Source organism: Streptacidiphilus fuscans (assembly GCF_015690355.1).
GTDB lineage: Bacteria > Actinomycetota > Actinomycetes > Streptomycetales > Streptomycetaceae > Streptacidiphilus > Streptacidiphilus fuscans.
The window spans coordinates 1-57671 of the sequence record NZ_JADPRT010000004.1; the positions used below are offsets into that span (position 1 = coordinate 1).

Below are 57671 nucleotides of genomic sequence, written 5' to 3' on the forward strand. Positions count from 1 at the left end.
GATGTGCACGGGTCGGATGTGATGGCGACCTCGCTGGTGCTGGCGAAGGCCGTGGAGAAGACCGGGTTCGACCTGGTCGTGTGTGGCATGGCGTCCACGGACGGGACGATGGCGGTGTTGCCGGCGCTGCTGGCGGAGCGGCTGGGTGTGCCGCAGGTGACGCTGCTGTCCGAGGTCGCGGTGGCGGGTGGCACGGTGTCGGGTCGTCGCGACGGCGACACGGCGACGGAGCTGGTCGAGGCGTCCCTCCCGGCCGTGGTCAGCGTGACGGACCAGTCGGGTGAGGCCCGGTACCCGTCGTTCAAGGGCATCATGGCCGCGAAGAAGAAGCCGGTCGAGGAGCTGGACCTGGACGACCTCGGCGTCGACGCCGAGCACGTCGGCCTCGCCGGCGCCTGGACCGCCGTGGACTCCGCGACGGCGCGTCCGGCGCGCACGAAGGGGACGATCGTCAAGGACGAGGGCGAGGGCGGCAAGCAGCTCGCCGAGTACCTGGCGTCGCAGAAGTTCATCTAGTCCGACTGCCTGGCAGTCCGGCTGTCACCCCTCTTCTTCTTCGTTCTGGAGCAATGAATCATGGCTGAGATTCTGGTCCTGGTGGACCATGTGGACGGTGCGGTGCGTAAGCCCGCGTTGGAGCTGCTGACCCTGGCCCGTCGGATCGGCACGCCGGTCGCGGTGGTGCTGGGCGCGGGCGACGCCGCCGCCGCGGTGGCCGCGAAGGCGGGCGAGTACGGCGCGGAGCGCGTGATCACCGCCGACGCGAGCGAGTTCGCCGACTACCTGGTCGTGCCGAAGGTCGACGCGCTCGCGCAGATCGCCGGATCCGTCAACCCGGCGGCGGTGCTGGTCACCTCCTCGGGCGAGGGCAAGGAGATCGCCGCGCGCCTGGCGCTGCGCCTGGGCTCCGGCGTCATCACCGACGCCGTCGACCTCACCGCCGGCGAGCAGGGCCCCGTCGCGACCCAGTCCGCGTTCGCCGCCTCGTTCACCGTCCAGTCCCGTGTCTCGCACGGCACCCCGGTGATCACCGTCAAGCCGAACGCGACCGCCCCCGAGGCCGCCGCGGCCGCCGGCACGGTCGAGACCGTCACCGTCGCCTTCAGCGACGCGGCGACCGGCACCAAGGTCACCTCCCGCACCCCGCGCGTCTCCTCGGGCCGCCCGGAGCTGACCGAGGCCGCGATCGTGGTCTCCGGCGGACGCGGCGTGGGCGCGGCCGAGGGCTTCGGCGTCGTCGAGGCGCTGGCCGACTCCCTCGGCGCGGCCGTGGGCGCCTCCCGCGCCGCGGTCGACGCGGGCTGGTACCCGCACTCCAACCAGGTCGGCCAGACCGGCAAGCAGGTCTCCCCGCAGCTGTACATCGCCAACGGCATCTCCGGCGCCATCCAGCACCGCGCGGGCATGCAGACCTCCAAGACCATCGTCGCGGTCAACAAGGACCCCGAGGCCCCGATCTTCGAACTCGCCGACTACGGCGTCGTCGGCGACCTCTTCCAGGTCCTGCCCCAGCTCACCGACGAGATCAAGACCCGCAAGGGCTGATCTTCAACCGGTCTCCACGGTTGCTGAAACAAACGAACGGCCCCCGCGTCACCACCCGGTGAGGCGGGGGCCGTCGTACGATGCGGGCTGGTCAGCTGCCTCTCCGCTGGGGGACCTGTGATCGTCTGGCTCAACGGCGCGTTCGGCGCCGGCAAGTCCACGACCGTGCGCGAACTGCACCGTCTGCTGCCCGGATCGCACATCGTCGACCCCGAGGACGTCGGCGCGCTGCTGCGCCGCCTGCTGCCGCCGGACGCGCGGAGCGCCCACACCGACTTCCAGGACCTGGTCGCCTGGCGACGCCTGGTGCCGGACACCCTGACCGCGCTCCGGGCGCAGCTCGGCGAGGACGTCCCGCTGCTGGTGCCCATGGCGCTGCACCGACAGGACTACCGCGACGAGATCTTCGGCGCGCTGGCCTCCTGCCGGATCGAGGTGCACCACGTCGTGCTCCACGCCGAAGAAACGGTTCTGCGGAGCCGGATCGAGGCCGACCAGGACGACGCGCGTGCCCGGGGCTGGCGACTGGCCCACCTCGACGCCTACGCGGAGGCGCTGACCTGGCTGAGGCGCGACGCGTCGGTCGTGGACACCGCCGGACTGACGCCCGCTCAGGCCGCCGAGCAGGTCCTCGCCGTGCTCCGCGCGGGCGACGCGCGGGTGCCGATCGTGCAGGACCCGGTCGCGGTCGGGGACACGGTCGCCGCGGCGGTGCTGCTCTTCGACGAGGAGGACCGGGTGCTGCTGGTCGACCCGGTCTACAAGGCCGGATGGGAGTTCCCCGGCGGCGTCGTCGAGGTCGGCGAGGCGCCGACGGCCGCCGCCGTCCGGGAGGCGTTCGAGGAGCTTGGCCTGGAGCTGGCCGAGGAGAGCCTGCGCCTGCTCGCCGTCGACTGGGAACCGCACCGGGGCCCGAGATCCGGCGGCCTGCGACTGATGTTCGACGCGGGGCGGCTTGCCGCCGTCGACCGCGCCCGACTCACCCTTCCGGCCGCGGAGCTGCGTCAGTGGCGCTTCGTCAGCCCGGCGGACGCCTCCGACCACCTCGCGCCCAACAAGCTCGCCCGGCTGCGCGGCGCGCTCGCCGCCCGGGAGTCGGGCGAGGTGCTCTACCTGGAGGCCGGGCGCGCGGCCGGGGACGGCAAGGCCGGAACCACTGCGGCCGGGGGCAATACGGCCGGGGACCGGTGGGCAGCAGCCGACCGGGAGCGAGACCGGCCGGACGGGGTGGACGAGCCGCAAGGCGGGTTGAACCAGGCAGGATGATCCTGTGCCGTTCACCTTCAGCCATCCCGCCGCCGTCCTCCCGCTGCTGCGCGCCGCCCGGCCGCAGGGGCCGTTGATCGCCTCCGGGTTGGTCGCGGGCTCGCTCGCCCCCGACGTCCCGTACTTCGTCGACAGCCTGCTGCCCGGCGCGTACGCGGTGGGGAGACTGACGCACCGTGCGTGGGCGGTGCCCACGCTGAACGTGGCGATCGCCGCCGGGGTCGCGGCGGTCTGGTACGGGCTCGGACCGCGCCTCGGACCCGGGGTGGAACGCGGACTGGAACAGGGACTGGGACACGGCCTCGGGCGCGAGCCCGCAGGGCGGATCGCGGAGCCGTGTGCCGCCGACTGGGCGCAGGACGCGGCCTGGTTCGCCGCCTCGGCGGCGGTGGGCGCGTTCACCCATGTGGCCTGGGACGAGTTCACCCATCACGGGCGCTTCGGGGAGCGGCACATCCCGGCGCTCGGCCACCGGATCGGCGGCCGGATGCCCGTCTACCAAGCGCTGCAGTGGGCCTCGTCGATGGCGGGCCTGGCCGTGCTCGGCCGTGCCGCGAGCCGCACGCCGCGGGCGCGGGACGTGGTCCGCGAGGTGGCGTCCGCGGTGTCCCCGGCGGCGACGGCGCTGGTCGGCGCGGCCACGGTGGTCGGCGCGGTGCACCGTGCGCGCCGGGACCGCGCCCGTCGGCCGGAGCCGTTCAGCGGGAACGACCTGGTCGCGTCGGTCAGCTTCGGCGGTGGCGCGGGTGCGGCCGTGGGGGCCGTGGCCGCCGCGGCGGTCGGCTCCGGACTGCGTGCGCTCGCTCCGCGCTCTCTCGCCTCCGCCCACCCGCGTCTGCTCACCGGCGGCTCACCGGGCACGCGCCGGGTGGGGACGCGCAAGTAATATGACCGATCGTGAGCGAGAACCAGGGCCTCGGCGCCGATGAGAACGTCGAGAACGACGAGAATCTGACCACCGGAGCGACCGAGCTGCTCGACGGCGGTGATCCAGCCCTCTCAGTCCTCCCAGCCATGGAGGTCGAGGCGGTCACCGACGCCGTGGGCGTCGCGGACGCTCTGGAGGCGCTCGCCGACGACCTGGGCGGTGTCTGGGACGTCGTCGTGGTCGGCGCGGGCCCGGCCGGCTCGTCCGCCGCGTACGGCGCGGCCGAGGCCGGGGCGACCCGGGTGCTGCTGCTCGACAAGGCCGCTCCGCCCCGCTACAAGACCTGCGGCGGCGGCATCATCGGCCCCTCGCGCGACGCGCTTCCGCCCGGCTTCACCCTCCCGCTCAAGGACCGCGTCCACGCGATCACGTTCACGCTCGGTGGCCGCTACGAGCGCACCCGACGCTCCAAGCGGATGCTCTTCGGGCTGATCAACCGCGACGAGTTCGACCACGGCCTGGTCCAGGCCGCCGAGAAGGCGGGCGCGACGCTGGTCACCGGGGTCACCGTCACCGGCGTCACCCAGCCCGAGGAGGGCGAGGCAGGCCTCGCCCTGGTCGCGCTCCAGGACGGACGGACCGTCAAGGCCCGTGCCGTGGTGGGCGCGGACGGCAGCGCGGGCCGGGTCGGCGCTCACGTCGGCGTCGTCTTCGACCAGGTCGACCTGGGCCTGGAGGCCGAGATCCCGGTCCCGGCGGACGTCGCGGCGCAGTGGCGCGGCCGGGTGCTGCTGGACTGGGGGCCCCTGCCCGGCTCGTACGGCTGGGTCTTCCCCAAGGGCGACAGCCTGACGGTCGGCGTCATCGCGGCCCGGGGCAAGGGCGCGGAGACCCGCGCCTACCTCAAGTCCTTCATCGACCAGTTGGACCTCGCCCGGTTCACCCCGAGCGTCGAGTCGGGCCACCTGACCCGCTGCCGCTCCGACGAGTCGCCGCTCGTGCGCGGGCGCGTCCTGGTCGCCGGTGACGCGGCGGGCCTGCTGGAGCCGTGGACCCGCGAGGGAATCTCCTACGCGCTCCGCTCCGGCCGTCTGGCCGGCAAGTGGGCGGCGAAGCTCGCGGGCGCGACGAACGGGGTCGAGGTCCGCCGCGAGGGTCTGGGCTACACCTTCGACATCCGCGCGGACCTGGGCCAGGAGATGCGCGTCGGCCGTCGCATGCTGTCGGCTTTCGAGCGCCGCCCGCAGGCCTTCCACGCCGCCGTCCTCACCTTCCGCCCGGCCTGGCGCGCCTTCGCCCGGGTCACCCAGGGCCACACCACCTTCGCCCGCCTCACCCGCGAGCTCGGTGTCTCCCGGCGCACCATCGACTTCCTGACGCGGAGGTAGTCAGCCAGACGTAGCCGGAGGCAGGCAGGTCGCGGGCGCTTGGACGTACTGCACGGGGAGTACGTCCCGGCACCTCAGCGAGGTGACGCACCGGCCCGGTGTTCTGGCCTACGGTGCACGTATGAGATCCGGTTGGCGCGAGAGGGCTGATCCCGGCACGCCCGACGACGGGTCGCAGTGGGCCGGTGGACCCGGGTGGGCCGGGTGGCCCGCGTGGCGTGGCAGGCGCGACCGCGGCGCGCGGCCGGTCGTCGCCCTCGCGCTGGTCGTCGCGTTCATCCAGGAGTTCGGCACCCGCGCCGTGGCCGGGCACCAGCACGGCGGGAACTGGCATGCGGGCCTGCCGCCGCTGGCCACCGTGCTGCTGCTGGCCGGGCCTGCGCTGCTCCTGCTGCGGCGGCGTTGGCCGTTGCAGGTCTGCGCCGGGACGGCGGCGGTGGCCGGGCTGTACCTGCTGCTCGGCTACCCGTACGGGCCGATCGTGCTCAGCGTCGCCGTCGGCTACGTCAGCGCCGTGCTGGCCGGGCGGCGCCGGGCTGCGTGGATCAGTCTGGGCGCGCTCTACCTCGCCCACGTCGTCGTCAGCGCCGCGACCGGATCGCTGCGCTGGCCGGTCGAGCTCGGCGTGCTCGCCTGGCTCCTGGTGCTGGTCGCCGGGGCGGAGCTGATGCGCACCCGGATCGAGCAACGCCAGCACTGGCGCGCGGCCCGCGCCGAACGGGAGGCGCGGATCGCCGACGAGCAGCGCCTCGGCATCGCCCGCGAGCTGCACGACGTGCTCGCGCACAGCATCTCGCTGATCAACGTCCAGGCCGGGGTGGCGCTGGAGCTGATCGACGACGACCCGGAGCAGGCCCGCACCGCGCTGACCACGATCCGGGACACCAGTAAGCAGGCGCTCGGCGAGGTACGCCAGGTCCTCGGCACGCTCCGCGCAGGCGGGCCCGCCGACCGCAGCCCCGCGCCGGACCTGGCCCGCCTGGACGAGCTGGTCCGGCAAGCGGGCGTGGCCGGCCTGACGGTCACCGTCACCCGCACCGGGCTGCGCCGCCCGCTGCCCGCCGGGATCGAGCTGGCGGCGTTCCGGATCGTCCAGGAGGCGCTGACGAACGTCATCCGCCACTCCTCCGCGCGGACGGCGGCCGTGGCGCTGGACGACACCTCGGAGCGCCTCACGGTCACTGTCCACGACCCCGGCCCCACCTCCGCCGCCGGGGGCGCCCGCGCGGGCGGCAGCGGCAGCGGGCTGGCGGGCATGCGCGAACGCGTCGGCGCGCTGGGCGGCAGCGTCGAGGCAGGCCCGGCACCCGACGGCGGCTTCACCGTCCGCGCCGAGCTGCCGCTCGCGAACGGCGGGAGCGGCGCGAACGGCGCGAACGGATGGACGGCGCACCGATGACGCACCCTCACCCTGGAGACGACATGATCCGCGTGCTGCTCGCCGACGACCAGCAGTTGGTCCGGGCCGGTTTCAAGGCGCTGCTCGACGCCCAGTCCGACATCACCGTCGTCGCGGAGGCCGACGACGGCGTCGAGGCCGTCGAACACGCCCAGGCGCTGGTGCCGGACGTGGTGCTGATGGACATCCGCATGCCGCGGCTGGACGGCCTCGCGGCGACCCGTCAGATCTGCTCGGACCCGAAGCTGAGCGACGTCAAGGTGGTGGTGCTGACCACCTTCGAGATGGACGAGTACGTCTTCGAGGCGCTGCGCTCGGGCGCGGCGGGCTTCCTGGTCAAGGACACCGAACCGGCCGAACTCGTCCGCGCCGTCCGCGCCGCCCACGCGGGCGACGGCCTGCTCTCACCGGGCGTCACCCGCCGCCTGATCGCCGAGTTCGCCGCTCGCTCCAAGGAACCCGACCAGCCCGCCACCCTCTCCCGCCTCACCGACCGCGAACGCGAGGTCCTGGCGTTGGTCGGCCTCGGCCTCACCAACGAGGAGATCGCGGGCCGACTGGTCGTCAGCCCACTGACGGCGAAGACCCACGTCAGCCGCACCATGGTCAAGCTCGGCGCCCGCGACCGCGCCCAACTCGTCGTCCTGGCCTACGAATCCGGCCTGGTCCGACCCGGTTGGCTGGGCTAGGCGACGGCTACCGCTGTCCCGTCGCCTTCCTCGGGCCTCTGACAGGCAGCTCGGCAGTCAGCGCTGATGCGCCGCCAACGCCTCCCGCTCGCGGTAGTAGCGCTCCAGCAGCAGTGGCAACTCCCGTCGTACGAAGCTGAAGAAGTGCAGCGACTCGCCGAGGCGGGCGGCGGCCGGGGAGTCCGGGCCGAGCATGTGGATGCCCTCGGTGAGGGAGGTCTCCCAGCGGGAGAGCATCGCGTCGCGCTTGAGGAGGGCGTCACGCCAGACGTCGTCGAAGACGCGGTAGCGGTCGCGGCGGGAGCCGGGCTCCCGTTCGCGGCCGACGAGTTGGACGGTCGAGAGGTAGCGGACCGCGCCGGAGACGGCGGCCGGGCTGATCCGGAGCAGGGACGCCAGCTCCGCGGAGGTCAGGCGGCCGGCGGGGGAGGTGATCAGGGCGACGAAGACGCGGGCCGGCATTCGCGGGAAGCCAGTGTCGGTGAGGACGTCGGCGAAGCGCTCGATGTAGGCGCGCAGCTCTTCCTGATCGGCTACGTCGGCCGCTTGGTCGGCTACCTGATCAGCCGCCTGGCCGGCTGCTTGGCTGGCCGCCGGTTCGGGTGTCTGGGGATCGGCCGATGCCTGATCCGTCCGCTTCGTCGCCATGGGGTTCACCCTATCCCGCACATCACCGAGTTCAGAAGATTCACGAATTCGTGAAATCAGTGTAGCGTCGAACCGTGACGGAAAGCGCTGCAAGCATGGCCGGGAACGACCCGGCGATCGACGTGTCCGGCCTGGTCAAGACCTTCGGGCGGACCCGGGCCCTGGACGGTCTCGACCTGCGCGTCGAGCGGGGTGAGGTGCACGGGTTCCTCGGCCCCAACGGTGCCGGAAAGTCGACGACCATCCGGGTGCTGCTGGGCCTGATCCGGGCGGACGCGGGCACCGCCCGCCTGCTCGGCGGGGATCCGTGGCGCGAGTCGGTCGCGCTGCACCGCCGGATCGCCTACGTGCCCGGGGACGTGACCCTGTGGCGTGGGCTGAGCGGCGGCGAGGTGATCGACCTGCTCGGGCGGCTGCGCGGCAACGGCGGCAGCACCGCCGAGCAGCGGGCCAAGCGGCGCGCCGAGCTGCTGGAGCGGTTCGAGCTGGACCCGACCAAGAAGGGCCAGACCTACTCCAAGGGCAACCGTCAGAAGGTCGCCCTGGTCGCGGCGTTCTGCTCGGACGCGGAGCTGCTGATCCTGGACGAGCCGACCTCCGGGCTGGACCCGCTGATGGAGGAGGTCTTCCGCTCCTGCGTCGCCGAGGAGCGCGAACGCGGTCGGACGGTGCTGCTGAGCAGCCACATCCTCTCCGAGGTCGAGGCGCTCTGCGACCGCGTCAGCATCATCCGCGCGGGCCGCACCGTCGAGACCGGAACGCTTTCCGAGCTGCGCCACCTGACGCGCACCTCCGTCACCGCCGAACTCGCCGCGCGGCCGACCGGGCTGGACGCGCTGCCGGGCCTGCACGACGTGGAGTTGGACGACGGACCGTCCGGCGCCCGGCTGCACTGCCAGGTCGACACGGACCGGCTCGACGGCCTGCTCCGGGCGCTGACCGACGCCGGAGTGCGCTCCCTGACGAGCCGTCCGCCCACGCTGGAGGAGCTGTTCCTGCGTCACTACGAGTCCGCACCCGTGGCCGTCCCCGCCGGGGAGCAGGCATGACCGCGCGCTGGGCAGTGGCTGGCGGCGGCAGCACCGCCGGGACCGGCGAACTGCTCCGCTTCGCGCTGCGCCGCGACCGGATCATGCTGCCCGTCTGGCTCTACGCCCTGGTCGGGTCGACCGGGGCCACCGCTGCCTCGATCGGCAAGCTCTACCCGACCACGGCGTCCCGCGTCTCCCTCGCGCAGAGCATCAACAGCAACGGCTCCCTGCGCGCGCTCTACGGGCCGGTCTACGACGCCACCAGCAACGGCGCGTTGACGGCCTGGCGGATGCTGCCCTACGGCGGATTGATGCTCGGGCTGCTCTGCGTCCTGCTGGTGGTCCGGCACACCCGGGCCGAGGAGGAGTCGGGTCGGCTGGAGCTGATCGGCGCGGGCGCGGTCGGACGCGGCGCGCCGCTGGCCGCCGGGCTCGGCACGGCCGTGATCGCCTCCGCGCTGGTCGGCGTGCTGACGGCCGCCGTCCTGGGCGCGACCGGGCAGCCGCTGGGCGGTTCGCTCGCCTTCGGCGGCGCGCTGTTCGGGTGCGGGGTCTGCTTCGCCGGGGTCGGGGCCGTGACCGCGCAGCTCAGCGGGACCAGCCGGGCCGCCAACGGGATCGGCGGCGCGGTGCTCGGGCTCGCCTTCCTGCTGCGCGCCTGCGGTGACGCCGCCGGACCGACCGGGCCGGGCTGGCTGCTCTGGCTCTCCCCGCTCGGCTGGGCCGAACGCGTCCGGCCCTACACGGACGACGCCTGGTGGCTGGTGGCGCTGTTGGTCGTCGCCGGAGCGGTGCAGATTTCCATCGGCTACCTGCTCGCCGGTCGCCGCGACCTGGGCGCGGGACTGTTGCCGCAGCGTCCTGGACCGGCGGTCGCCGAGCCGTCGCTGCGCGGGGCGGGCGGCCTGGCCTGGCGGCTCCAGCGAGGCGGACTGCTCGGCTGGGCGGTCGGGTTCGCGGTCGGCGGGTCGATGCTGGGCGGCATCACCGAGGGCGTCAAGCAGTTGATCTCCACCAGCTCCAACGTCGAGCAGATCATGGAGCGGATGGGCGGCACGTCCGGCATGGTCGACGCCTACCTGGCGACGGCGATGAACCTGCTGGCCATGGTCGCCGCCGTCTACGCGGTCCAGACCGCGCTGCGGCTGCGCGGCGAGGAGACCTCGGGCCGCGCCGAACCGGTGCTGGCCACCGGCGTCAGCCGGCTCGGCTGGGCGGCGAGCCATCTGCTCTACCCGCTGCTCGGATCTGCCGTACTGCTGCTGGTCGGTGGCATCACCGCGGGCCTCGGCACGGGTGTGGTGCTCGGCGACGCGGCGGGCTGGACGGGCAAGTTGCTGGTCGCCGCGCTGGTCCAGCTCCCGGCGGTGTGGATCTTCGCGGCGGTGACGGTCGCGCTGTTCGGGCTGCTGCCGCAGTGGTCCACCGCGGCCTGGGGCGTGCTGGGCGTGCTGCTCTTCATCGCCTACCTCGGCCCGGCCGTGAACGCGGGTCAGTGGCTGCTCGACCTGAGCCCGTTCACCCACGTGCCCAAGCTGCCCGGCAGCGCGTTCCAGGCGCAGCCGCTGCTCTGGATGGTGCTGCTCTCCGTCGTGCTGGCGGGCTCCGGGCTCGCCGGATGGCGGCGACGCGACGTGGGATGAGCCGGGCGAGGTCGGAGGAACCGGGCGAAAGGTGACATAGCCTCAGCCGGGTGATGCACATCCGGCTCATCGTCCCGTCGTCGCTGGAGTCCGAGGTCCGCGCGGTGCTCGACGAGGCCCTCGGGGTCACCCATCTGGTGGTGGTCCCGGGGGCCGCGCTGCGTCCGGCGGGGGCGCTGGTCGAGTGCGACGTGGCGCGCGAGTCGGCGGACGAGCTGGTGGCCGCGCTGCGCCGGATCGGCCTGCCGCACCACGGCGCGATCACCATGACCACCGACGAGTTCACCGCGTCCGACGCCGCCGACCGCGCGCTGGCCGAGGCCCCGGGCGAGGGCGCGGACGCGGTGGTCTGGGAGGCCGTCAGCGGCATCACGCAGGAGGAGTCGGTCTTCAGCGCCGTCTACGTCGCCTTCCTCAGCGTCGCCACCATGCTGGCGGCCTGCGGGGTGATGCTGGACAACGCGATCCTGATCGTCGGCGCGATGGTCGTCGGCCCCGAGTTCGGCCCGCTGGCCGGGCTCTGCGTCGCCCTGGTGCGGCGTCAACCACGGCAGGCCTGGCGGTCGTTGGTGACGCTGGTGATGGGCTTCGTGGTGGCGATGCTGCTGACCGTCCTGTTCAGCGCGGTGATGGACCAGCTGGGACTCTTCAGCGACACGCGCTTCGACGCGCCACGCCCGGCCACCTCGTTCATCTACCAGCCGGACTCGATGTCGGTGGTGGTCGCGATGCTGGCGGGCATCGCCGGGGTGCTGTCGCTGACGTCGGCCAAGTCGGCCACGTTGATCGGTGTCGCCATCTCCGTCACCACCGTCCCGGCGGCGGGCTACGCCGCGCTGGCCGTGACCTACCAGGACTACGCGCAGGCCTGGGGCTCGTTCGTCCAACTCGGCGTCAACCTGGCCGGGATCGCCGTCGCGGGCACGCTGACGTTGCTGGTGCAGCGGCTGCTCTGGTCCCGGGTCCGCCGCCGGGAGCTCAAAGCCATGGGCGTCTGATCCGAGCGGGAGGCCCCGGCCGCCGCACGGGGGTTGACCTGGTGCATAGGCTGGGCATGCGCGCCACAGGGTGGTGGCGTCGACCTGCCGGAAGGGATCGCCCGATGTCCGCCGAACAGCCGCTTGAGCCGCTGGTCCGCTACGCCGTCGACCGAGGCGTCGCCACGCTGACCCTCGACTCGCCCGCCAACCGCAACGCCCTCTCCTCCCGTCTGGTGGCGGAGTTGGAGCAGGGTCTGCTGGACGCGGGCAAGGACCCGGCGGTCCGCGCGATCGTGCTCACCCACACCGGCGGCACCTTCTGTGCCGGTGCGGACCTGTCCGAGGCCACCGGCGGCGACCCGACCGCCAACCCGCGCCGCCTGGTGACCGCGATGCGGTCGCTGGTGGAGTCGCCCAAGCCGGTCGTCGCGCTGGTCGACGGACACGTCCGGGCGGGCGGCCTGGGGCTGCTGGGCGCCTGTGACATCGTGCTGGCCGGACCGAAGTCCACCTTCGCCTTCACCGAGGTCAGGCTCGGGCTCGCCCCGGCCGTCATCTCGCTGCCGCTGCTGCCGCGCCTGGACCCGCGCGGCGCGTCCCGCTGGTACCTGACCGGTTCGGTCTTCGACTCCGCCGAGGCCCAGCGGATCGGCCTGATCACCGAGGCCGCCGCGGACCCGGCCGAGGCGCTGACCGAGATCCTGGACGCCTTCCGCAAGGCCAGCCCGCAGGGCCTGGCCGAGACCAAGCGCCTGGTCACCGCCGAGGTGCTGCGCACGTTCGAGCGCGACGGCGAGTCGATGGTCGCGCAGTCGGCGCTGCTCTTCGGCTCCGAGGAGGCCCGCGAGGGCATGCTCTCCTTCCTGGAGCGCCGTCCGCCCGCGTGGGCGGCCGAGTGAGGCGCCACGACGGGACACGACTGGCCTCGACAGGACACGACTGGTCATGACAGGACGCGAGAGGTCCTGGGGACGAGTGACGCAGGCCATGTGACTCCGGCGGTTACCCACCGGTTAACGTAGGCCCATGCCGTTCGCCGAGAAGATACGCCGCGCCGCCCGGGAGCGGGCGCGCCGCGCCGCGTCGCAGCTGGTCCACCGGGGGTGGGGCTTCGTACGCGAGGCGGGCGCGATCAGCGCCGAGCGGCCCGGCCCGCTGCGGTTCGCCGAGCTCGGGGCGTTCACCAAGCTCGCCTTCCCGCAGGGGACGATCTTCAACGAGCAGGCGATCGCGGTCGGTTGCTACTGCATCATCGGCGAACGGGTCTCCGTCTCGGCGGGTTTCGCGCCCGGCCTGCAGTTGGGTCCGGAACCGATCGTGCGGATCGGCGACGGCTGCGTGATCGGCCGGGACAGCAACATCGTCGGCCACCAGTCCATCGTGATCGAGGACAACGTGTGGACCGGGCCGAGCGTCTACATCAGCGACCAGAACCACTCCTACGACGACCCGGCGCTGCCCATCGGCAAGCAGTGGCCGCGCAACGAGCCGGTCCGGATCGGCGCGGGCAGCTGGATCGGCACGGGTGCGGTGATCCTCCCCGGCGCCGACATCGGCCGCAACGTCGTGGTCGCGGCCAACTCCGTGGTGCGCGGCACGGTGCCTGACCACAGCGTGGTGGCGGGCGCGCCCGCCAAGCCCGTCCGGCGGTGGACCGAGGCGGAGGGCTGGCAGCCGCCGATCCGTACCGCGCCGCCGCGCGCGATCCCCGAGGGCATCACGCACGAGCAGCTGGTCGCCCTGATCGGCTGGGATCTGCGGCTCCCGACCGAGTCCGGCGAGTCTGCCGGGTCCGTCGGGCCCGTCGACGGGCGGGACGCGGTCGAGGCCGACGGCCCCAGGGACGCCGACCCGGACCCGGTTTCCTAGCCTCGGCAGCCCTCCATGCCGGGGGCGCGGTCACGCTCCGAAAGCGCTGGTCACGCACCGTCGCGCGACCTGCGCCGTGCGCGTGGCGATGGCACAGTGGAACGGATTCGTATGAGTCCCGCCTTTCGAGGATTCGAGGAGGCACCCCATGCGTATCCAGCCCACGCGCACCCAGCCCGGACGAATCCCCTCCAGCCGCAGCCGGCCCACGCGGGTCCGGATCTGCGGCCTCGCGCTCGCCGTCTCGACGGTCGTCGCCGCGCTCGCCGGGTGCTCGGCCTCCTCACAGGGCGCGCTCGGCCTCGGCGACGCCGCCGCCGCGGCCACCCCCAGCCCCTCCCAGTCCCTGCCCGGCGCGGACTCGTTGCAGGCGGCGCTGCTGAGCCCCGACGACCTCGGGGCGAACTTCTCCGTCGAGCCCAGCGGCTCCTCGTCGCCGAGCCTCCCCACGGGCAAGGGCTCCGGCTCGGGCAAGAGCGCCACGGGCTGCGAACAGCTCAGCGACCTGATCAACGGCTCACCGCAGAACGGGACTCCCGCGCCGAGCTCCAGCCCGCCGGGCGCGAACCGGGGCGCGAACCAAGGCGGCGAGGCCCAGGTGCTGCTGAACGGCGGCCAGGTCGGCCCGTTCGTCGGCGAGTTCCTCACGGCGCGGCCCCAGAGCGTGCTCGACACGACGTATCCGCAGGTCAAGAACGCGCTCGCGTCCTGCAAGAACCTCAACCTGTCCACCGGCGGCACCACGGTCGACTTCAGGCTCTCGCCGGTCGACTTCGGCAGCCCGGGCTCGGTCGCGCGGCGGATGGACGGGACGGTCCAAGGCGTCACCGTCAACGGCTACTTCGTGGTGGACCGGCTCGACTCGAACGTCGCAATGATCTACCTCTACATCCAGGTCAGCAACACCTCGTCCGAGTCCGCCTACGCGTACTACCAGATCGCCGTCTCCAAGGCACAGGACGTGCTCGGCATCTCGACCTCGGCGGCCGCGTCAGTCTGAGAGGTCAGGCACGAACCGGCTCAGCCGGTAGGTGGTCTGCGCCTCCGTCAGTCGCGTGCACGGCGAGTCGATCCGCATCCGGGAGGGCTCGACTCCCTCCTCCGCCCAGAGCCGGCGCACCTCCGCTCGCAGCTCCGCCTTGTCCAGGGTCGTCAGCACCAGTTCCCAGTGCCCCGTGCCGGGTGCCGTGAGAGCAACGGACCGACGTATCTCCGCCTCACGTTGCCGCTTCCGCTTCTGTTGCCCGGGCACCGCCCCAGCATCGCCGCACGACGGTTGCCCGGCAAGGCATTTGGTCGGGCGGGGTGCCCGGGTGGGCCGCAGGTCAGGACGCGGTCTTCCGCCGCACCGCCAGGGACGCCACGCCAGAGAGGGCGACCAGCAGGGCGACCGAGAGCAGTGCCACCGGAAGCCCCAACCCCTGCGCCAGGAACCCGATGACGGGCGGTCCGGCGACCATGCCGCCGTAGCCGAGCATCGACGCGGTGGCCACGCCGCGCGGTCCGCGCAGGGCGCCCGCGCGGTCGATGGCCAGCGGGAAGATGTTGGACAACCCCAGCCCCACCAGCAGGAATCCGGCCAGCGCCAGCGGCAGCGTCGGGCTCAGCGCGGCCGCGGTCATCCCGACGGTGGCGAGCGCCGCGCCGCCGACCAGCAGCCGGATCGGTCCGAACCGCTCGACCAGGCGGGTGCCGCTGAGGCGGCCGATGGTCATCGTGGCCGAGTAGAGCGCGAATCCGGCGGCGGCGACGCCGGAAGTCGCGTGCAGGTCCTGGCGCAGGTGCAGCGCGCCCCAGTCGGCCATGGCGCCCTCGCCGTAGGCGTCGCAGAGCGCGACCACGCCGAGCAGCACGACCAGCAGCGCCACGCCCGGCGCGACAGCGGCGCTCGCCGTGCCCGACCGCTCGGTGTGACCGTCGCCGGATCGGTCGGCGTGCGGGACCGGGTGGCGCAGCAACGGGACCGCGGCCCACGCCGTGGCCGCCAAGCCGCCGACCGCGAGCAGGCCCAGGTACTGAGTGGCCGTCATGACCGAGGTCAACAGCCCGCCGACGGTCGCGCCGACCAACCCGCCCAGGCTGTAGGCGGCGTGGAACGCGGGCATCACGGGTCGCCGTGCGGCGGCCACGAAGTCCACGGCCGCGCTGTTGATCCCGACGTTCATCGCGCCGTACCCGGCGCCAAAGACCAGCAGCACGAGCCCCAGCGCCAGCACGGAGTGCGTCAACGGCGGCAGTACGACGGCCACGCAGAGCAGCACGGACGCAGCCACCGTCATCGCGTGGTTGCCGAAGCGGACGCAGAGGCGTCCGATCGGCCCCATGACGGCGACGGCGCCGGCCGACACGCAGAGCAGTGCCAGGCCCAGCAGCCCGGGGGAGGCGTGGACCTGGGCCTTGATCTCGGGGATGCGCACGACCCAGCCGGCGAAGAGGAAGCCGTCCAGGGCGAAGAAGCCGGTCAGCGCCGTACGGGCGGCGGGCCAGCGGGAGGCCGGGGGTATAGGAGGGAGAGAAGCCGACTCTATTTTGTTCATCAGCGGCACAAATTCATAATAGGAGGGTGACGCAGACGCAGACAAGCCTGGAGCGCGGCCGGGCCGTGCTCGGTCCCGCGCTGACCCTGATCCACACCGGCGGCGCACCCACCAGATCCGTGCTGACCGGAGCGCTCGGCGTCACCCGGACCACGGTGGGAGCGATCACCGCCGAGTTGGAGGCGCTGCGCCTGATCACGGTCGACGCCCGCCCGGCGGGCGGTGCGCGCGGCCGTCCCTCGCACCGGCTGGACGTCGACCCGCAGGGCCCCGTCGTCCTCGCCGCCCAACTGCACACCGACGGCTTCACCCTCGCCCTCGCTGGTCTGGGCGGCCGGATCGGGCAGCCGCTGGACCTGCCGCTCCGCGCGAACGACGACCCGCGCGGAACGCTGCGCACCATGGCGGAAGAGGCCGCCCGGCTGATCGCCGCCAGCCCCCGCCGCTGCGTCGGCGCGGGCCTGGCCGCGCCGACCCCCGTCACCGAGCCCGACCGGCTCGCCGTCATCTCCGCCTGCCTGGGCTGGCCCACCGGCACGCCGATCGGCGCGCTCTGGGAGGAGGAGCTCCGCGCCGCCGGGATCGAGCTGCCGCCCGGCGTCGTCCCGGCCGTCGCCAACGACGCCAACCTGGCCGCCCTGGCCGAGCACCGCCACGGCGCGGGCCGCGACGCGCGCCACCTGCTCTACGTCACCTCCGGCCACCAGGGCGTCGGCGGCGCGCTGGTCGTCGACGGCCGCCTGCACACCGGCAGCGCCGGACTCGCCCTGGAGATCGGACAGTTGACGGTCGACCCGGACGGACTGCTGTGCCGCTGCGGCCGACGCGGCTGTCTGGACGTCGAGGCGGGCCCGCCCGCGCTGCTCGCCGCCTACGGGCTGCCGGCGGCCGCGCCGCTCACCGAGGTCGACGCGATCCTGACCGGCTCCCGCGCGGGCGACCGGGCCGCGCGCGAGGCCGTCGAGCACGTCGCGGTGCGGCTCGGACGCGGTATCGCGGCGGTCGTGGACGTGCTCAACCCCGACCGGGTCGTCCTCGGCGCCTTCCACAGCGCGCTGTTGGCCGGTGCGCCGGAGCTGCTCCCGGCGACCGTCGCGGCCCGCGCGCACTGGGGCGCCTACGGGCCGGTCCCGCTCAGCCCCGCCGAACTGCCCCGCCCGGAGCTGGCCGGAGCCGCCGAACTGGCGTGGGAGCCGGTGCTCGCCGACCCGCAGCTGGTCGCGGGGTGAAGCCGCGAGGATGACCCCGGTCCCCTCCCGCGTACTCCCTGGGTAGCAGCACAACTGCCCGCCGCCGTACGACGCCTCGCGGCGCTCCGCGGAGGAGTCTCGTCAGTAGATCGGCAGTGCCAGTCCGCCTGTCGACGACGAGTCCGAGGAGCGCGTGATGAACACCTTGCTGGCCGACGGTTGGCACGGCGGACCCGGCCCGTGGATCCTGCTGATGCCGCTCATCTGGATCGGCGCCATCGTGCTGGTGCGCCGGATCTTCTTCCGTGGGCGCGGCGGAGCGCCCTGGTTCGCGGCCGGTGGGCCGCGCGCGGGATGGCAGGGCGGCCCCGGCCGGCCCGGCCGCCCGCAGGGCTGGGCGGACACCCGCCAGGGCCCGGCCCCCTCGCCGCTGGAGACCCTGAACCGCCGCTACGCGGACGGTGAGATCGACGAGTTCGAGTACCGCCAGCGACTGGACGTCCTCAACGGCGAGGACAGCACGCCGCAGCCGTAGTCAGGCTGCCCGGCACATGGAGCTGCGGCCTTGGAGCCCTGCTCGCGCACGCGGGGTCAGTCCGCGAGCACGGCCTCCAGCTCCAGCGGGTCGACGTCGAGCGCCAGCTCGACGGGCTGGAGCAGGGCGGGGGTCGGGACGGGAGCGGTGGCGACGGTGAACCACACGGTCTTGCCGCTCTCGTCCGCCTGTGCGCCCCACTCCTTGCAGAGCGCCGCCACGATCGCCAGCCCACGCCCGCCCGCGTCCAGCGGGTCGGGCGTTCTGGCCTGCGGCAGGTCGGGGGAGTCGTCGCGCACCTCGACGGTCAGCGCGTCGGCGTTGACGTCCGCGTGCATCCGCAGGATGCACGGCGCGGTGGAGCCGACGTGCTGGTGGACGTTGGCGAGCAGCTCGGTCAGGCCGAGCAGGGTCTGGTCGGTGACCGACGCGAGGTTCCAGTGACGCAGATGCGCTGTAACGATCCTGCGCACCACCCCGAACCGGCAGGGTTCGGCGGTGAGGCGCAGTTCGTAGTGGCGGTCGAGGTCCTCCATCGCGCTTTCGACTCCTTCCGCACAGGCGGCCGACGAACGCGGCCGACGTGCCGACTTCGAAGAGTGAGCAATGCGAAGCAGTCAGTGATGAACCAAGAGTTTCCCGAATCGCCGGGTGGCGCAACTCGGGAGACGCGTCCATCCTGCCCCGGAAGTTGTCCGTGGGTAAGTGATCGGACGCGGAACGTGACGGATCATGCGGGTGGGTAGGGGGAGATCCAAGGAAAAGTTGTGATGTGCGACACGTTACGATGCAGACGAGGCGGCGGTGTCATTGCGCCGTTCAGCCTCAGAGCAGTCGTTCCGAGCAGCAACGCGCAAGCGCAAGGCAGAGGTGGGCCGTCGTGAAGACCCTGGATGTGGACCGTAGCGACGCCGAGTACCGCTCCTGGCTCAAGGAGGCCGTCCGCAAGGTCAAGGCCGACGCCAACCGCTCCGCCGACACCCATCTGCTGCGCTTCCCGCTCCCGGAGGAGTGGGGCATCGACCTCTACCTCAAGGACGAGTCGACGCATCCGACCGGCAGCCTCAAGCACCGCCTGGCGCGCTCGCTCTTCCTGCACGCGCTCTGCAACGGCTGGATCCGGCCCGGCCGTCCGGTGGTCGAGGCGTCCAGCGGCTCGACCGCCGTCTCGGAGGCGTACTTCTCGAAGCTGATCGGGGTGCCGTTCATCGCGGTCATGCCGCGCACCACCAGCCAGGAGAAGATCAGTCTGATCGAGGCCCAGGGCGGCTCCTGTCATCTGGTCGACGACACCCGGACCTTGTACGAGGTCTCCGCCAAGCTGGCCGCCGAGTCCGGCGGCCACTACATGGACCAGTTCACCTACGCGGAGCGCGCCACCGACTGGCGCGGCAACAACAACATCGCCGAGTCGATCTATCACCAGATGGCCGAGGAGCGCTTCCCCGAGCCGAGTTGGATCGTCGCCACCGCCGGGACCGGCGGCACCTCGGCCACTCTCGCCCGCTACGTCCACTACATCCTGGCCGATACCCGGGTCTGCGTGGCCGACCCGGAGAACTCGTCCTTCTTCGACGGCTGGGTCAGCGGCGACATGACCGTCACCTGCGACTGCGGCTCCCGGATCGAGGGCATCGGCCGCCCGCGCGTCGAACCGAGCTTCGTGCCGGGCGCGATCGACCGGATGATGAAGGTCCCCGACGCGGCCACGGTCGCGGCCGTCCGCATGCTCGAACGGGTCATGGGCCGCAAGCCCGGCGGCTCCACGGGCACCGGGCTGTGGAGCGCGCTGCGCATCGTGGCCGAGATGCGCGCCGCGGGGGAGCAGGGCAGCGTCGTCACGCTGATCTGCGACCCGGGCGACCGCTACCTCGACAAGTACTACTCCGACGCCTGGTTGGCCGAGCAGGGCCTCGACATCGCACCGTACGTCGAGGTCCTGGACACCCTGCTGAAGACGGGGACCTGGACCGGGGAGTGACGTCGCGTCACATTCCCGATATCCCGACGTCCCTGCATCCCGGCGTCCCGTGCATCTCCGACATTGCCGTCCCGGCGGGCCGGGCCGTCAGGAGACCTGGGCTCTCCTGCCCGCGCGGGCGTCGAGCTTGTGCATCGCGGTGCGGCAGGAACGCTCGACCAGGGAGCGGGCGGCGTGCGTCGGGAGCTCGATCATGGCGTGGCCCTCGATCGCCATGGTGAAGCGCACCGAGGTGCCGTCGCCGTCGGGGGTGAGCAGCCACTCCTCCAGCCAGGCGTGCGCGCCCAGCAGGTTGGTCTCCTCGATCCGGTAGACGAAGCGCCGCGGCTCCTCCCAGACCAGGACGCTCTCCACGAAACGGATCCCGCCGACGAGCTTGACCGCGCGGCCCGCTCCCACCCCGTACGGCGGCGGGCCGGTGTAGGAGGCGCGCCTGATCGCACCGAACCAGCTCGGCCAGGTGGACGCGTCGTCCGTCAGCTCGCGGAAGAGGGCGTCGGGGCCGGACGTCAGCCGTTCCTCGGCCACGACCCGTACCGGCGCGGACTCCAGGAACTCCGTCGTCACCGGACGAAGCCTGATTCCCATCACGGTTCCCCTCTCGGATCGGCGGTGCGTCCGGTTGATCGTTGTTCAGAAGTACAGCAGCGCAGTCTAGTTGACGCTGCGTCAAGCGTTCCAGGGTGCGGGTGGCGTGGTGCTGGTCACCACGGCGCTCACCCGGCGACGACCACTTCGCGCACCTGCTCGGCGACCGCGCTACGGATCTCCGGCGGCAGGCCCGAGTCGGTGACCAGGGTGTCCACCTCGGCCAGCGAGGCGAAGGTGGAGAGCCCCACCGTGCCCCACTTGGTGTGGTCGGCCACCGCGACCACCCGCCGCGCCGCCGCGACGAAGTTCCGGTTGGTCTCCGCCTCCGCCAGGTTGGGCGTGGAGAGGCCCGCCTCCAGCGAGATGCCGTGGCAGCCGAGGAAGAGCAGGTCGAAGTGGAGCGAGCGGATCGCCCGGTCCGCGATCGGCCCGACCAGCGCGTCGGACGGCGTCCGCACCCCGCCCGTCAGCACCACCGTGGCGGGCTGCGTCGCCGCGCCACCGGTTCGGGCGGCGTGTTCGAAGACGTCGGCCACGCGCACCGAGTTGGTCACCACCGTCAGGCCGTCGATCCGGACCAGCTGGTGGGCGAGCGCGAAGGTCGTGGTGCCGCCGGAGAGCGCGACCGCGCTGCCGGGGGCGACCAGCCCGGCCGCAGCCTCGGCGATCTCCTCCTTGGCGCTGAGTTCGAGCGTCGACTTGGCCTCGAAACCCGGCTCGTGGGTGCTCGCGTCAAGCACCGGCACCGCACCGCCGTGGACCTTCTCCAGCATGCCCTGCCGGGCCAGTGCGTCGAGGTCGCGGCGGACCGTCATGTCCGAGACGTTCAGCCTGCGGGTCAGCTCGTTGACCCTCACCCCGCCGCGGCGCCGCACCTCGTCCAGGATCAGCGCGCGCCGCTGCTCGGCGAGCAGACTGCTGTTCTCGACCACCCCGCTGCTGCCCCCTCCGGCTCGTTCCAGGCCCGTGTCGGTGCCTGTCGGTGTCCTGCGGTTGAATCCTTTCACGGCCGTGAGGTACACGGCGTGAAAGTGCTGTACGGATCGACGGAAAGCGGCAGCATATCCGGCGGAGTCGGCATCGAGTGGAACGGGGGACCGGATGGTGGGGGACGGGAGTGGGCCCGGGAGGGGACCGATGGACGACGAGGCGGCCGGTCGCGCGGCCGAGCGCGGCGGCGTGATCCTGCCCAGACAGCGCACGGACGAGCCGGGGCCGGGGTTTCGTGTGCCCGCGCTGCGGATGGAGCTGCTGGTGCACGGCGTCGGCGGCACCACGCCGGAGACCATGCTCGACGACCCGCACCTGAAGCAGATGACCGGCGACACCGTCTCCGGCACCTACCGCCGCTGGCAGGACCAGGACGCCGAACGCCGTCCCGCCGACTACCGCGGCAACGCGGTGCTGGAGGCGTACTCCTGGGCCAGGCTCACCTCGGGCGCGGCCAGCCGCGCGTTCTGGCTGCTGCTCCTGCCCTTCATGCTCGTCAACCTCGCCCACTGGATGCGCCCGGCCGAGCCGGAGCCGTCGGAGCCGGAGCCGTTCGAGTCGGAGTCGGCGGAACCGGAGTCGGCGGAACCGGAGTCGGCGGAACCGGGGTCGGCCGACGGTTCGGAGAACTCACCGGATCGCCGCGACCGGGCGCTCTACGAGGCGCTGGTCCGGGTGATCGCCGGATCCCTCACCGTGCTGCTCACGGCCGCCGCCTGCGAGATCGCGCTGGATCTGCTGGCGTGGCAGTGCGCCGCCGACGGGCGCTGCGTGGCGCAGCACTCCTGGCTGGTCTTCGTCCTCGGCGGGCACGGCGGCTGGTGGGGCATGCCGGGTCGCCGCCTGGTGGTGGCCGCGCTGGTCCCGCTGGCCATGCTCGGCGTCCTCGGGCGGCTGTCCCGGATGACCTGGAGCAGCTACGAGGCTGTCCGTCCGATGGACGCGGAGCGCGGCAACGGCCCGGAGCCCATCGAGATGGAGCGGGACGGCTTCTGGTACGGGGAGGCCGCCGTCGGCCGCCTGCGCCTGCTGCACCTGGCGGCCGGGCTGCTCACCGTCGCCTGGGCCGTGCTGGTTCCGGTCCTCGCCCACGACCTCGGCGCGGACGGCTCGGCGGGGCTCGGCGTGGCCGCCTGGACCGGTGTGGTGCTGCTGGCCGCGCTGGTCGCCCTCGGCGCGGTCCTGCTGGTCGCCCTGGCGGCCGGCCCCGGGCGCGAGCTGCTGTCGCCGCGCGCCCAACTCCGCCCGGTGCTCGGGGTGCTGGCCGCCGTCTTCCTCTACGCGGCCTGGTCGCGGCACGGTTGGCTGCCGACGGGCGAACTGCCCGGCGTGCAGCGCGGGTTGGCCGCGCTGGTCGCCGCCCAGGTGGTCCTGGTGCTGGCGCTCGGCGTCGTCGCCTGGCGGATGACGCACCGTCAGCCTTCGCCCTCGCCGGTCGATCCTGAGCTCACCATCCCCGCACCGGACGGCTCGACCGTCCCGGACAGCGGCTTCGGCGGCCCCAACGGCGCGGCGCTGCGCAACCTGACCGGGCCGGTCACGGCGATGCTGGGCTGCGGGGTCGGCGGTCTCTTCACGGCGGGCGCCGCGCTCTTCACCGGGCAGCGGCTGGGCAGTGGGCTGCAGGCCGCGCCGCTGCTCGTCTGGGCCGCGAGCGGGGCCACGCTGCTGCTCCCGGTGCTGCTGGTGGTCGGCGCCCGGCTCGGCCGACGGCTGGTGCGCACCGCCGCGTCGCTGCGCCCCCAGGTCCTGGCCGCCTACGACGAGCCGGGCACGTCGACCGACTCGGCGCGCACCGGCCAGATCGCCAAGGCGCTCTCCGGCGCCCGACTCACCGAGTCCGCCGCGGGCCTGCTCGCGGCCTTCGCCGCGCTGGCCGGGGTGCTGTCGGTGGTCGCATTGGTCGGCTCGCTCGCGGTCGGACGCTCGCCGGAGGCGGTGACCGCGAAGGACGGCATGGTCCTCTCCCACTTCACCACCGTGCTGCAGAACCTGGGCGGTTGGCTGACCACCGTGCTGGTCCTCGGCCTGCTGGTGCTCGGGCTCAAGGCGTACGACTCGCTCACCACCCGGCGCAGCGTCGGCATCATCTGGGACATCGGCACGTTCTGGCCGCGCGCCGCACATCCGCTGGCACCGCCGTGCTACGCGGAGCGCGCGGTCCCGGACATCGAGGCACGGATCCGCGCCTGGCTCAAGGGCGATCCGGGACGGCGGCTGGTGCTGTCCGCGCACTCCCAGGGCACGGTGCTGGCGGCGGCGGCGCTGTGGCAGCTCGACCCGGAGACGCGCTCTCGGGTCGCCCTGCTGACCTACGGTTCGCCGCTGCGCCGCCTGTACGGCCGGTTCTTCCCGGCCTACATGGGCCCCGAGAAGCTGGCCCGGCTGGAGCGGGACGTGCCGCGCTGGGACAACCTGTTCCGGCTCACCGACCCGATCGGCGGCCCGGTCCGCGTGCCGGCTCAGGCGTCGGGGCCGCAGACCGGCCCGGACCTGCCCCCGTTCCCGGACCCTGTGGCCTTCGGCCGTACCCAGGACGACCCGATCCTGGTCCCGATCCGCGCCCACTTCGACTACCGCCTCGACCCCCGCTTCATCGCTGCGCGCGACGCGCTCCTGCGCGCGATGAGCGCGCCGTAGGCAGCGGGGAAGTTGCACTATCTGGGGGCGCGGGGCTCTGCTGATGTGCGGCTCCCGCCGCGTGGGCGCGACAATCCCCCTGGCCTTCGGCCGGGAGGTGCCCCCATCCGGCATGCGGATGGTCCTCAATGCGCAGGGCCATCCGCACAGGGTGGTTGCTCGCGCAGTTCCCCGCGCCCCCAGGTAGTGCAACCGCCTGTGGCAGCACAGCCCGACCTGCTCGCGCCCACGCGGCGGAGCCGCATATCAGCAGAGCCCCGCGCCCCCAGGTAGTGCAACCGCCTGTGGCAGCACAGCCCGACCTGCTCGCGCCCACGCGGCGGAGCCGCATATCAGCAGAGCCCCGCGCCCCCAGATAGTGCAACTTCGTGCCTAGGGCAGATCCTCCGGCAGGAGCAGTTGCAACTGTTCCGTCGTCGCATCAGGGAGCTGTGCGACGCGGACCGCGTGGCGTTCGATCATCGTCTCGAAGACCTGGCGGGCCGTGCGGCCGTTGCCGAAGCCGGGGCCCTTCGGGAGCGCGCCGAAGTGCGCGAGCAGCGCCTCCGCCGTCGCGTCCGTGAGGGCGTACTCGTGCTCCTCGGCCTGGGCGCGGGCGATCTGCAGCAGTTCCTCCGCGGAGTAGTCCGGGAAGGTGATGGTCCGTGAGAACCGGGACGCGACGCCCGGGTTCGCACCGAGGAACCGCTCCATCTCCGTGGTGTAGCCGGCCACGATGACGACGACCTCGTCGCGGTGGTCCTCCATCAGCTTGACCAGCGTGTCGATCGCCTCGCGGCCGAAGTCGCGCCCGCCGTCCTCGGGCGCCAGCGCGTAGGCCTCGTCGATGAAGAGAACGCCGCCGCGGGCGCGGTCGAACGCCTCCGCCGTGCGCAGCGCGGTCGAGCCGATGTGTTCGCCGACCAGGTCCATCCGAGCCACCTCGACCAGGTGGCCGCGCTGGAGCACGCCCAGGGAGGCGAGGATCTCGCCGTAGAGCCGGGCGACCGTGGTCTTGCCGGTGCCGGGGGAGCCGGTGAAGACCAGATGGCGGCGGAGCGAGGGCGCCTTGAGCCCGGCCTGGCGGCGGCGACGGCCGACCGAGATCAGGTCGATCAGCGTCCTGACCTCCTGCTTGACCGTCGCCAGACCGACCAGCGAGTCCAACTCCGCCAGCGCCTCGTCGGCCGGGCGGCAGTCCGGGATCGGCGCGATCTGGCCGAGCGCCTCCGCGCGCTGCCGCGTGGTCTGCTGGGCCGTCAGCCGCGCCTGCGTCGGCAGGGCGAGAGTCCCCGGCGGAGCGGCTGACGGGGGACTCAGGACCGGTGGGGTGGCAGTGGCCGCGGGGACCAGCGCCGGGAGTGGGGCGAGCGGCTTCGCGTCGTCGGAGACACACGCCTCCACCACCGGGCCGGGTTCGCTGAACTCGAAGCCGCCACGGGCGTTCTGCTCCGCACGGCAACGCGTCAGCACGGTCGCGCAGCCGTCGATCACGTGGAAGCCGAAGCCCTTGCCGTGCACGGCCGTGCACTCCTCGAAGGTGCCCCGGCCGCCCGCCGAGACGTAGACCCCGGCCTCCCCGCTGCCGCGCAGCACGGTGTTGCGGAACACCGGGTCCGCGCCCTTGGTGACGATCACGGCCGTGGCCACGTCGGCGATCTCACAGCCCGTCAGCAGCCCGCCGCTGCCGTGGTCGCGGAACCAGATGCCGGTCGTCGCGTCCTGCACCCGCAGCGCGTCGATCCGCACCTGGCCGCCCGCGCTGACCGAGACGGCCGTGCTGCGGACCTGGGCGATCGAGCAGCCGACCGCCTCCGCCGCCGAGCCCCGGTCCAGCACGAAGAGCGCGTCCGGCACGTCGTGGATCCGGCAGTCGGTCAGCGTCGCGCCCGCGCCGTCGATGACCCAGACCGCCGGGTAGTCGCCGGTGCTGTCGCGCAGCTCGCAGCTGGTCGCCGCGACCGTGGTGCCCGCGTCCCAGACCGAGAGGCCATTGCGGCCGAAGGCACGGAGTTGACAGTCGGTCAGCGAGAGGTGGGAGCGTCCGCGCAGGTCGGCGGCGTTCTCCGGGACCTCGTGGATCCGGCAGCGTTCCAGCGTCAGCGTCGCCTGCCCGTCCAGGGTGAGGCCGTTGTCGCTCACCCGGGAGACGGTGCAGTCGGCCAGCAGGCCCTCGGCCAGGCTGTCGGCCTGCACGCCGTTGCCGTTGACCTCGGAGATCTCGCACTCGTCCAGTCGCGCCCGGCTGCCCTCGCCGGTCAGCACCAGGCCCGCGCCGGTGCACTGGCGGATCCGGGACCGGATCAACCGCAGCCTGCCGCCGCTGCGGACCACCACGCCGGACTGGCCGGTGGTGTCCACCACGCAGTCCTCGACGACCGCCTCGGCGGCGTCCGAGACCCGCAGGCCCAGGCCGCCGGGGTTCTCCACGGTGGTCTGCCGGACCACCGGCCGGGCGTCGCCCAGCACCTCGATGCCCACCGAGGAGCGGGTCGAGATCCGGCACTCCGCCAACTCCGGTTCGCCCGCTGCCAGCAGGACCGCCGGCGCGGAGCCGTCCTGGCCCTCCAGCACCAGCCCGTGCACAGCAGCGGAGGCCGCCACCACCAGCGCGCTGCCGGTCGGCGGCTCGATCCGCACCGTCCCCGGGCCCTCGGCGCTGCGCAGCGTCACGGCCTTGTCGAGCACGACGGTCTCGCGGTAGACACCGGCACCCAGGGCGACCGTGTCCCCGGGCTCGGCCGCCGCCAACGCGTCGGCCACGGTGGTGTACTCACCCGAGCGGCGACGCCAGCGCGAGGCGCCGTCCAGGGTCACCCGCACCACGCCTGCTCCCATGACGATCCGCTGCCCCCAGCTCTTCCGTACTGCCGCGTCCGCCCACGGTACTGCGTCCGGCACCTGGTCCTGGCCCTCTTCCTGTGACAACGATGACAACGAGCGAGGTGACGAACGGTGGTCGCTCGTAGGGATGATGATCCCGACGCGGCGTCAGTTTCCGCCGTTCGGAGGGGATCCCGGGTCGCCGGGGTGTGCGTCGCGCGGTCAGTCGGGCTGCGGCAGCGGCCCGGCGTCGAGCACGGTGAGTTCGTCACCGAGTCGCAGCGTGCCGTAGGGCGCGAGTGGCACCATGTGGACGCCGAAGGCGGCTTCCTTACCGAAGCGGCGGCGCTTGCGCAGCGTGCGCAGCGGCTGCTGGCCGGTGAAGACCCCGGCCTCCTGGTCGACGGTGGTCATCACACACCGTCCGCACTGCTGGACGACCTCGAACTCGACCTCGCCGATGCGGATCCGGCGCCATCCGGTCTCCGCCCAGGGCGCGCAGCCGTCCAGCACCAGGTTGGGGCGGAACCGCTCCATCGGGACGGGTGTGGTCCCCGCCGCGTCGGGATGGTCCTGCGCGATCAGCTCGTCGAGGGCGCCGAGCGAGCCGGTGGTGGTCAGCAGCAGCGGGTACTGGTCCGCGAAGCTCGTGGTCGCCGGGCGCGGGCGGCGCTCCGGCAGGTCGAGGCGGGCGAGCCGCAGCTCGCGGTCGAGCAGCTTGCGGAAGAAGGCGGCGACCTCGGCGGAGTCGACGACCGGCGTGCTGAAGCCGTTGCCGAAGATCGAGACGTGCGTCAGCGTGGAGTCGGCCTTGGGGTCGGCCGCGGAGCCGGGCGTGGGCGCGGCAACGCGCAGCGGCGCGTCGGCGTCCGGGTGCTCCACGGTCAGCGTGCCGTCCTCGGCGACGGACGCGTGAAAGCGTGCCAGCCGCGGATCCTGGCGCTGCGTCAGCGTCTCGCCGTCCTCGGCGACCAGCATCCAACGACGGTCGCCGGCCAGCCCCCAGGGCTCGACCTGGCACGCGTCGACCGAAACGGCGTGGAACGACTTGACCGGATGTATTCGCAAGGCGGTGAGCTGGGCCATGCCCCCAATGGTGCCAGCTTCTGACGTCCACCCGGGGTTCCGGTCGCCCGGACCCCGAGTGTCGCTCCCGTCCTTCGCCTTGTGGTGGTGCTGTGCGGTGCGGTGGTGCTGTGCTGCGCGGTGATGCCGCGCTGGGCTCAGCGGCCGCGTTGCGGCGGGTAGCCGTAACCGGCGGCGCTCTGCTGCTGCGGGTAGCCGTAACCGCCGTTGGCCTGCGGCTGCGCGTACTGCGGCTGACCCGGCTGGGGCTGGGCCTGCGGGTACGCGGAACGCAGCGGCGTCACCGGCGCGACGGGAGTGCCGTGCGTCGGCGTCATGTGCGGCATCTGCTGCCCGCCGTACTGCGGCTGGTTCCCGCCGTACGTCTGCCCACCCGCGTACTGCGGCTGCTGCGGGATGTACGGCTGCGGGGCCGGGTAGTGCGCGGGCGTAGGAGTGGGCGGTGCATAGGAGGGACTGCTCGGCCCCGGCCCCAGAGCGAGGCGCGGCGAGGCGAGGGCAGGCAGGTTGCTGCCCTGCCCGAACGAGGACCCGTAGGACGACGAGCCGAAGCTGTCGTAGCTCGCCGGCGGCAGCGCCGCAGGCACGTTGATCGGCGCGATCTGGGGGACGCCCCGCTCAGCAACGAGGCTGTCGTAGATCGGGGTGTCCGAGGAGAAGGACGGAGCGTAGTAACCGACTCCGTCGTAGGAGCGGGAGGTCATGACGCATACGGTAAGCCCACAACGTGCCTGCTGAGGAGAGTGTCACGGCAGGTAGTTGTGGGGATTGCGCGGTGCTGCCCTCACAGGCCCGGTCGAAAGTGTGAAAATCGGTCAGATCGCCTGCCCGGTGCACCCGCAGGCAGAGGGATTGTTGAGCCAATATTTACCGGACGGTCGCTCTCCACACCGCGCCGCGCGCTGTCCGCGCGGCGGCAACCAGGCGTCAACCCAGCGTTGGCTGATGTCACCACGACGGGCGACGCCTTGTTCGGCGGCGAGGGGAAGTTGCACTTTCCTCGGCGGCGACAGGGCGAGGCGTTGGCTCCCGCAGGTGGTTGCACTATCCAGGGGCGCGGGGAACTGCGCGACAAGCCACCCTGCGAGGTAGAAACCCGAACGCGCAGGGCCATCCGCATGCCGGTGGTTGCTCGCGCAGTTCCCCGCGCCCCTAGGTAGTGCAACCGCCCCGTCTGCAAAAAGTTCTACTCGCCCGCCTTCGGCGGCTGGTTGTCGCGGCGGCGGAGGTAGCGTTCGAACTCGCGGGCGATCGCGTCGCCCGAGGCCTCGGGGAGGTCGACCGTGTCCCTGGCCTCCTCCAGCTGCTGGACGTACTCCGCGACCTCGCTGTCCTCCGCGGCCAGCTGGTCGACGCCCAGCTGCCACGCCCGTGCGTCGTCCGGGAGTTCGCCGAGCGGGACCCGGATGTCCAGCAGGTCCTCCAGCTTGTTCAGCAGGGCCAGCGTCGCCTTCGGGTTCGGCGGCTGAGCCACATAGTGCGGGACCGCCGCCCAGAACGTCGCCACCGGGAGGCCCGCGTGCGCGCACGCCTCCTGGAGGACGCCGACGATGCCCGTCGGACCCTCGTAGCGGCTCTCCTCCAGCTCCAGCGAGGAGGCCACGTCCGGGTCGGAGGTGACGCCGCTGACCGGCACCGGCCGGGTGTGCGGGGTGTCGCCGAGGAGCGCGCCGAGGATGACGACCATCTCCACGCCCAGCTCGTGGGCGACGCCCAGCAGCTCCTGGCAGAAGCTGCGCCAGCGCATGCTCGGCTCGATGCCGCGGACGATCACCAGGTCGCGGGTCTTGGGCTCGGTCACCCGGACCACCGAGAGCCGGGTCGTGGGCCAGGTGATCCGGCGGATTCCGCCGTCCATCCAGATGGTGGGACGGTTCACCTGGAAGTCGTAGTAGTCCTCCGCGTCCAGCTCCGCGAAGACCTTCCCACCCCAGATGTCGTCCAGATGCGCGACGGCGGTGGAGGCGGCGTCCCCCGCGTCGTTCCAGCCCTCGAACGCGGCCACCATGACCGGGTCGATGAGCTCGGGCATGTCCTCAAGCTCGATCACCCCGGGGCCTCCCTCCACTTGCCTGGTACAAGCTCGATGCAGCTCGTCCCACGGACTGTAAGTGCCCAGCGTACGGGCAACCATTCCTTTTACCCGATGTGCTTGCTCCGGCCGGTGTCCCGTCGCTTTCCGGACACCGCTGACCAGCGCCGCGTCGGTCGCCCGCGTCCCAGCTGGCGGAATCCCCGAGCTCACGATGTGTCCCTGCAATAGGCTGGGCGCGTGCGCCCGCGTCCGTGTGGGCGCAAAGTCGACAGCCGTCGCACACAGGGAGCTCACCATGGCCGTTTTCGTCCCTCCTGCCGCCCAAGAGCGCGCCGACGCGCTGCGCGAGGCGCTCGCCACCAGGGTCGTGGTGGCCGACGGGGCCATGGGGACCATGCTCCAGGCGCAGAACCCCACCCTGGAGGACTTCCAGGGGCATGACGGCTGCAACGAGGTGCTGAACGTGTCCCGCCCGGACGTCGTCCGCTCGGTGCACGAGGCCTACTTCGCCGTCGGCGTGGACTGCGTGGAGACCAACACCTTCGGTACCAACCTCTCCGCGATGGCCGAGTACGACATCGCCGACCGGATCTTCGAGCTGGCCGAGTCCGGCGCGCGGATCGCGCGTGAGGTCGCGGACGAGTTCGCGGCGAAGGACGGCCGCCAGCGCTGGGTGCTGGGCTCGATCGGTCCCGGTACCAAGCTGCCGACCCTGGGTCACGTCGCCTTCGAGGCGCTGCGCGAGGGCTTCCGGCAGAACGCCGCCGGTCTGGTCGCGGGCGGTGCGGACGCGCTGCTGATCGAGACCAGTCAGGACCCGTTGCAGGCCAAGGCCGCGGTCCTCGGGTCGAAGGCGGCGCTGGCCGAGGCCGGGGTGACGCTGCCGGTGCTGGTCCACGTGACGGTCGAGACGACCGGCACCATGCTGGTCGGGACGGAGATCGGTGCGGCGCTGACCGCGCTTGAGCCGCTGGGCGTCGACTTCATCGGCATGAACTGCGCGACCGGCCCGGCCGAGATGAGCGAGCACCTGCGCTACCTGGCCCGGCACGCCAAGGTCGGGCTGTCCTGCATGCCGAACGCCGGCCTGCCGGTGCTGGGGAAGGACGGTGCGCAGTACCCGCTCTCCCCGGAGGAGCTGGCCGACGCGCACGACGTGTTCACCCGCGAGTACGGGCTCTCCCTGGTCGGCGGCTGCTGCGGCACCACGCCGGAGCACCTGCGCCAGGTCGTGGAGCGGGTCCAGGGGCGGCCGGTCGCCGCGCGCACCCCGCAGCCGGAGGCGGCCGCGTCCTCGCTGTACCAGTCGGTGCCGTTCCGGCAGGACACCTCCTATCTGGCGATCGGTGAGCGGACCAACGCCAACGGGTCGAAGAAGTTCCGCGAGGCGATGGTCGCGGGGGACTGGCAGGCCTGTGTCGACATCGCCCGCGAGCAGATCCGCGAGGGTGCCCACCTGCTGGACCTCTGCGTGGACTACGTCGGCCGCGACGGCGTCGCCGACATGAAGGAGCTGGCCGGTCGGCTGGCCACCGCCTCCACGCTGCCGATCGTGCTGGACTCCACCGAGCCGCAGGTGCTGCGGGCCGGTCTGGAGCTGCTGGGCGGTCGCGCGGTGCTCAACTCGGTCAACTTCGAGGACGGCGACGCGGACGACTCCCGCTACGGCCGGATCGCTGCGCTGGCGGCCGAGCACGGCGCGGCGCTGATCGCGCTGACCATCGACGAGGCGGGCCAGGCCCGCACGGCCGAGACGAAGGTCGCCATCGCCGAGCGCCTGATCGAGGACCTGGGCACCCGGTTCGGGATCGCCGAGCACGACATCCTGGTCGACTGTCTCGCGTTCACCCTGGCCACCGGGCAGGAGGAGTCGCGCCGCGACGGTATGGAGACCATCGAGGCCATCCGGGAGTTGAAGCGCCGTCACCCGGCGGTGCAGACCACGCTGGGCCTGTCCAACATCTCCTTCGGCCTCAACCCGGCCGCCCGGATGGTGCTGAACTCGGTCTTCCTCAACGAGTGCGTCGAGGCCGGTCTGGACTCGGCGATCGTGCACGCGGCAAAGATCGTGCCGATGAGCCGGATCCCGGACGAGCAGCGCGAGGTCGCGCTCGACCTGGTCTACGACCGCCGCCGGCCCGCGCAGGGCGAGGAGCCCGCCTACGACCCGCTGAGCCGGTTCCTGGAGCTGTTCGAGGGGGTCAGTGCCGCCTCCGTGCGCGCGGGGAAGGCGGAGGAGCTGGCCGCGCTGCCGCTGGAGGAGCGGTTGCAGGCGCGGATCGTGGACGGTGAGCGGGGCGGTCTGGAGGCGGACCTCGACGAGGCGCTGACTGTCCGGCCCGCGCTGGAGATCGTCAACGAGGTGCTGCTGGAGGGCATGAAGACGGTCGGCGAGCTGTTCGGCTCCGGGCAGATGCAGCTGCCGTTCGTGCTCCAGTCCGCCGAGGTGATGAAGGCGGCGGTGGCCCATCTGGAGCCGCACATGGAGAAGTCCGACTCGGAGGGCAAGGGCACCATCGTGCTGGCCACCGTGAAGGGCGACGTCCACGACATCGGCAAGAACCTGGTCGACATCATCTTGTCCAACAACGGCTACAACGTGGTCAACATCGGCATCAAGCAGCCGGTGTCCGCGATCGTCGAGGCCGCGCAGGAGCACAAGGCGGACGTGATCGGCATGTCCGGCCTGCTGGTCAAGTCCACGGTGATCATGAAGGAGAACCTGGAGGAGCTCAACCAGCGCGGCCTGGCCGCCGACTTCCCGGTGATCCTCGGCGGCGCGGCGCTGACCCGCGCCTACGTCGAGCAGGACCTGTACGAGATCTACGCCGGCGAGGTCCGCTACGCCCGCGACGCGTTCGAGGGCCTGCGGCTGATGGACGCGCTGGTCGCGGTCAAGCGCGGCGTCCCCGGCGCGGCCCTGCCGGAGCTGCGGCAGCGCCGTCACGCCAAGGTCGAGGTCGACGAGCCGGAGGAGACCACGACGCGCTCGGACGTGGCCGCCGACAACCCGGTGCCGTCCCCGCCGTTCTGGGGCGACCGGATCGTCAAGGGCATCGCGCTGGCCGACTACGTCTCCTGGCTGGACGAGGACGCCCTGTTCAAGGGCCAGTGGGGCCTGAAGGCCGGGCGCGCAGAGGGAGGTGCGGCGCGCAGCGCCACGAGCATGGGTGGTGGGGGGCGACGGGGGGGCCCTTCCTACGAGGAGCTGGTGGAGACCGAGGGTCGGCCGCGGCTGCGCGGGTGGCTGGACCGGCTGCAGACCGAGGGCCTGCTGGAGGCCGCCGTGGTCTACGGCTACTACCCGGCGGTCTCCCGGGAGAACTCCCTGGTGGTGCTCGGCGAGGACGGCAACGAGCGCACCGCGTTCGCCTTCCCGCGCCAGCGCCGCGGGCGTCGGCTCTGCCTGGCGGACTTCTTCCGCCCGGAGGACTCCGGCGAGAAGGACGTCGTCGCCTTCCAGGTCGTCACGATGGGCAGCAGGATCTCCGAGGCGGCCAACAAGCTCTTCGCCGAGAACTCCTACCGCGACTACATGGAGCTGCACGGCCTCTCCGTCCAGCTGGCCGAGGCCCTGGCCGAGTACTGGCACGCCCGCGTCCGTGCCGAGCTGGGCTTCTCGTCCGAGGACCCGAAGGACATGAAGGACATGTTCGCCCTGAAGTACCGGGGCGCGCGCTTCTCCCTCGGCTACGGCGCCTGCCCCGACCTGGAGGACCGCGCCAAGATCGCCGCGCTGCTCCGCCCGGAGCGGATCGGCGTCGAGCTCTCCGAGGAGTTCCAGCTGCACCCGGAGCAGTCCACCGACGCCATCGTGATCCACCACCCGGAGGCGAAGTACTTCAACGCGCGTTGAGGTGTTCGTCAACGCGCGTTGAGCTCGACGGGATTACCATGTAGGACCCTGCCTCGGCCTCCGGCCGAGGGAGCCGGGCCGGTCACCCCTGTGGTGGTCGGCCCGAGCCGTCTCGCCCGGGAACCCGGGCCGCAAGAAAGCCGGAACCGCCCGTGACCACAGTCGCCTCCCGCACCCTGCAGGCCGTCCTGCTCGACATGGACGGCACGCTGGTCGACACCGAGGACTTCTGGTGGGAGGCGGAGAGCACACTGCTGGCCGACCTCGGTCACCCGATCGGGCCCGAGGAGCGCGAGATCGTGGTCGGCGGCCCGATGTCGCGGGTGGTCGACCACCTGCTGGCGGTCTCCGGCGCCGCGCTGACCCCGGAGCGGCTGGGCGACCTGATCAACGAGCGGTTCGTCGAGCTGATCGGCCAGGGCGTCCCGGTCCGGCCGGGCGCCAAGGCGCTGCTCGCGGATCTGGCCGCGCACGGCGTCCCGACGGCGCTGGTCTCCGCGTCGCACCGCCGGATCATCGACCAGGTGCTGCGCACCCTCGGCGCGCACAACTTCGCCTTCACGGTCGCGGGCGACGAGGTGGAGCGGACCAAGCCGCACCCGGACCCGTACCTGCTGGCCGCAGCCCGCCTCGGCGCGGACCCGGCGCGCTGCGTCGTGATCGAGGACGCCCCGACGGGGGTCCGGGCCGGTCAGGCGGCGGGCTGCCATGTGCTGGCGGTGCCCTCGGTCACGGCGATCGAGGAGGGGCCGCGGACGACCGTGCGCACCACGCTGGAGGGTGTCACCACCGCGTTCCTCCGGGCTCTCGTGGTCGAGAAGTGACGATCTAGCAGGTTATGCCCCGTTACGTAATCTTGTGAGGGGCCTGTGAATGTGTCGAAAAGTAACTACCTGCTAACGCCAAAACGGACGTATCGGCACATGTGACGTCAATTCCGGTGCGAATTCAACGCCTTGATCAAACCCTGGGTAAAGGGTGGCTGGGGGATCATGCGATCGTATGGCAGGCTACCGCTCTATCGACCCTGTCGCGGATTCTGCGCACCACACTTGCGTGGTATAGCGCGCCGCAGCGCGGTGCCGAAACCCAGCGCCGGCGAGGAGAAGAAGGACCACATGGCAGCACTCAAGCGGCTGGCGGCGCTCAGCTGCGTCGGCCTCATAGCCACGACCACCGCGTGCGGCTCGTCAAAGTCGACCGGCCCTGTCGACGGTGCTCCCAATGTGACGATCAACGTCGGCTCGGCGACGCCGTTCACCACGCTCGACCCGGCCAACGCGTACGACTCGGGCTCCTGGAACGTGTACTACAACGTCTACCAGCAGCTCTTCACCTACATGCCGGGCTCCAACCTGCCGACTCCGGACGCCGCCAAGGACTGCACCAACTCCGGTGTGACGGTGACCTGTGACCTCCAGTCGGGCCTGGAGTTCTCCAACGGCGACCCGCTGGACGCCAACGCCGTCAAGTACTCCCTGGACCGCGTCATCGCGATCAAGTCCAAGACCGGCGTCTCCGGCCTGCTCAGCACCATCAAGTCGGTCGAGGTGGTCAGCCCCACCCGCCTCGTGCTCCACCTGAACGAGCCGGACGCGACCATCGAGGACCGTCTCGCCTCCGGTGTGGCGTCCATCGTCGACCCCAAGGTCTACAGCGCCACCCAGGCCGAACCCACCACCTTCACCGGCGTGGTGGGCTCCGGCCGCTACACGGTCCAGTCGGTCCAGTGGGGCAACCTGGGCTCGGGCAACCAGCCGGTCGAGCTCAAGCTGGCGCTCAACCCGAACTACCACGGCGCGGCCGGAGCTCCGCAGAACTCCTACGTCAACGTCAAGTACTACGCGGACCAGAACGGGACGAAGAAGGCGCTGGACTCCAACGACGTCGACGTCGTCATCCAGGACCTCAACGCCAGCGACGTCATCGCCATGCAGAACAACCAGCAGTTGGGCACCGGTCTGCAGGTCGCGCAGGGCCCCGGCGGCTCGGTCCGGATGATGTCGTTCAACACCAAGAAGGCGCCGTTCAACGACGTCCACGTGCGCCAGGCGGTGGCCGAGTTGATCGACCGCGACGCGATTGCAGCCCAGTCGTACCAGCACACCGTGACGCCGGCCTACTCGCTGATGCCCGCCGGTATCGCCAACGCCTCGCAGTCCTTCAGCATGTGGACCACGCCGCACCGCTCGGACGCCGCGGTCAGGCAGCAGCTGCGGGACGCCGGGGTCTCCCTCCCGATCAGGTTCACGCTCTCCTATGGCGGCGGCGACGCGGCCAAGGAGGCCGAGGTCAAGCAGATCGCCCAGCAGCTGAACAGCTCGGGCGCCTTCCAGGTCGCGCTCCAGGACTACCCCGGCGGCGTCGGCCAGCTGCAGTCGCAGGCCCTGACCCCCGGCAACTTCCAGGCCTTCATGATCGCCTGGGAGGCCGACTACCTGGACGCCGACGACTACATCTCGCCGATCGCCGAGGGCGACGCCCTCTACAACAACTACAACAACCCGTCGCTCAACCAGGAGATCTCGCAGGCGCTGGCCATCACGCCGCGCACCTCCGCCGAGAAGGCGTACAAGCAGATTCAGAACACCATCGCCCAGGACGTCCCGGTCATCCCGATCTGGGCCAACTCCCAGTACGCGGCCTCGCAGGCGGACATCACCGGCGTCCCGCTGACCCTGGACGCCTCGGGCACCCCGCGCTGGTGGCTGATCGGCAAGACCAGCAACTGACGCCGACAGCAACAGGCCCGGCCCTCCGCAGCGCGGGGGAGCCGGGCCTTTGCGTTGCTCGCCTCTGATGGCCTCTGTCGCGTGCCGCTGACGCAGCCTCAGCTGCCGCCGGGGCGCACCAGACCGCTCTCGTAGGCGAAGACCGCCGCCTGGACCCGGTCGCGCAGGCCGAGCTTGGTCAGCACATGGCCGACATGCGTCTTCACGGTCGTCTCGCTGACGAACAGCTCGCCCGCGACCTCGGCGTTGGAGAGGCCCTTGGCGACCAGCTTCAGCACCTCCACCTCGCGGTCGGTCAGCGTGCCCAGGGACGGTGGCGGGGCCTCGTCGCCGGACGGGAGCCGACCGGCGTACATGTCCAGCAGACGGCGGGTGACGCTGGGGGCCAGCATGGCCGCGCCCTCGGCGACCACGCGGATCGCCTGGACCAGCTCCTCCGCCGGGACGTCCTTGAGCAGGAAGCCGCTGGCTCCGGCGCGCAGCGCCTCCACCACGTACTCGTCCAGGTCGAAGGTGGTCAGCACCAGCACCTTGGCCGGGCCGTCGCGGCCGGGGCCGGCGATGCGGCGGGTGGCCTCGACCCCGTCCATCCGCGGCATCCGGATGTCCATCAGGACCACGTCAGGCTGCAGCGCCCGGACCTGGTCGAGCGCCTGCTGCCCGTCCCCGGCCTCGCCGACCACGGCGATGTCGGACTCGGCCTCCAGAATCATCCGGAAACCGGTGCGCAGTAGCGGCTGGTCGTCGACCAGCAGCACTCGGATCGTCACAGCACGCTCCACTCGGTGATCAAGTCGATCACGTTGATCAGGACGGGACACTCAAAGGGTACGCAGGGGGAGTTCCGCCCCACGCGGGGCACAGCGACTTGTGCGCGCACCAGTCGCAGAGCCGGTTCGGACTGGCCGGCCAGTCGCCGCTCTCAAGGGCTCGCTGGACGGCCTGCCACAGCGCCTGCAGCTTGCGCTCCACGGCCCGCAGGTCGGTCTCGTCGGGGTCGTAGGTGACCACCTGGCCGCCGCCGCCCAGGTACATCAGCTGGAGGCGCTTGGGGATCACCCCGCGCTCGCGCCAGATCACCAGCGCGTAGAACTTCATCTGGAACATGGCCTTGCCCTCGAAGTCCCGCGAGGGCGCCCGGCCGGTCTTGTAGTCGACCACTCGGACCTCGCCGGTGGGGGCGACGTCGACCCGGTCCACATAGCCACGCAGCCGCAGCCCGGACTCCAGCGTGGTCGTAACCAGCAGCTCGCGCTCGGCGGGCTGGAGGCGGTTCGGGTCCTCGACGCGGAAGTAGGCGTCGAGCAGCTTCTCGGCGTCGGCCAGCCAGCCCGCCAGCTCCTCTGTGCCCGTCTCCTCGGGGAAGAGCTCGGCCACCTCCGGGCGCTCCAGCAGCAGCTTCTCCCACTCGGGCCGCAGCAGCGCCCGCGCCGCCTCGGGCGTGCGCTCGCCGAGCGGGGCGTCGAAGAGCCGCTCCAGCACGGCGTGCACCAGCGTTCCCCTGGTGGCCGCAGGACTCGGCGGCTCGGGCACCCTGTCGATCACCCGCAGCCGGTAGAGCAGCGGACAGGTCATGAAGTCGCCCGCCCGCGAAGGTGAGAGCGAGGTGGGGACCGACGGCAGAGCGACGTCCGGCGCGGCGTCCGGCGCGAGGTCCGGCGTCGGGTCCGGAGCGGCGTCGGGCGCGGGGCTGACAGGGGTGTCGACGGTGGGGTCGGCGGCGTGCATGGGGTCGACCCTATGGCCTGGCACCGACACCGCGTGGGTAAGTGGGTAAGCAGGACGGTGCGGGGCACGACGGACCGGACGGCCCGCCGCGCGCCGCAAGCGCGGGAGATCGCGTAGCGTGTGCCGCGGACACGGGCACTGAGGGGCGGACGTGAGCAGCGGCGACAGCGGCAAGGGCGAGACCACAGCGGGCGCTCCCGATCCCGAGCGTCCGCCCGGCGCGCTGCGCATGGGCCGCCCGTTCGGGGTGCCGGTCTACGTCACGCCCAGCTGGTTCCTGGTCGCGGCGCTGATCACCTGGCTCTTCGGCGGCCAGATCGACAACGTGCTGCCGGGCCTCGGCAACGCCCGCTACCTGGTCTCGCTCTTCTTCGCGATCGCCTTCTACGGCTCGGTGCTGATCCACGAACTGGCCCACACCGTGCTGGCCCTGCGCTTCAAGCTGCCGGTGCTCCGGATCCAGCTCCAGTTCTTCGGCGGCGTCTCCGAGATCACCAAGGAGGCGGAGACGGCCGGACGCGAGTTCTGGCTGGCCTTCGCCGGACCGCTGCTCTCCCTGGTGCTGGGCGGGGTCTTCCTCGGCGCGATGCAGTTGGTGACGCCGGCCACGGTGCCCGGCGTGCTGCTGACGGCGTTGATGCTCAGCAATTTCGTCGTCGCGGCCTTCAACCTGCTCCCCGGGCTGCCGCTCGACGGCGGCCGGATGCTGCGCGCGGTGGTCTGGAAGCTCACCGGCCGTCCGATGACCGGGACGGTCGCGGCGGCCTGGGCCGGACGCGCCCTGGCGCTGGCGGTGCTGGTCGGCATGCCCGCCCTGTCCGCCGCCCAGGCCGCGCAGATCGGCACCGGCGAGCTGCTGACCGACGCTGTGCTGGGCGCGATCCTGGCCGCGATCATCTGGAACGGGGCGAACACCAGCCTGCGCAACGCACGGCTGCGCGAACGGCTGCCGGAGCTGAGCGCGGGCGTGCTGACCCGACCCGCCGTCAGCGTCACCGCGGACACCCCGCTCGCGGAGGCGCTGCGCCGCCTGGACGAGGCCGGTGCGCTCGGCATCATCGTCACCGACAGCGCGGGCACGCCGATCGCCCTGGTCCGCGAGCGCGCGGTGCGGGCGGTGCCGGAACACCGGCGTCCGTGGATGCAGGTCAGCGAGGTCTCGGTGCCGCTCGCCCCCGGCAGCCGGGTCCCGACCGCGCTCGCGGGCGAGGAACTGCTGGACGCGCTGCGCGCCGTGCCCTCGGCGGAGTACCTGGTCGTCGGCCCGGACGACGAGCCCGTCGGCGTCCTCGCGGCCGTCGACGTGGAACGCGCCTTCTCCCGCGCGATGTCGGGCGAGGAGATCCTGGTCGCCGCGCCTCCGCCCGCCGCCTGAGCGGCCCGCGGGACCTCGAACAGCCGCCGTGCGACGTGGTCGGTCGGCCCCTGCCGCGCCCGTAGACTTACCCCCATGACTCAACCGACCGGCGCCGCCCGCCGTCGCGGGCCCTTCCAGGTCGGGGACCAGGTCCAGCTCACCGACCCCAAGGGCCGCCACCACACCATCACGCTCGAAGCCGGGAAGGCGTTCCACACCCACAAGGGTGCCTTCTCCCACGACGAGCTGATCGGCGCCCTCGAGGGCACTGTCGTGCGCACCACCGGGAACACCCAGTACCTCGCGCTGCGCCCCCTGCTCCCCGACTACGTCCTCTCCATGCCGCGCGGCGCCGCCGTCGTGTACCCGAAGGACGCGGGGCAGATCGTCACCATGGCCGACATCTTCCCCGGCGCGCGCGTCGTGGAGGCCGGTGTCGGCTCCGGCGCGCTCAGCATGTCGCTGCTGCGCGCGGTGGGGGACAGCGGTTCGCTCTTCTCCTACGAGCGCCGCGAGGACTTCGCCGACATCGCGCGCAGCAACGTGGAGCGCTACTTCGGCGGTCCGCACCCGGCGTGGAAGCTCACCCTGGGCGACCTGCAGGACAACCTGGTCGAGACCGAGATCGACCGGGTCGTGCTGGACATGCTCGCGCCCTGGGAGTGCCTGGACGTGGTGTCCAAGGCGCTGGTTCCCGGCGGTGTGATCTGCTGCTACGTCGCGACCACCACCCAGCTCTCCCGCACGGTCGAGGCGCTGCGTGAGCACGGCACCTTCACCGAGCCGCAGGCCTGGGAGTCGATGGTGCGCAACTGGCACGTCGAGGGCCTGGCCGTGCGTCCGGACCACCGGATGATCGGTCACACCGGCTTCCTGCTCACCTCCCGCCGCCTCGCGGACGGCGTCGAGCCGCCGCTGCGTCGTCGTCGCCCGGCCAAGGGCGCCTACGGCGAGGTGGAGGCGCCGGAGAAGGCCAAGCCGGGCCGCTTCCTGAAGCTGGCCGAGAACCGTGCGGATGCCTCCGGCGAGGACTACGTCGAGGACTTCGACCGCGACCAGGACTGACCGCACAGCCCTCTGCACAACCTCCACGGGGAGGCGACGGAATCGTCGCTTCCCCGTTGTTCTGCCCGCGTCCGGACTGTGGGACGATGACGCGCACAATCGCGCGGTGACTGCGGGAAATGGGGTGTCCCCTGGTGGTGCAGGTGGTGGCGAGGTCCGATGAGTCCGTCGAGACGAACGGGCCGGCGGAGGCCCTCACAGCGAAGGTTCTGACCGCAAGACTTCCCGCCCACGCGCGCAGCAAACCGCTGCACTGGATCGCCACCGCCGCCGGTGTCGCCTCCGTGGTCGGCCTGGTGCTGGTGGTCGGACCCGCCGGCGCCGCCCAGCGCGTCGCCGGGGACCTCCCCGGCTCGGGGGCAGGCACGGCAGCAGGCACGGGACCGGGCGCGGGTGCCGCGACAGGCCAGGCCGCGCACCCGATCCCGGCCGCCTCCGCGCCGAATCCGGCCAAGGCCAAGCTGCCGATCGACTGCGCGGGCCAGCCGGTCAAGATCGACCAGCAGTTCGCCGCGGCCCTGCCCGGCAGCGGCACCCCGGTCACCGTCGCCTCGGCCCGCTGCGACGCGGCCGCCGGCACGCCGCCGGACGGCCTCTACGTGCTGGAGCCCGGCAAGGGCGCAGCCGCCGCGCCGGTGGTGGCGGCCACGCTGATCGACCCGCTCAAGCGGATGACCGTACAGAGCGTCACCATGCGGTCGGACGGCAGCGTCCGTGCCGTGGTCAGCGGCTACTCCTCGGCCAACGTGCCCAACTGTTGCCCCGACATCAACGAGACCCTCAGTTGGGCGCTCACCAAGGCCGGTTCTTGGGCCCAGCCCGTGGTGGTCGCCAACGGGGCCTCCGTCTGACGCACCCGTCGGCCCGGCCGGGAGCGAGGGTCCAGCGCCCCTCCCGGCCACGGGAACTGACGCAGAGACAGCTCACCCCTCGTCATGTGATCTCCATCACGTGGCGAGGGGTGTTTGCGCTGGGCGCGGGCTACTCCGCGTCGGGTCCGTGCACCTCGACGCGGTCGCGGACGCGCCGGACGTGGATGCAGTCGCCCGGGCAGTCCTTGGCCGAATCCGCCACGTCCTGAAGCAGCGTCAACGGGACCGGCACACATGCGCCTGGCTCCGTCAGCAGCTCCTCGTCGTCGCCCTTCACGTAGGCGAGCCCGTCGATGTCGAGCTCGAAGACCTCGGGCGCGTACTGCACGCAGATGCCGTCGCCCGTGCACAGGTCCTGGTCGATCCAGACTTCCAGGGCCTCCGCGGCCCCGCTCTCGGTGCTGGTGGACATCCCGGGCCGTCCGTTTCTGCGTTGGTGATGGTCTCGATGGTGCTGACCTCGTCAGCCTACCTCCGACCGCTTTCGACCAATGCCGAGGTGGGTATGTGCCTTACCAGAGGGGACGTACGCAAGGGTGAAGATCGGACACACCCCTTCGGACTTTCGATCAAGGGGTTTCAACACTCCCAGGCGCAGGTAGGGTCTGGAAGCGTCAGCTCCCCCCGGAGGAGGTGAGGACCGTGGCAGCCCACGATGACGACTACGCCCGAGGCGGCAGGCCCGCACGGGGTTCTGAAGAGACACAGGCCCAGATCTCGATGCTGGAGCAGGAGATCGCAGCACTGCGTCGCAAGATCGCCGAGCCCACGCGGCACACGAGGATCCTCGAAGAGCGGATCGTCGAGCTGCAGACCAACCTGAACGGGGTCACCGCCCAGAACGAGCGGCTGGCGTCGACCTTGCGCGAGGCCCGCGACCAGATCGTGGCGCTCAAGGAGGAGGTCGACCGGCTGGCACAACCCCCGGCCGGCTTCGGCACCTTTCTCGCCGCCAACGAGGACGGCACCGCCGACATCTTCACCGGCGGCCGGAAGCTCCGGGTGAACGTCAGCCCGAGCATCCCGCTCGACGACCTGCGGCGTGGCCAGGAGGTCATGCTCAACGAGGCGCTGAACATCGTCGACGCCATGGAGTTCGAGAGCATCGGCGACATCGTCACGCTCAAGGAGGTCCTGGAGGACGGCGAACGCGCGCTGGTCATCGGGCACACCGACGAGGAGCGGGTGGTCCGCCTCGCCGAGCCGCTGCGCGACATCGTGCTGCGGGCCGGCGACGCGCTGCTGCTCGAACCGCGCTCCGGCTACGTCTACGAGGTCGTGCCCAAGAGCGAGGTCGAGGAGCTGGTCCTCGAAGAGGTCCCGGACACCGACTACGACCGGATCGGCGGCCTCGGCCAGCAGATCGAGCAGATCCGCGACGCGGTCGAGCTGCCGTACCTGCACGCCGACCTCTTCAAGGAGTTCGAGCTGCGCCCGCCCAAGGGCGTGCTGCTCTACGGCCCGCCCGGATGCGGCAAGACGATGATCGCCAAGGCGGTCGCCAACTCGCTTGCCAAGAAGGTCGCCGAGGTGACCGGCCAGCCCCAGGGGAAGAGCTACTTCCTCAACATCAAGGGGCCGGAGCTGCTCAACAAGTACGTCGGTGAGACCGAGCGCCAGATCCGCCTGGTCTTCCAGCGCGCACGGGAGAAGGCGAGCGAGGGCACCCCCGTCATCGTCTTCTTCGACGAGATGGAGTCCCTGTTCCGCACCCGCGGATCCGGCGTCAGCTCGGACGTGGAGAACACCATCGTCCCGCAGCTGCTCGCCGAGATCGACGGCGTGGAGGGGCTGGAGAACGTCATCGTCATCGGCGCCTCCAACCGCGAGGACATGATCGACCCGGCGATCCTGCGGCCCGGCCGTCTGGACGTCAAGATCAAGATCGAGCGGCCGGACGCCGAGGGCGCCAAGGACATCTTCTCCAAGTACCTGAAGACCTCGCTGCCGCTGCACCCGGACGACGTCAAGGAGCACGGCGACTCGACCGACGCCGCCGTGGCCGCGATGATCCAGGCCGTGGTGGAGCGGATGTACACCGAGTCCGAGGAGAACCGCTTCCTGGAGGTCACCTACGCCAACGGTGACAAGGAGGTCCTGTACTTCAAGGACTTCAACTCCGGCGCCATGATCCAGAACATCGTGGACCGGGCCAAGAAGATGGCCATCAAGGACTTCCTCGACCACGGCCAGCGCGGTCTCCGCGTCTCCCACCTGCTCGCCGCCTGCGTGGACGAGTTCAAGGAGAACGAGGACCTGCCCAACACCACCAACCCGGACGACTGGGCCCGCATCTCCGGCAAGAAGGGCGAGCGGATCGTCTTCATCCGCACGCTGGTCACCGGCAAGCAGGGCGCGGAGTCCGGCCGCTCCATCGACACCGTGGCCAACACGGGTCAGTACCTGTAGAAGCAGTACCTTCGAATCGTCCGGCTGCGGGAGCCCGTGGGCGCTCACAGCCGGACGTTCGTGTCAGCGATCTCCCGGTTGTCAGTCCGCAGTCTTAGTCTCGGGTTACCGCACGGGTTCGTCCGCGGCAGCGCGAAGGAGGGCCGTATGTCTGTACGGCGCGTCATGGGCATCGAGACGGAGTACGGGATCTCCGTTCCGGGTCATCCCAACGCCAATGCCATGCTCACCTCGTCCCAGATCGTCAATGCCTACGCGGCGGCGATGCACCGGGCCCGCAGGGCCCGCTGGGACTTCGAGGAGGAGAACCCGCTGCGCGACGCGCGCGGCTTCGACCTGGCCAGGGACGCGGCCGACGCCAGCCAGCTGACCGACGAGGACATCGGCCTGGCCAACATCATCCTGACCAACGGCGCGCGCTTCTACGTGGACCACGCCCACCCCGAGTACTCCTCGCCGGAGGTCACCAACCCGCGCGACGCCGTGCTCTGGGACAAGGCCGGCGAGCGGGTCATGGAGGAGGCGGCCAACCGCGCCCTGCAGCTGCCCGGCGCGCAGCCGATCCACCTGTACAAGAACAACACCGACAACAAGGGCGCCTCCTACGGCACCCACGAGAACTACCTGATGAAGCGGGCCACGCCGTTCGCCGACATCGTCAGGCACCTCACCCCGTTCTTCGTCTCGCGCCAGGTGGTCACCGGCGCGGGCCGGGTCGGCATCAACCAGGACGGCTCCGCCCAGGGCTTCCAGCTCAGCCAGCGCGCCGACTACTTCGAGGTCGAGGTCGGCCTGGAGACCACGCTCAAGCGCCCGATCATCAACACCCGCGACGAACCGCACGCCGACGCCGAGAAGTACCGGCGGCTGCACGTGATCATCGGCGACGCCAACCTGTCCGAGATCTCGACCTACCTCAAGCTCGGCACCACCGCGCTGGTGCTGTCCATGATCGAGGACTCCTTCATCACCGTCGACCTGGTCGTCGACCAGCCCGTCCGCACACTGCACCAGGTCTCCCACGACCCGTCGCTGCAACACCTGATCCAGCTGCGCAGCGGGCGCAAGCTCACCGGCGTGCAGCTCCAGATGGAGTACTGCGAGCTGGCCAGGAAGTACGTCGAGGACCGCTACGGCCAGGACGCCGACGAGCAGACCCGCGACATCCTGGACCGCTGGGAGGACGTGCTGGGCAAGCTGGAGCGCGACCCGATGTCGCTCTCCCGGCAGCTGGACTGGGTGGCCAAGAAGGAGATCCTGGAGGGCTACCGCCGCCGCGACGACCTGGACTGGGACGACGCCCGCCTACACCTGGTCGACCTCCAGTACGCGGACGTCCGCCGGGAGAAGGGCCTCTACAACCGGCTGGTGGCCCGGGGCCGGATGGAGCGGCTGCTCGACGACGCCGAGGTGCTGCGCGCCGCCCACGAGCCGCCCGAGGACACCCGCGCCTACTTCCGCGGCCGCTGCCTGGAGCAGTACGCCGACCATGTCGCGGCGGCCTCGTGGGACTCGGTCATCTTCGACATCCCCGGACGCGACTCCCTGCAGCGGGTGCCCACCCTGGAGCCCCTGCGCGGCACCAGGAACCACGTCAAGGCCCTGCTGGACCGCTGTCGCACGGCGGAGGAGCTGGTACGCGTGCTCAGCGGAGGCTGAGCCGGGGCGCACGGTCCGGGCGGGCACGCAGGTGAACGTGTGAACGCCTGTCCGCGCAGAGCGTAACTGTACGAGGGTGGTCGTTCACCATGGGTGAAGTGCACGCCTTTGGGCATCATCCGGGCAACGATCGACGTTCTTCGACTACAAGCCGTAGGGTCAGAGATCAGCTGATCCACTCAAGAGCGGGGTGAGGGAAATGGCGACCAAGGACACCGGCGGCGGACAGCAGCGGGCGAACCGCACCTCCGAGGAGGTCGAGGAGACCCAGGAAGAGGCGACCGAGGCCTCGGACCTCAAGGAGCGCAAGGAGAAGCTCGACGACGACGTCGACGCGGTCCTCGACGAGATCGACGAGGTGCTGGAGTCGAACGCCGAGGACTTCGTGCGGGGCTTCGTCCAGAAGGGTGGAGAGTAGATTCTCTCCTTGATCGACTTAACGAACCGGAAGGAAAGCTGTGGAAGCCTATCTCTCTGGCACCGGGCGTCTGCCGGCTGCCTTCCTCAAGCCGGGGTCGTCCTCGTTCATCGAGTTCCTGGGCGACCACCAGCCCGAGCTGCTGCCCGGCCGGCGTGAGCTGCCGGCCGGCGCGCAGCCGCTCCAGGCGCCGCACGGCACCACCATCGTCGCGGCGACGTTCGACGGCGGGGTCGTCCTCGCCGGTGACCGGCGCGCCACCATGGGCAACATCATCGCGCAGCGCGACATCGAGAAGGTCTTCCCGGCCGACGAGTACTCCGCCGTGGGCATCGCCGGCACCGCCGGCCTCGCGGTCGAGATGGTGCGGCTGTTCCAGCTGGAGCTGGAGCACTACGAGAAGATCGAGGGCACCTCGCTCTCGCTGGAGGGCAAGGCCAACCGCCTGACCACGATGATCCGCGGCAACCTCGGCATGGCCATGCAGGGCCTGGCCGTCGTCCCGCTCTTCGCCGGCTACGACCTCGACCAGGGCCGCGGTCGGATCTTCACCTACGACGTCACCGGCGGACGCTCCGAGGAGACGGGCTTCGCCGCCACCGGCTCCGGCTCGCTCTTCGCCAAGGGCTCGCTGAAGAAGCTCTACCGGGCCGACCTCTCCGCCGAGCAGGCCGCCACCGCGGTCATCCAGGCGCTCTACGACGCCGCCGACGACGACTCCGCGACCGGCGGTCCGGACCTCACCCGGCAGATCTTCCCGATCGTCTCCGTCATCACCGACGAGGGCTTCCGCCGCCTCGGCGACCAGGAGGTCGGCGAGCTCGCCAAGGCCGTCCTCGGCCACCGCCTGGAGCAGCCGGACGGCCCCCAGGCGCCCCTGCTGTAGCCGTTCCGGGCCGTTCCTGACCCCCAATCATCTGACCGCTCGACAAAGAAGAAGGGGCGACCGGTGTCGACGCCGTTCTACGTCTCACCTCAGCAGGCCATGGCCGACCGCGCCGAGTACGCCCGCAAGGGCATCGCGCGCGGCCGGTCGGTGGTGGTGCTCACCTACGCCGACGGCATCCTCTTCGTCGCGGAGAACACCTCGCGCGCGCTGCACAAGGTCTCCGAGATCTACGACCGCATCGCCTTCGCCGCGGTGGGCCGCTACAACGAGTTCGAGAACCTGCGGATCGGCGGCGTCCGCTACGCCGACCTGCGCGGCTACTCCTACGACCGGGCCGACGTCAACGCCCGCGGCCTGGCCAACGTCTACGCCCAGACCCTGGGCACGATCTTCTCCTCCACCGGGGAGAAGCCCTACGAGGTCGAGCTGATCGTCGCCGAGGTCGGCAAGAACCCGGGCGACGACCAGATCTACCGCCTCACCCCCGACGGCTCGGTCGTGGACGAGCACGGCTCGGTCGCCGTCGGCGGCAACTCCGAATCCATCGCCACCTACCTGGAGCAGCGCCACGAGGAGGGCACGTCCCTCCCGGACGCCCTCAAGCTCGCCGTGGAGAGCCTGGCCAGGGACCCGAACGGCGGAGCCCCCCGCACCCTGACCCCGGATCAGCTCGAGGTCGCGGTGCTGGACCGGGCTCGTTGGCAGCAGCGCAAGTTCAAGCGGCTGCTCGGCACCCAGCTGAGCCGGCTGCTGGAGGGAGACGCCAGTGCGGCGTCCGACGACGAGGAGCCGCCGGCCGGTTCGGCCGCCGCGGCCGAGGGGGAGTAGCAACAGCCGCTTTTCCCATGGTTTCGATCAGGGCGGGAAGGTGAACTAGTAGGCATGGACCGCCGAATCTTCGGGTTGGAGAACGAGTACGGCGTCACCTGCACGTTCCGGGGGCAGCGTCGCCTGTCACCGGACGAGGTGGCCAGGTACCTCTTCCGCCGCGTCGTGTCATGGGGCCGCAGCAGCAACGTGTTCCTGCGCAACGGTGCCCGCCTCTACCTGGACGTGGGTTCGCACCCCGAGTACGCCACCCCCGAGTGCGACGACGTCGCCGAGCTGGTGACGCACGACAAGGCCGGGGAGCGCATCCTCGAGGGCCTGCTGGTGGACGCCGAGCGCCGGCTCCACGAGGAGGGCATCGCCGGGGACGTCTACCTGTTCAAGAACAACACCGACTCCGCCGGCAACTCCTACGGCTGTCACGAGAACTACCTGGTGGCGCGGCACGGGGAGTTCTCCCGCCTGGCGGACATACTGATCCCGTTCCTGGTCACCCGTCAGCTGATCTGCGGCGCGGGCAAGGTGCTGCAGACGCCGCGCGGCGCGGTCTACTGCGTCAGCCAGCGCGCCGAGCACATCTGGGAGGGCGTCAGCTCGGCGACCACCCGGTCCCGTCCGATCATCAACACCCGCGACGAGCCGCACGCGGACGCCGAGCGCTACCGCCGGCTGCACGTCATCGTGGGCGACTCCAACATGTCGGAGACCACCACGCTGCTCAAGGTCGGCGCGACCGACCTGGTGCTGCGGATGATCGAGGCCGGCACGGTGCTGCGCGACCTCACCCTGGAGAACCCGATCCGGGCCATCCGCGAGGTCTCCCACGACCTGACCGGCCAGCGCCTGGTCCGGCTGGCCAACGGCCGTGAGGCCAGCGCGCTGGAGATCCAGCAGGAGTACTTCCAGAAGGCCAGCGACTTCGCCGACCACCGGGGCATCCGCACCGGCACGATCGCGCGGGTGCTGGACCTGTGGGGCCGCACGCTGGAGGCGGTCCGAACCCAGGACTACTCCAAGGTCGACCGCGAGATCGACTGGGTGATGAAGTACCAGCTGATCGAGCGTTACCGGGCCAAGAACGGCATCTCGATGTCGCACCCGCGGGTCGCCCAGATCGACCTCGCGTACCACGACATCCACCGCCGCCGGGGCCTGTACTACCTGCTGGAGAACCGCGGGCAGGCCGAGCGGGTCAGCAACGACCTCAAGATCTTCGAGGCCAAGTCGGTGCCGCCGCAGACCACCCGGGCGCGGCTGCGCGGCGACTTCATCCGCCGGGCCCAGGAGCAGCGTCGCGACTTCACCGTCGACTGGGTCCACCTCAAGCTCAACGACCAGGCGCAGCGGACCGTCCTGTGCAAGGACCCGTTCCGTTCGGTCGACGAGCGCGTGGAGAAGCTGATCGCGGGCATGTGAGCCCGATCCGGAACGGGCGGGGTCCGACAAAGTGCCGTCGAACCCCGCCTGCTTTTGGAGTGAACATGACCGACTTGTGACCTGAGTTGTGCGCGGGGTCTCTGCGCAGATCCGGTGCAAGGCCATAGAGTGGCGCGGACCGCTGAACCGCTCACCACCTAAGGATCACCGTGCGCCGACTCGCCGCCGCGCTGCTTCTTGCGCCCACGCTGCTGCTCACCGGTTGCGGGAGCAGCGCCAAGACAGCCACGGCCGCCGACACCGCGGCGCCGTGCCCGTCCGGTTCCGCCGCCCAGTCGCCGCTGCCGGTGCCGCCGGTGACCAACACCGACAGCCAGCTGCCGACCGTCTCGGGCGAGTTCGGCAAGAGCGCGAGCATCACCGTCCCCAAGGGCGACCCGACCGGCAATTTCGTCGTCAAGCAGATCTCCGAGGGCAACGGCCCGGTGGTCACCAACAACGACGTGGTCGGCTTCAACATCGTCGGCCAGACCTGGACCGGCAAGACCTTCCAGGACTCCTACAAGGACGGCGGCGGCGCCGCGGTCGACAACCTGAAGACCACGCCGATGCTGCCGATGTTCAGCAAGGCCGTGGTGGGCCAGAAGGTCGGCAGCCGGGTCGAGGTCGTCGCCCCGCCGGCGGCGGGCTTCGGCAACGCGGGCTACCCGCAGCTCCAGGTCACCTGCCACGACACGCTGGTGATGGTCTTCGACGTCACCGCCGCGACCCCGGTCGACGGTTCGGCCAGCGGCACCCCGCAGACGCCGACGGCCGACGTGCCCAAGGTGCAGATGAACGACAAGGCCGCGGCCTCCTTCAGCATCAGCGCCTCCCAGCGCGACCCGAAGACCCTGGGCGCCACGGTGCTGATCAAGGGCAGCGGCCCGGTGGTCCAGCCCGGTCAGAACCTGATCGCCCAGTACACCGGCGCGGTGCTGGCCAACGGCAAGGTCTTCGACTCGTCGTGGAACCACGGCGGGGCGACCAACTTCGTCATCGGCAAGGGTCAGGTCATCCCCGGCTGGGACAAGGGCCTGGTCGGGCAGACGGTCGGCTCCCGCGTGCTGCTGACCATCCCGGCGGCCGACGCGTACGGGGCGCAGCCGCCGCAGGGGTCGGGCATTCCGGCCAACGCACCCCTGGTCTTCGTCGTGGACATCCTCGGCGCCGCGTAACGTAGGGGCGCACAGCACCAGCTCTGCACCATCTTTCGTCCTTCTGAGGAGAACCACGACCGTGAGCATCGAGAAGCCGGAGATCGACTTCCCGGGCGGCGAGGCCCCCACCACGCTGCAGATCCGCGACATCTGGGTGGGCGACGGCGCCGAGGCGAAGGCCAAGGACAACGTCAGCGTCCACTACGTCGGCGTGGCCTTCAGCTCCGGCGAGGAGTTCGACGCGAGCTGGAACCGTGGCGCCCCGCTCCGCTTCAAGCTCGGCGTCGGCCAGGTCATCCCCGGCTGGGACCAGGGCGTCCAGGGCATGAAGGTCGGCGGCCGTCGCGAGCTGATCATCCCGGCCCACCTCGCCTACGGCGACCGTGGCGCGGGCAACGCGATCAAGCCCGGCGAGACGCTGATCTTCGTCGTCGACCTGCTCGGCGTCTGAGCGGCCGATCGTCTGACGCCCCGTCGCACGCGAGTCACACGCGACGCGTGAGTCACTCAAGCGCACCCCTGTCCCTTTGGACGGGGGTGCGCTTCGTGGTCGAGAGGCCTAGCGGTACGGTCAGTTGATACCGGGTGCCGAGTTCCGGGTCGCGGTCGGTGCCGCGCGTAGAAGAAGGGTGAGCGATGCCCATCGCCAAGTCCGAGCGCCTGATGAACCTCGCGCTGTGCCTGATGAACACCAAACGCCCGCTGAGCAAGCGGGAGTTGCGGGCGTCCATCGAGGCCTACCGTGAGGCGGGGTCCGCGGGGGAGCAGGTCAGCGAGGACGCGTTCAACCGGATGTTCGAGCGCGACAAGGACGATCTGCGCGAACTCGGCCTGGTCATCGACGTGGTGGAGAACCCGCTCGACGGCGAACTCGGCTATCTCGCCCGGCGCGACGTCAACCGCCTGCCCGAGATTCACCTGGACGCGGAGGAGGCCGCCGCGCTGAGCCTGGCCGCCGGAGTCTGGGAGCAGGCCCGCCTCGCCGGAGCCGCCAGCGGCGCCCTGCAGAAGCTGCGCGCCGCCGGTTCGCTGGCCGAGGAGAGCGGTGAGGGCCGCACCACGCTCCAGCCCCGCGTCCCCGCGCGCGACGCCGCGTTCGAGCCGCTGCTGGTCGCCGCGCGCGACCGCCGCCCGGTCGCCTTCGACTACCGCAAGAGCGGCGCCGCCCAGGCCGAGCCGCGCACGGTCGAGCCGTGGGCGCTGGAGTTCTGGCACGGCCACTGGTACCTCGCGGGCTGGGACCGCGACCGCGCCGACGTCCGGGTCTTCCGGCTGAGCCGGATTGTCGGCCGGGTCCGCAGCAAGGGCGGCCAGTTCAGCGCGCCCGTCCCGGACCACGTCGGCGTCCGCGAGACCGTCGCCCGCTTCGCCGGGGAGGGCGCCACCGAGCAGGCCCGCGTCCGCGTCCGCCGCAAGGCCGCCTTCCCGGTGCGGGCCAAGGCACTCTCCGCGTCGCCCGCGCCGGACGACGCAGAATGGGATGAGCTGACCATCCCCTACGGGCACGGACTGGCCGCGGACCTGGTCGAGTTCGGCCCGGACGTGGTCGTGATCGAGCCCGCCGAGCTGCGCGCCGACGTCATCGCACGACTGCGGGCGGTGGCCGGTGCTTCCAGCGCTTCCAGCACGTCAGAGAACGAGGTGGGCGAGTGAGCAGCGCGATCGACCAGACCCGGCGGATGCTGTCGCTGGTCACCTACCTGCGCGAGCGCCCCGGCGCCCGGGTCGGCGAGGTCGCCCGCGCCTTCGGCGTCACCGAGCGCGAGCTGATCCGCGACCTCAGCGTGCTGCCGATGTGCGGCACCAGCTTCCGCGGCGGCGACCTGCTCGACATCGACACCGACGGCGAGCAGATCTGGTGGCACAACCCGGACGACGTCGCCCAGCCGCTGCGGCTCGCCGCCGACGAGGCCACCTCGCTGCTGGTCGCCGCCCGCGCGGTCGCCGGCCTGCCGGGCCTGCGCGAGCGCGACCGCGAGGCACTCACCCGCGCTGTCGCCAAGCTGGAGGCCGCCGCCGGTGACGTCGCCGAGGGCAGCACGCGCGTCGGCGTCTCCTTCGAGGCCGAGGGTGACGTCTTCGCCGAGATCGACCGCGCGTTCACCGAGCGCAAGCGGCTCTGGCTGCAGTACTGGTCCTCCGCGCGCGGCGAGCTCACCGAGCGCGAGGTAGACCCGATCCGGCTGGTCACCGAGGGCCACACCTACCTCGAGGCGTGGTGTCGCCTCTCCGAGGACCGCCGGATCTTCCGGCTGGACCGGATCGCCGAGATCAAGGTCCTCGACACGCCCGCGGACCCGCCCAAGCTGGAGCTGCGCGACCTCTCCGAGGGCATGATGCGCCCCTCCACCGACGACCCCCAGGTCGTCCTCGAGGTCGGCCCGGCGGGTCGCTGGGTGGCCGAGTACTACCCGCACGAGGCGGCGGAGGAGCAGCCCGACGGCGGCCTCCGCATCGTGCTGCGCACGCCGGACCCGTCCAGCCTGCTGCGGCTCGCCCTCCGGCTCGGCCCCGACGGCCGCGTCCTCGCTCCGGAGTCCCTCGCGGCGCAGGCCCGCGAGGTCGCCTCCCGCGCGCTGGCCGGCTACGACGCCGGTCGCGAGGAGCGCACCGGATGAGCGTCACGCGGTTCCGCGCCTCCTGCCCCGACTGCCGCGTCACCGCGGAGCTGGACGCTCTCGCCTTCCGCCTGGCGCTGGGCCGCACGGCGGAACGGACCTTCTACAGCTTCACCTGCCCGGCGTGCGGGTCCGCGGTGCGCAAGCACGCCGGCGCGCGGATCATCGACGCACTGACGGGGGCGGGCGTCCCGACGATGAAGCTGCACGTAGGCACCTAGCTTCCCAGGGGCGCGGGGAACTGCGCGAACAACCACTGACATGCGGATGGCCCTGTTCGTTCGGGGCTCTCCCTGCGTGGGTGGCTTGTCGCGCAGTTCCCCGCGCCCCTGAGGGAAGTGCAACTGGCCCTTGTCGCGATGGTGCATGCTTGTCCCGTGGTGTGGATCATCGTGGGACTGACGACCGCAGGTCTGCTCGTGCTCGGTGGGCTCGCCGTGCTCGCCTACCGTGAGGTGGTCGTCCTGGCCAAGGCGCTGGCCCGCAGCGCGGAGCGACTCGCCCAGGCCGGCGCCGACGTCGAGCGCGCCGCCGACGGCGTGGCGCGGAGCGGCGGCGCCGCGCTCGTGGCCACGCGCGCACCGTCTATTCAAGCGCCAAACGGATCCGCGTAGTATCGAAGATGCGTTGGGGCAGCATTCTGTCGCGACGCTATGGGCCGTGCCTTCACGGTGCGTATCATCGGCGCAGACACGACGACGAAGAGGGAAACCCGATGCTCGAGAACCGCGCTCTGGAAATCATCATCATTGCGGTCATCGTGCTGCTGCTCTTCGGGGCGAAGCGGCTCCCGGACTCCGCGCGTGCGCTCGGCAAGTCGCTGCGCATCCTCAAGTCCGAGGTCGGCGCCATGAAGGACGACGGCAAGAAGACCGACGCAGAGGTCTCCAACGTCACCACCTCCGAGGAGCAGGCTCAGGCGCCTGCCGCGCCCCGGACCATCCAGTCCGCTCCGGGGGACACCGCCTCGGCGCGTCCCGTCACTGAGGACAAGCAGCCGACCACCCAGGTCTGAGCAAGGCGCACTTCCTCACCCCCACCTTTTTCTCGCAGGGACGTAGCCGCACGGTGAGCGACACCCAACAGAGGCAGAAGCAGCAGCGGCCTCCGAAGAACGATGACGGCCGGATGCCGCTGGCGGACCATCTCCGCGAGCTGCGCTACCGGCTCATCGTCTCGATCCTCGCCCTGCTCGTGACCACGGTCATCGGCTGGCTGATGCACGACTGGGCGATCAACCAGCTGGTCAGCCCGGCCTGTCACATCACCGGCGTGCACGGTTACGGCGAGAAGACCGCGGCGTGCCCGAACGGTCTGCTGGTGAACAACGGCGTGCTCTCGCCGCTGACCTTCACCTTCAAGATCGCGATGATGATCGGCTTCATCCTGGCCAGCCCCGTGTGGAGCTACCAGCTCTGGGCCTTCGTCGCGCCGGGTCTGTACAAGAAGGAGAAGAAGTACGGTCTCGGGTTCGTCGCCGCCGCAGTCCCCCTCTTCCTCGGCGGCGCGTACCTGGCGTACGAGATCTTCCCCAAGGCCCTGCAGATCCTGGCCAGCTTCAACCCGGCCAACTTCTCGCTGGCCTTCTCCGGCGCCGAGTTCCTGGACTTCTTCATCCGGATGGTGCTGGTCTTCGGGCTCTCCTTCGAGGTCCCGCTGCTGCTGGTGATGCTGAACTTCCTGGGCATCGTCAGCGCCGCCCGGCTGCGCGGCTGGTGGCGCGGCGCGGTCTTCGGGATCTTCGTCTTCTCGGCGATCGCCGTCCCGACCGGTGACCCGGTGACCATGACGGTGCTCGCCGTCCCGATGTGTCTGCTCTACTTCGCCGCCGTCGGCGTGGCGACGCTGCGGGACAAGGCCGTGGCCCGGCGCTACGCCGAGAACCCCGACCACCAGCTCGACCCGGACCAGGCCTCCGACATCGACCTGCGCCCGTCCTCCCTCGGCGCGGACGACCTGCCCATCCCGGAGCCGGTCAACGCCACCGAACTGGCCGCCGGTGAGCCGATGACGTACCACCCGGACGACGTCACCTGAGCGCCGATCAGGCAACCCGAACGAGTGGGCCGCACACAGTAAACAATCTTGAGGTGGAGTGTCGGTCCCGACGGGTACTCTCCTAGCGAGATGACTGACCAGAACCTGCGCTCGCCCGACGCGTCCGATCCGTCGCACGCGTCCGACTCCTCCGGTGCGTCCGAGGAGAGCCTCAGCCCCTCCGAGCGCTACGCCGCGTCCCGGCGCCGCGCGAAGGAAGAGGCGAGTTCCCTGCACGCCTTCCGGCAGCTGTACGACTTCCCGCTGGACCCCTTCCAGGTGGAGGCGTGCCAGGCGCTGGAGGGCGGCGAGGGCGTGCTCGTGGCCGCGCCGACGGGCTCCGGCAAGACCATCGTCGGCGAGTTCGCCGTGCACCTCGCGCTGGCCGAGGGCCGCAAGTGCTTCTACACGACGCCCATCAAGGCGCTGTCGAACCAGAAGTTCCAGGACCTGGTGAAGCGCTACGGCGCGGACAAGGTCGGCCTGCTGACCGGCGACAACACGGTCAACAGCGACGCGCCGGTCGTCGTCATGACGACCGAGGTGCTCCGCAACATGCTCTACGCGGGCTCCAGCACCCTCTCGGGCCTGGGCTACGTGGTCATGGACGAGGTGCACTACCTCGCCGACCGCTTCCGCGGCGCGGTGTGGGAGGAGGTCATCATCCACCTCCCCGAGTCGGTCACCCTGGTCTCGCTCTCGGCCACCGTCTCCAACGCCGAGGAGTTCGGCGACTGGCTGGACACCGTCCGCGGTGGCACCAAGGTCATCGTCTCCGAGCACCGCCCGGTCCCGCTATGGCAGCACGTGCTGGCGGGCCACCGGATGTACGACCTGTTCACCAACCGGGTCGCCGAGGAGCGCGCCTCCGGGCGCAAGCGCGACGGCGCGCGCGGGGGAGAGGCCGACGTCAACCCGGAGCTGGTCCGGCTGGCCCGCGCCGAGCAGGATCGCCGCGGCGGGCGGGACCGGTTCGACCGGCGCGGCCGGGGCCGGTCGATGTCCAACGGCCGTCCGGGCCGGGCCTGGACGCCGAGCCGGGTCGATGTGATCGACCGGCTGGACGCCGAGGGCCTGCTGCCCGCGATCACCTTCATCTTCAGCCGGGCCGGCTGCGAGGCCGCCGTCCAGCAGTGCCTCCACGCGGGCCTGCGGCTCAACAACGACGCCGAGCGGGCCGAGGTGCGCGAGATCGTCGAGTCGCGCACCTCCGCGATCCCCGCCGAGGACCTGCACGTCCTTGGCTACTACGAGTGGCTGGACGGCCTGGAGCGCGGCATCGCGGCCCACCACGCGGGCATGCTGCCGACCTTCAAGGAGGTCGTCGAGGAGCTCTTCCAGAAGGGCCTGGTCAAGGCGGTCTTCGCGACCGAGACGCTGGCGCTGGGCATCAACATGCCGGCCCGCTCGGTCGTCATGGAGAAGCTGGTCAAGTGGAACGGCGAGACCCACGCCGACGTCACCCCGGGCGAGTACACCCAGCTGACCGGCCGTGCCGGGCGGCGCGGTATCGACGTCGAGGGCCACGCCGTGGTGCTCTGGCAGCCGACGCTCGACCCGGCCGCGCTGGCCGGTCTGGCCGGCACGCGCACGTACCCGCTGCGATCCTCCTTCAAGCCGTCGTACAACATGGCCGTCAACCTCGTCGGCCAGTTCGGGCGGCACACCGCGCGTGAGCTGCTGGAGACCTCGTTCGCGCAGTTCCAGGCGGACCGCAGCGTGGTCGGCATCGCCCGGCAGGTGCAGCGCAACGAGGAGGGCCTGGCCGGTTACCGCGAGGCGGTCGAGTGCCACCTCGGCGACTTCGAGGAGTACATGGGCCTGCGCCGGGCCCTCAAGGACCGCGAGACGCTGCTGGCCCGCGAGGGCGCCGCGCAGCGTCGGGCCAGCGCGGCCGACTCGCTGGAGAAGCTGCGTCCCGGCGACGTCATCCACGTCCCGACCGGCCGCTTCGCCGGGCTGGCCGTGGTGCTGGACCCGGGCATCCCGCCGGTCGGCCGCCACGGCACCCGCGGCTACGGCAACAGCCGCGAGTACAGCGACGGCCCGCGCCCGGTGGTGCTGACCGCCGAGCGGCAGGTCAAGCGGCTGGCGATGATCGACTTCCCGACGCCGGTCGAGGCGATCGAGCGGCTGCGGATCCCCAAGAGCTTCAACCCGCGCAGCCCGCAGTCCCGGCGCGATCTCGCCTCGGCGCTGCGCAGCAAGGCCGGGCACATCGATCCGGGCCGCGTCCGCAAGGGCCGGGCCGCGGCGGCGGACGACCCGGACATCGCCCGGCTCCGCGCCGAGATCCGGCAGCACCCGTGCCACGGCTGCAACGAGCGCGAGGACCACGCCCGCTGGGCCGAGCGCTACGACCGGCTCAAGCGCGACACCGAGCAGCTCGAACGCCGGATGAAGTCGCGCACCCACACCATCGCCCGCACCTTCGACCGGGTCTGCGCCCTGCTGGCCGACCTGGACTACCTGGAGGGCGACACCGTCACCGACCAGGGCCGCCGTCTCGGCCGCCTCTACGGCGACCTGGACCTGCTCGCCTCCGAGTGCCTGCGCGAGGGCGTCTGGGACGGCCTCAGCCCGGCGGAGCTCGCGGCCTGCGCCTCGGCGCTGGTCTACGAGTCCCGGCGCGGCGACGACGAGGGCGGCGCGGTCAAGCTGCCGGACGGCAAGGCCCGCGACGCGCTCGGCGAGATGGTCCGGATCTGGGGCCACCTGGACGCGCTGGAGGAGCAGCACAAGCTCTCCACCATGGAGAACTGGGGCCAGCGCGAGCCGGATCTCGGCTTCGCCTGGACGGCCTTCCGCTGGGCGTCCGGCGACCCGCTGGACAAGGTGCTGCGCGAGGCCGACATGCCCGCCGGTGACTTCGTCCGCTGGACCCGCCAACTGATCGACGTGCTGGGCCAGATCA

51 protein-coding genes (1 of these 51 running past the window's edge) are annotated in these 57671 nt (G+C 71.6%); 38 read left to right on the top strand and 13 right to left on the bottom strand.

The window, feature by feature from the left end; genetic code table 11:
- The 7 genes from I2501_RS10585 to I2501_RS10615 all read left to right on the top strand — a co-directional run.
- On the top strand, window positions 1-516 hold a 516-nt coding region (locus tag I2501_RS10585; protein ID WP_196193673.1), incomplete at its 5' end, for an electron transfer flavoprotein subunit beta/FixA family protein.
- Between the two features lie 60 nt (window positions 517-576).
- Window positions 577-1545: an electron transfer flavoprotein subunit alpha/FixB family protein gene (locus tag I2501_RS10590; RefSeq protein ID WP_196193674.1), complete on the top strand. Its 969-nt coding sequence runs from the start codon at window positions 577-579 to the stop codon at window positions 1543-1545.
- A 117-nt stretch (window positions 1546-1662) separates the two neighbouring features.
- Entirely contained in the window at window positions 1663-2811 is a 1149-nt protein-coding gene (locus tag I2501_RS10595; protein ID WP_196193675.1) for an NUDIX hydrolase, read from the top strand.
- A gap of 4 nt (window positions 2812-2815) precedes the next feature.
- Complete coding sequence (locus tag I2501_RS10600) at window positions 2816-3697, top strand: DUF4184 family protein (RefSeq protein ID WP_196193676.1); 882 nt, start codon at window positions 2816-2818, stop codon at window positions 3695-3697.
- A gap of 128 nt (window positions 3698-3825) precedes the next feature.
- Window positions 3826-5067, top strand: coding sequence for a geranylgeranyl reductase family protein (locus tag I2501_RS10605; protein WP_196194104.1), 1242 nt, complete (start codon window positions 3826-3828; stop codon window positions 5065-5067).
- A gap of 121 nt (window positions 5068-5188) precedes the next feature.
- Window positions 5189-6466 carry a sensor histidine kinase gene (locus I2501_RS10610; RefSeq protein ID WP_196193677.1) on the top strand — a complete coding sequence of 426 codons (1278 nt, stop codon included), beginning with the start codon at window positions 5189-5191 and terminating at the stop codon, window positions 6464-6466.
- A gap of 23 nt (window positions 6467-6489) precedes the next feature.
- Window positions 6490-7155, top strand: a complete 666-nt coding sequence (locus I2501_RS10615; RefSeq protein ID WP_196193678.1) for a response regulator transcription factor — start codon at window positions 6490-6492, stop codon at window positions 7153-7155.
- Window positions 7156-7212: 57 nt separating this feature from the next.
- Here I2501_RS10615 and I2501_RS10620 read toward each other — a convergent pair whose 3' ends face one another.
- Window positions 7213-7803, bottom strand: a complete 591-nt coding sequence (locus I2501_RS10620) for a GbsR/MarR family transcriptional regulator (RefSeq protein WP_196193679.1) — start codon at window positions 7801-7803, stop codon at window positions 7213-7215.
- A gap of 95 nt (window positions 7804-7898) precedes the next feature.
- Between I2501_RS10620 and I2501_RS10625 the strand changes: the two genes are divergently transcribed.
- The 6 genes from I2501_RS10625 to I2501_RS10650 all read left to right on the top strand — a co-directional run bounded on the left by I2501_RS10625 (window position 7899) and on the right by I2501_RS10650 (window position 14326).
- Window positions 7899-8852: an ABC transporter ATP-binding protein gene (locus I2501_RS10625; RefSeq protein WP_196194105.1), complete on the top strand. Its 954-nt coding sequence runs from the start codon at window positions 7899-7901 to the stop codon at window positions 8850-8852.
- The gene (locus I2501_RS10630; protein WP_196193680.1) at window positions 8849-10477 is read left to right on the top strand and encodes an ABC transporter permease; all 1629 of its coding nucleotides are present in this window, start codon (window positions 8849-8851) and stop codon (window positions 10475-10477) included. Before I2501_RS10625 ends, I2501_RS10630 begins: the two co-directional genes overlap by 4 nt.
- A gap of 50 nt (window positions 10478-10527) precedes the next feature.
- Window positions 10528-11475 carry a DUF389 domain-containing protein gene (locus I2501_RS10635; protein WP_196193681.1) on the top strand — a complete coding sequence of 316 codons (948 nt, stop codon included), beginning with the start codon at window positions 10528-10530 and terminating at the stop codon, window positions 11473-11475.
- Between the two features lie 104 nt (window positions 11476-11579).
- The gene (locus I2501_RS10640; RefSeq protein ID WP_196193682.1) at window positions 11580-12356 is read left to right on the top strand and encodes an enoyl-CoA hydratase family protein; all 777 of its coding nucleotides are present in this window, start codon (window positions 11580-11582) and stop codon (window positions 12354-12356) included.
- Between the two features lie 127 nt (window positions 12357-12483).
- On the top strand, window positions 12484-13326 hold the full coding sequence (locus I2501_RS10645; RefSeq protein ID WP_196193683.1) for an acyltransferase: 843 nt from the start codon (window positions 12484-12486) through the stop codon (window positions 13324-13326).
- A gap of 148 nt (window positions 13327-13474) precedes the next feature.
- Window positions 13475-14326, top strand: a complete 852-nt coding sequence (locus I2501_RS10650; RefSeq protein ID WP_196193684.1) for a hypothetical protein — start codon at window positions 13475-13477, stop codon at window positions 14324-14326.
- On the opposite strand, the gene I2501_RS10655 is transcribed toward I2501_RS10650, so the two are convergent.
- Both I2501_RS10655 and I2501_RS10660 read right to left on the bottom strand, forming a co-directional pair.
- Window positions 14318-14485, bottom strand: a complete 168-nt coding sequence (locus tag I2501_RS10655; RefSeq protein ID WP_215909614.1) for a hypothetical protein — start codon at window positions 14483-14485, stop codon at window positions 14318-14320. The two genes, I2501_RS10650 and I2501_RS10655, sit on opposite strands and share 9 nt — an antisense overlap.
- Before the next feature lie 166 nt (window positions 14486-14651).
- A complete protein-coding gene (locus I2501_RS10660) occupies window positions 14652-15872 on the bottom strand; it encodes an MFS transporter (protein WP_328806307.1) in 1221 nt (406 codons plus the stop codon).
- Between the two features lie 17 nt (window positions 15873-15889).
- Here I2501_RS10660 and I2501_RS10665 point away from each other — a divergent pair, with 17 nt between their 5' ends.
- Complete coding sequence (locus I2501_RS10665; protein ID WP_328806308.1) at window positions 15890-17092, top strand: ROK family protein; 1203 nt, start codon at window positions 15890-15892, stop codon at window positions 17090-17092.
- A 157-nt stretch (window positions 17093-17249) separates the two neighbouring features.
- Window positions 17250-17588 carry an SHOCT domain-containing protein gene (locus tag I2501_RS10670; protein WP_196193685.1) on the top strand — a complete coding sequence of 113 codons (339 nt, stop codon included), beginning with the start codon at window positions 17250-17252 and terminating at the stop codon, window positions 17586-17588.
- 56 nt (window positions 17589-17644) lie between these two features.
- Here I2501_RS10670 and I2501_RS10675 read toward each other — a convergent pair whose 3' ends face one another.
- Window positions 17645-18124, bottom strand: coding sequence for an ATP-binding protein (locus I2501_RS10675; protein ID WP_196193686.1), 480 nt, complete (start codon window positions 18122-18124; stop codon window positions 17645-17647).
- A gap of 251 nt (window positions 18125-18375) precedes the next feature.
- On the opposite strand from I2501_RS10675, the gene I2501_RS10680 reads away from it, so the two are divergent.
- On the top strand, window positions 18376-19569 hold the full coding sequence (locus I2501_RS10680) for a PLP-dependent cysteine synthase family protein (protein WP_196194109.1): 1194 nt from the start codon (window positions 18376-18378) through the stop codon (window positions 19567-19569).
- Between the two features lie 87 nt (window positions 19570-19656).
- On the opposite strand, the gene I2501_RS10685 is transcribed toward I2501_RS10680, so the two are convergent.
- Window positions 19657-20136, bottom strand: a complete 480-nt coding sequence (locus I2501_RS10685; RefSeq protein ID WP_196193687.1) for an SRPBCC family protein — start codon at window positions 20134-20136, stop codon at window positions 19657-19659.
- Window positions 20137-20285: 149 nt separating this feature from the next.
- On the bottom strand, window positions 20286-21092 hold the full coding sequence (locus I2501_RS10690) for a DeoR/GlpR family DNA-binding transcription regulator (protein WP_196193688.1): 807 nt from the start codon (window positions 21090-21092) through the stop codon (window positions 20286-20288).
- A gap of 205 nt (window positions 21093-21297) precedes the next feature.
- Here I2501_RS10690 and I2501_RS10695 point away from each other — a divergent pair, with 205 nt between their 5' ends.
- Window positions 21298-23790, top strand: a complete 2493-nt coding sequence (locus I2501_RS10695; RefSeq protein ID WP_196193689.1) for a hypothetical protein — start codon at window positions 21298-21300, stop codon at window positions 23788-23790.
- A 372-nt stretch (window positions 23791-24162) separates the two neighbouring features.
- Here the strand turns inward: I2501_RS10695 and I2501_RS10700 are convergent, their stop codons facing one another.
- The 4 genes from I2501_RS10700 to I2501_RS10715 all read right to left on the bottom strand — a co-directional run bounded on the left by I2501_RS10700 (window position 24163) and on the right by I2501_RS10715 (window position 29728).
- Entirely contained in the window at window positions 24163-26607 is a 2445-nt protein-coding gene (locus I2501_RS10700) for a right-handed parallel beta-helix repeat-containing protein (protein WP_196194110.1), read from the bottom strand.
- Between the two features lie 207 nt (window positions 26608-26814).
- The gene (locus tag I2501_RS10705; protein ID WP_196193690.1) at window positions 26815-27678 is read right to left on the bottom strand and encodes an MOSC domain-containing protein; all 864 of its coding nucleotides are present in this window, start codon (window positions 27676-27678) and stop codon (window positions 26815-26817) included.
- 137 nt (window positions 27679-27815) lie between these two features.
- Window positions 27816-28382, bottom strand: a complete 567-nt coding sequence (locus I2501_RS39190) for a DUF6643 family protein (RefSeq protein WP_236046145.1) — start codon at window positions 28380-28382, stop codon at window positions 27816-27818.
- Between the two features lie 482 nt (window positions 28383-28864).
- The gene (locus I2501_RS10715; protein WP_196193691.1) at window positions 28865-29728 is read right to left on the bottom strand and encodes a PAC2 family protein; all 864 of its coding nucleotides are present in this window, start codon (window positions 29726-29728) and stop codon (window positions 28865-28867) included.
- Between the two features lie 280 nt (window positions 29729-30008).
- Between I2501_RS10715 and metH the strand changes: the two genes are divergently transcribed.
- From metH to I2501_RS10730, 3 genes are all read left to right on the top strand, one after another.
- Window positions 30009-33569, top strand: coding sequence for a methionine synthase (gene metH / locus I2501_RS10720; protein WP_196193692.1), 3561 nt, complete (start codon window positions 30009-30011; stop codon window positions 33567-33569).
- Window positions 33570-33721: 152 nt separating this feature from the next.
- On the top strand, window positions 33722-34393 hold the full coding sequence (locus I2501_RS10725) for an HAD family hydrolase (RefSeq protein WP_328806310.1): 672 nt from the start codon (window positions 33722-33724) through the stop codon (window positions 34391-34393).
- Window positions 34394-34687: 294 nt separating this feature from the next.
- Complete coding sequence (locus I2501_RS10730; protein ID WP_196193693.1) at window positions 34688-36301, top strand: ABC transporter substrate-binding protein; 1614 nt, start codon at window positions 34688-34690, stop codon at window positions 36299-36301.
- A gap of 98 nt (window positions 36302-36399) precedes the next feature.
- On the opposite strand, the gene I2501_RS10735 is transcribed toward I2501_RS10730, so the two are convergent.
- A complete protein-coding gene (locus tag I2501_RS10735; protein WP_196193694.1) occupies window positions 36400-37071 on the bottom strand; it encodes a response regulator in 672 nt (223 codons plus the stop codon).
- Window positions 37072-37108: 37 nt separating this feature from the next.
- A complete protein-coding gene (locus tag I2501_RS10740) occupies window positions 37109-38029 on the bottom strand; it encodes a RecB family exonuclease (RefSeq protein WP_196193695.1) in 921 nt (306 codons plus the stop codon).
- A gap of 151 nt (window positions 38030-38180) precedes the next feature.
- Between I2501_RS10740 and I2501_RS10745 the strand changes: the two genes are divergently transcribed.
- The 3 genes from I2501_RS10745 (at window position 38181) to I2501_RS10755 (ending at window position 41302) form a co-directional block, all read left to right on the top strand.
- Complete coding sequence (locus I2501_RS10745; protein ID WP_328806311.1) at window positions 38181-39404, top strand: site-2 protease family protein; 1224 nt, start codon at window positions 38181-38183, stop codon at window positions 39402-39404.
- Between the two features lie 75 nt (window positions 39405-39479).
- Window positions 39480-40451, top strand: a complete 972-nt coding sequence (locus I2501_RS10750) for a tRNA (adenine-N1)-methyltransferase (protein ID WP_196193696.1) — start codon at window positions 39480-39482, stop codon at window positions 40449-40451.
- A gap of 146 nt (window positions 40452-40597) precedes the next feature.
- Complete coding sequence (locus I2501_RS10755; protein WP_196193697.1) at window positions 40598-41302, top strand: hypothetical protein; 705 nt, start codon at window positions 40598-40600, stop codon at window positions 41300-41302.
- 130 nt (window positions 41303-41432) lie between these two features.
- Here I2501_RS10755 and I2501_RS10760 read toward each other — a convergent pair whose 3' ends face one another.
- Window positions 41433-41735, bottom strand: a complete 303-nt coding sequence (locus I2501_RS10760; RefSeq protein ID WP_196193698.1) for a ferredoxin — start codon at window positions 41733-41735, stop codon at window positions 41433-41435.
- A 230-nt stretch (window positions 41736-41965) separates the two neighbouring features.
- Here I2501_RS10760 and arc point away from each other — a divergent pair, with 230 nt between their 5' ends.
- The 15 genes from arc to I2501_RS10835 form a co-directional block, all read left to right on the top strand.
- Complete coding sequence (gene arc, locus I2501_RS10765; protein ID WP_196193699.1) at window positions 41966-43732, top strand: proteasome ATPase; 1767 nt, start codon at window positions 41966-41968, stop codon at window positions 43730-43732.
- Window positions 43733-43879: 147 nt separating this feature from the next.
- Window positions 43880-45391: a depupylase/deamidase Dop gene (gene dop / locus I2501_RS10770; RefSeq protein WP_196193700.1), complete on the top strand. Its 1512-nt coding sequence runs from the start codon at window positions 43880-43882 to the stop codon at window positions 45389-45391.
- Between the two features lie 199 nt (window positions 45392-45590).
- Complete coding sequence (locus I2501_RS10775) at window positions 45591-45809, top strand: ubiquitin-like protein Pup (RefSeq protein ID WP_196193701.1); 219 nt, start codon at window positions 45591-45593, stop codon at window positions 45807-45809.
- Window positions 45810-45849: 40 nt separating this feature from the next.
- Window positions 45850-46695 (top strand): proteasome subunit beta, encoded by an 846-nt coding sequence (gene prcB / locus I2501_RS10780; RefSeq protein WP_196193702.1) that lies wholly within the window; start codon window positions 45850-45852, stop codon window positions 46693-46695.
- A gap of 63 nt (window positions 46696-46758) precedes the next feature.
- Window positions 46759-47526 (top strand): proteasome subunit alpha, encoded by a 768-nt coding sequence (gene prcA / locus I2501_RS10785; protein ID WP_196193703.1) that lies wholly within the window; start codon window positions 46759-46761, stop codon window positions 47524-47526.
- Window positions 47527-47580: 54 nt separating this feature from the next.
- Window positions 47581-48942, top strand: a complete 1362-nt coding sequence (gene pafA / locus I2501_RS10790; protein ID WP_196193704.1) for a Pup--protein ligase — start codon at window positions 47581-47583, stop codon at window positions 48940-48942.
- 170 nt (window positions 48943-49112) lie between these two features.
- Window positions 49113-50120, top strand: a complete 1008-nt coding sequence (locus I2501_RS10795; RefSeq protein ID WP_196193705.1) for an FKBP-type peptidyl-prolyl cis-trans isomerase — start codon at window positions 49113-49115, stop codon at window positions 50118-50120.
- Between the two features lie 61 nt (window positions 50121-50181).
- Window positions 50182-50553, top strand: coding sequence for an FKBP-type peptidyl-prolyl cis-trans isomerase (locus I2501_RS10800; protein WP_196193706.1), 372 nt, complete (start codon window positions 50182-50184; stop codon window positions 50551-50553).
- Window positions 50554-50738: 185 nt separating this feature from the next.
- Window positions 50739-51755 (top strand): helix-turn-helix transcriptional regulator, encoded by a 1017-nt coding sequence (locus I2501_RS10805; protein ID WP_196193707.1) that lies wholly within the window; start codon window positions 50739-50741, stop codon window positions 51753-51755.
- A gap of 26 nt (window positions 51756-51781) precedes the next feature.
- On the top strand, window positions 51782-52720 hold the full coding sequence (locus tag I2501_RS10810) for a helix-turn-helix transcriptional regulator (protein ID WP_196194113.1): 939 nt from the start codon (window positions 51782-51784) through the stop codon (window positions 52718-52720).
- Window positions 52717-52941, top strand: a complete 225-nt coding sequence (locus I2501_RS10815; RefSeq protein WP_196193708.1) for a hypothetical protein — start codon at window positions 52717-52719, stop codon at window positions 52939-52941. The genes I2501_RS10810 and I2501_RS10815 overlap by 4 nt, the downstream gene beginning before the upstream one ends.
- Before the next feature lie 156 nt (window positions 52942-53097).
- A complete protein-coding gene (locus I2501_RS10820) occupies window positions 53098-53334 on the top strand; it encodes a hypothetical protein (RefSeq protein ID WP_196193709.1) in 237 nt (78 codons plus the stop codon).
- Window positions 53335-53435: 101 nt separating this feature from the next.
- Complete coding sequence (gene tatA, locus I2501_RS10825) at window positions 53436-53735, top strand: Sec-independent protein translocase subunit TatA (protein WP_196193710.1); 300 nt, start codon at window positions 53436-53438, stop codon at window positions 53733-53735.
- 53 nt (window positions 53736-53788) lie between these two features.
- Window positions 53789-54757 carry a twin-arginine translocase subunit TatC gene (gene tatC, locus I2501_RS10830; RefSeq protein WP_196193711.1) on the top strand — a complete coding sequence of 323 codons (969 nt, stop codon included), beginning with the start codon at window positions 53789-53791 and terminating at the stop codon, window positions 54755-54757.
- 90 nt (window positions 54758-54847) lie between these two features.
- Window positions 54848-57671: the 5' portion of a DEAD/DEAH box helicase gene (locus I2501_RS10835; RefSeq protein ID WP_196193712.1), read on the top strand. Its footprint extends 98 nt past the window's final position; the window shows 2824 of its 2922 coding nt (coding positions 1-2824); the start codon lies at window positions 54848-54850; its stop codon lies beyond the right edge, outside the window.

Bases quoted from the DNA above. Each gene is read 5' to 3' on its own strand.
- I2501_RS39190 (WP_236046145.1), bottom strand. From the start codon at position 28,382: ATGACCTCCCGCTCCTACGACGGAGTCGGTTACTACGCTCCGTCCTTC.
- I2501_RS10695 (WP_196193689.1), top strand. From the start codon at position 21,298: ATGGACGACGAGGCGGCCGGTCGCGCGGCCGAGCGCGGCGGCGTGATC.
- I2501_RS10605 (WP_196194104.1), top strand. From the start codon at position 3,826: ATGGAGGTCGAGGCGGTCACCGACGCCGTGGGCGTCGCGGACGCTCTG.
- I2501_RS10740 (WP_196193695.1), bottom strand. From the start codon at position 38,029: ATGCACGCCGCCGACCCCACCGTCGACACCCCTGTCAGCCCCGCGCCC.
- dop (WP_196193700.1), top strand. From the start codon at position 43,880: ATGTCTGTACGGCGCGTCATGGGCATCGAGACGGAGTACGGGATCTCC.
- I2501_RS10630 (WP_196193680.1), top strand. From the start codon at position 8,849: ATGACCGCGCGCTGGGCAGTGGCTGGCGGCGGCAGCACCGCCGGGACC.
- I2501_RS10675 (WP_196193686.1), bottom strand. From the start codon at position 18,124: ATGGAGGACCTCGACCGCCACTACGAACTGCGCCTCACCGCCGAACCC.
- I2501_RS10625 (WP_196194105.1), top strand. From the start codon at position 7,899: ATGGCCGGGAACGACCCGGCGATCGACGTGTCCGGCCTGGTCAAGACC.
- I2501_RS10705 (WP_196193690.1), bottom strand. From the start codon at position 27,678: ATGGCCCAGCTCACCGCCTTGCGAATACATCCGGTCAAGTCGTTCCAC.
- I2501_RS10730 (WP_196193693.1), top strand. From the start codon at position 34,688: ATGGCAGCACTCAAGCGGCTGGCGGCGCTCAGCTGCGTCGGCCTCATA.
- I2501_RS10615 (WP_196193678.1), top strand. From the start codon at position 6,490: ATGATCCGCGTGCTGCTCGCCGACGACCAGCAGTTGGTCCGGGCCGGT.
- I2501_RS10670 (WP_196193685.1), top strand. From the start codon at position 17,250: ATGAACACCTTGCTGGCCGACGGTTGGCACGGCGGACCCGGCCCGTGG.
- metH (WP_196193692.1), top strand. From the start codon at position 30,009: ATGGCCGTTTTCGTCCCTCCTGCCGCCCAAGAGCGCGCCGACGCGCTG.
- I2501_RS10590 (WP_196193674.1), top strand. From the start codon at position 577: ATGGCTGAGATTCTGGTCCTGGTGGACCATGTGGACGGTGCGGTGCGT.
- pafA (WP_196193704.1), top strand. From the start codon at position 47,581: ATGGACCGCCGAATCTTCGGGTTGGAGAACGAGTACGGCGTCACCTGC.
- I2501_RS10810 (WP_196194113.1), top strand. From the start codon at position 51,782: ATGCTGTCGCTGGTCACCTACCTGCGCGAGCGCCCCGGCGCCCGGGTC.
- I2501_RS10700 (WP_196194110.1), bottom strand. From the start codon at position 26,607: ATGGGAGCAGGCGTGGTGCGGGTGACCCTGGACGGCGCCTCGCGCTGG.
- I2501_RS10760 (WP_196193698.1), bottom strand. From the start codon at position 41,735: ATGTCCACCAGCACCGAGAGCGGGGCCGCGGAGGCCCTGGAAGTCTGG.
- I2501_RS10610 (WP_196193677.1), top strand. From the start codon at position 5,189: ATGAGATCCGGTTGGCGCGAGAGGGCTGATCCCGGCACGCCCGACGAC.
- I2501_RS10620 (WP_196193679.1), bottom strand. From the start codon at position 7,803: ATGGCGACGAAGCGGACGGATCAGGCATCGGCCGATCCCCAGACACCC.
- I2501_RS10805 (WP_196193707.1), top strand. From the start codon at position 50,739: ATGCCCATCGCCAAGTCCGAGCGCCTGATGAACCTCGCGCTGTGCCTG.
- I2501_RS10680 (WP_196194109.1), top strand. From the start codon at position 18,376: ATGCAGACGAGGCGGCGGTGTCATTGCGCCGTTCAGCCTCAGAGCAGT.
- I2501_RS10750 (WP_196193696.1), top strand. From the start codon at position 39,480: ATGACTCAACCGACCGGCGCCGCCCGCCGTCGCGGGCCCTTCCAGGTC.
- I2501_RS10645 (WP_196193683.1), top strand. From the start codon at position 12,484: ATGCCGTTCGCCGAGAAGATACGCCGCGCCGCCCGGGAGCGGGCGCGC.
- tatA (WP_196193710.1), top strand. From the start codon at position 53,436: ATGCTCGAGAACCGCGCTCTGGAAATCATCATCATTGCGGTCATCGTG.
- I2501_RS10815 (WP_196193708.1), top strand. From the start codon at position 52,717: ATGAGCGTCACGCGGTTCCGCGCCTCCTGCCCCGACTGCCGCGTCACC.
- I2501_RS10650 (WP_196193684.1), top strand. From the start codon at position 13,475: ATGCGTATCCAGCCCACGCGCACCCAGCCCGGACGAATCCCCTCCAGC.
- I2501_RS10775 (WP_196193701.1), top strand. From the start codon at position 45,591: ATGGCGACCAAGGACACCGGCGGCGGACAGCAGCGGGCGAACCGCACC.
- I2501_RS10640 (WP_196193682.1), top strand. From the start codon at position 11,580: ATGTCCGCCGAACAGCCGCTTGAGCCGCTGGTCCGCTACGCCGTCGAC.